This is a genomic window from Niastella sp. sgz303648 (assembly GCF_059587045.1).
The window spans coordinates 634,387-692,057 of sequence record NZ_JCAPSW010000002.1 but is presented as its reverse complement, the minus strand read 5'-3'; the positions used below and the strand labels follow the sequence as shown (position 1 = coordinate 692,057).

The following is a 57,671-nucleotide window of genomic DNA, read 5'->3' as shown; positions in this document are numbered from 1 at the left end:
CGCTTCATTCTCAGCCGACATCTTAATGGCATTATATCCTTTGTATCCAGCAACGAACAATCCAATACTAATAATTAAAAACTGATAATAGTAGGATGGTGGATCTATCACAAAAGGACCCGCATATGCAATAAAGAATGCTACTCCGCCCAATATGACAGAAATAAAAGTTAAAGCCGGGAAAACAATATCTGGTATCTTTTCAAAATGAATTTTGATGAGTAACAGAATTGCATAAATGAAAGGAGAAAGGGTAAGGCATAAGGTAAGCGATAAGGAAAATGTTATCCCATATAACCGTTTGGCAATTAATGAAAATGGTAATCCAAGGATTAAATTTATCAATAGATATAAGGCAAATAAAACATGTGGCATAATCAATTCCTAAATAAGGTAGCGAGCGCATGCAGCTCTGTAACCGCCCGGGCAACAACAGGTATGATAATACCGTATTGTAGGCTATCTTCACCAATTTTTAATATTGTTGATTATGGTTCAGTAATTATACCTTTCCATTTTTGCTGAAGCAGCTCTGCTATCCGACTTGAAGGGAAGGTTGGCATAACAGTAAGCACATACTTCAACCAATCATATGCATTTACGTTATGCAGTTTGCACGTAGCAAATAGTGAGTAAATGATGGCGGCGTTCTGTGCCGCATCATGCGATCCGGCGAAGAGGTAGTTGTTCCGGCCCAAAACGATTGGGCGGATGGCGTGCTCGATAAGATTAGTATCCATTAGCAGCATGCCATCATGCAGGAACATGCCGAGTTGCTTTTCCCTTTCAGAAAAGTATGTCAGTGCTTTACCTATTGGGCTTCTTAGAGAGGCTACCCTGGGTATTTCTATTTTTACCCAGGCGGCTAACTCATCATAGATTGGAACCGATTTTTCCTGGCGTATTTTCTTTCGTTCATCAAAGCTGAGGTTTTGCTCTCTACAATAACTTTCAATACCATATAATTTGCTATACAGCATTAAGGCATGCTCAGCCCTGTTTTTATCAGTTAATTTGGCATCGTTGAACTTTCTCCTGGCATGGGCATTACAATTTACAAGGGTTATTCCCGGAAGATTACCATAGTGCTTGTAAACCGAGTATCCATCACTGTGGAGATAGCCATTATAATCCTGTAATACAGCTCTGGCGTGCTTATTGCCACGGCCTCTCTGGTATTCAAAAAATACCAGTTTGTCGACTGGATTACAGTACGCCCACATATAGCCCAAAGTAGATTTTTTTCCCTTTTTCTTATCCGTATCCAATACAAGATGTGGAGTTTCATCAGCCATCATATATCCACAGGCAGGTTGGGTGATCGATTGGCGATGAGCATCATAAATGGCTGTAAGGCTGTGGCAGGTACCATTGGCCCAATCGCCAATAGTATTTTCCGATAAGATGATTCCGCTTTGTGCAAATTTCTGCATCTGCCGGTGGATGGGCATGTGCCACATGTATTTCTCTACTGTAACATGTGCTTTCAGGGAAGGTGCTGCCAGGCTTTTGTCTTTTTCCTGTGGAAGGCTGGCGATGAAGAACTCGATTGAACCATCTGGATTGCTACGCTTATACTTGTATCTGCGATAAACCGTAGCAAATAACCTGGCCGGATCATATTCAAGCTGTTCTGTTTCTATTGTATCATAGTGTTCTGCATCCTGCGGAAGATTGTCCGGATGCATGTCTATATATTTCCGCTCAATATGAGCTGGGATTTCATTGCGGCCGGGGTGATTTTTCTTTTCAGATTTAATCTTCGTGTATGATTCAATTTTCCGGCCATCGTTAATATAGCATGCTTCGACTACCTCCGCATCTATGCCTAATTGCAGTTGTCCTGGCATCGGCACTGCTGATTTTTCACTGCTGCGACTGTATACCAGTTTGGTCAACTGCTGGTATTGATATTTGATCAGCTCCAGCTTTTCAATACGCTTGTCCTTTTCTTTATTGATGTTTACAAGGGAGGCATTTTCTTCTCTCAGTAGCTTTACTTCTGCTATCAGTTGTTCTACTGCATTTTTAAGAGGAGTAATCTGGCTCTGCAGCCCGTGTATCATTTCATCCTTTTGCTTAAGAACAGCATCGAACTGCATGCTTTTAAGAAGCATCTGTTCGAATTTCTCGAGTAATTCCTGATGTTGTGGAGTAATAAGCAAAAGACGTATTGTTGATGAATGCTTATATATAAACATTTCACCAACAACGTTTGACTATCCGTGTGACTTGATTAGTTATTCACAGATGTGAGTTACTCATGCCTGGGAGCCCAGCAACGGTTCATATCTGTCGGTCCTGATATAACCACCTGATTCCAGGTTAACGCCACTCAGCAAAAACATAATTTGTTCTGTACTCATCCTGTAACTGATCTGGTCATCAGCAATAGCTGGCAACTGAAAAGAACCTTCATCCAGACGCCGGTAAAATATGCTAAAGCCCTTCTTTTCATATACGAGCACCTTGATCATAGTTCGGTTCCGGTTGAAGAATAAAAACACGTCACCGTTAATGATGTCCCTATTTAACTCGGTTCGGATCAATGCAGCCAGGCTATCGAAGGATTTAGACATCTTTACAGGCCGGCGATATAAATAGTAATTCACGGTTTCGTGGACGGAAAACAACTTGCTCATGATAACAACGCTTTTAGATATTCTGCCGATACTTCTTTATACAGTCTGATTTTACCTATCTCGGCAAATAATTGTGGATGACTGAGGTTGTTAATATTACGGACTACTTCTATATTGGCAAATCCACTCTGAACAACCTGAATCTTCCTGGGTTTTCGTTTTGATTTATTACGGTACTTCTTAACCCATCTGTAGAAAGTTTTTTCAGATATGCTATTGACTTCACAATACTCCTTTACAGAAAGGCCACTTTGTTGCTGTTCTGACAAACACCCGTGGATAGCTTCTACTGATCGCCGTATTCTGGGGTTGACAGCTGTTGCTTGCTGGTTCTGTTCCATAATTCAATATTTCAAAGAGCGTAAAGCTAGGCCTTACCTAAACACATTCGGCCCTGTAGTTTCCCGGGTATTTACAGTTTCCCGGGTATTTACGCAGCTCTTATGTAAATAAAAGATGGAATTCTCTTATAAAACACACGAAGTGATGAAAGTGACTATTCGAAAAGAAAATATTTTTTCCTCAGTCATTTTATATAACACAAAAACGTCACCAAGGATTTGGCAGCGTTTGGACTTTCGAGATATTTGCCCAGTATCTAATAAGAGTTAAGAGAAGTAAAAGCCAATCGTTTGAACAGATGCAGGTGCAATTTATGATGGTTATCCATGAAGTAGTTAAAAAGTAGGCAATGATCAACAATATAATACGTTGACCATTATTTTCTATTTTTCACTACCATCATAGTCATAATCCTCCAATGTCCAATCGATTACAACTTGTTTCACCCATTCAGCAAATGAGGTATTCGTAACTTCTGGCGGATCGTATACTGTATAAGGATAATCATGTTGCCAAAAAATTATATTACATGAGTTTTCATTAATAGTTCGAGTATCGAAACAGTAATGATTACCTCCTCCGTCCGGAGAAAATGGTATTAGATAATCGTACATTGGATTCGAGACTTCTTCATGTTCAAATTTATAGTTCTTGTCAAGGGAAAATTGCCATTCTTCTTCGCCAACTCCATAAACAATTGTACCCATTAAATTCAAACCATTAATTTTTTGTATTAAAGCAATATAGTCTACCGGCAATTTTTTATTAAGCTCACTTTGAAAAGCAATTATTGATTCTTGGCTCGCAGGTTCTTTTAACGTAATTGTTTTAGCCGATAATAATAATAATTCTTCGATTATAGCATCTATACGCATTTAGTTTAACAGAAAGGAAAAAGTTTAAATCCTAAACAGTTTATAATTCAAAATATTACCGCGGCCTGGCATTTAATTATTAGTCATTAGTGTATTAATGAATTCTTTAAAATTATTACCAATAAAAATTGATTCTTCCACAGATAATCCAATAAATGGAACCTTAATGTAGGTAAGATTTTCACGTTTAAAGCCAAAAGCCGTATCCCCTCCATCTGAACCTATAAGAAAAAGTTCGGGTGCAAATTCATTAACCCCGTACATTTCATTGTATTCTTTTAATTTATCTAAGCTCCAAAGTGAAATGTATACTTCTTCTGTTAATGAACATTCGCAGCCATTGAATAGTGTTAAAAATTCAACATAATCATGCGGCAAGGCAAGGTCTAATTGGGCAAGAAAACGATTTACAACATCTTCGGATATCCTGCTTTCGCTGACCATACGACTTGTAATCAAATCCTGTAATTCTTTTTCCAAAGAATCTGTTTTTAAATGTTTAGACTGCTTATTTTAACGTTCTGATAGGTGAAAAATAATACGCAACAACATCACATAATAACCCGTCTTTCACATTATTAACGAGACGATTTATGTAAGAACTAAACAATATTTGAAAAGAATCTACGATTCAACATTAAACAAATCATGTAAATACTCCTTTTCAGGATCATTTAAGAGCTCTTGAATATCTTGATTTTCATAATACAATTTCAATTCACCTTTATTCTCATTTTCAATCGCTTTAACACCGTCCAGAACACAAAGGAAACTAAAAACTGCCGTTTCAACGGATTCTTTAATTATTTGCCCAACGACTATTTTATCATTTTCATTTAACTGCTTATACCAGTTTGACATATCAACAAATTTCTGTAAAGGTTTTCGCCCTGGTGGCTCCTCTAAATTCAATGTTACCGATTTTTTAGAACCATTAACAACAACTTTCTGTATTATTTCAACAAATTTTTCAGCATTCATAATTATTTATTTTTTATTCTGGGAGGCTTATCAAACTGCCCTTGAAATTGCTTCTTTGTTAAATCTATCAATTCCTGTAAACTACTATTTGGTGCCTTTGTATTTTGTCTTAAATCTCGAATATCCTTTGCTAATTGTGCCCTTTGAGGAGTTGTCTCCAAGGTTGACTGTACCGTTTGTGTTCCTTTCAAAGTAGAGATTGCTCTATGTTCATTTTCAGGTAACGCAATCGACGGCCCTGTGTTTTTATCATACCCTTGAATTGTATTACCGGCAGGTTGTTTTTGAGGTGCATGATGAATGTCCAAACCGTCTCCAGCTACAGATCTGCTTTTTAACTCATTATATGCTCCAACTTCATACTTTTGAACAGCATTTTCTGCTGATTCAATTACCTTGACCTCTGTTACACCAACTTTAACTTCAGCGCTTACAACTGTTTTAAGCACATTACCCTCCACACCAAGTCCTCCCATCGTTGACATGGGATTCATTATTGCTTGATGAACATAATCATTACCCGCATTCCAGTTACTCTTGGCATTCTCCAATGCGGTGTTAGCTGTTTCTTTAATCCATTTGCCAACAATATAAGCACCTCTCTTTTCATTCTCCCATAATCGACTTAAAAAACCGCAACAGTCACCTCCTTCATCACCTAACGGATCGCTATACCGTATTGGATTATCATAATTGGAAGCATACGGCGACCACATTTCCATATTATCAACCTTCGGATCAATTTCCCACCATCTTCCTATCTGAGGATCTAATTCTCTTAACTCCGCATCATAAATTTCAATACCTAAACCGTCTTCTTTCTCAATTCCATTATATTTTTTCTTATTATTCGGATCACCGAAATTTAATGCTTTCGATGAGATACCGGCCATTGTTAATCCAAAGGGATAATAGTGTGTTTCTTCAGTTATTGGTCCTTTCTCGTGCGTTATTTGCAAGTTATCAAAATATACTAAATTATTGCTTTCATTGCTAACAAAAACATAGCAATAGCCATTTTTGACGGCTTCTTTAGCATTGCCATCCACGCGGTAAATCGTTTGACCACTGCCTTTAGCGGCGACCTGTACTATTTCGCTGTTGGCACTCACAAAGCGGAATTGCTCATCGAAGAAGAGGATATTTAAAAAGGCTTTCGGCATGGTACCCCCATTGCCGTTTTCTGGTGCCAGGAAACTCGTGAAGGGTATGTTGTTGTTTAAATTAGTGGTGACAGCACTTCCACTGCCGTGAAAGAATAGGGTACCACTACCGTTATTCAGGATATTGGTCAATATGGTTAATATGGAGTTTACACCATTGGCATTACTGTTATCGGTTGCATCGTTTTGTATATAATAATCTACCTTTACATGTACTTTGTCCTTAGCCATTACCTTTAACAGTTTGCCGGTGCCAATGCTATGGGTACTTTTTCGTAATAACTGCACCCAACTGCCGTTGGTTGTGCTGGTATAAAAGTTACCGGGCCGACTGGTTCTTTCAACATATACACTGTCATAATAAATACTTTCATTCGCAATCGAGGCATCTTCAAATGTTACCGCAGGATAAAAGGTTGTATCCTTTTGTGTTGTTAATACCATTCGCACATTACCCAAATGGTCTTTGATAAAATAATCGTACACAAAGGATTTCTTTATTGTATCATACCTGATCCGCCCTTCTTCATGTCCTACATATTGTAAAGTATCGTTTATGTATACAGCTCCGGCGATGTATGAAGTAGTGGTGATCTTTGCAGGGTTAATTGTACTATCAGTAGTTATTTTTTGCAGCTTGTTGCCAGTGGCATCATATACATACTGAATTTTGCCTTTACCGCTCATATATATTGTTTGCGGCAGATTCAGATAGTTATAGGCAATGCCGCTACCAGCTCCCAGTTTGATGTCTTTGTTTAAGTCTTTTATTAAATTGCCGTTTCCATCATAAGCATAATCTGTGGCAGCAGATGTTTTATTATTACCCAGTGCTGTCATATAAGCTTTTGAACTTCTGAAGTCACCCAGTAATGTGGCTGTGTCGTTAGTAGCGTCTATTACATTCTGTAACCGGTTGCTGTAACTGTAATAATTATATTGCAGACTGTCGATGGTGGCAATGGTGACACTTCCCGGCTTAAAACCTTTTTGTGTCATAGTAAGTAAATTACCATTCGCATCGTAAGTAAGATTGTGCGCGCTAAAATCTATACCTGCGCTGAGATTGAATGCATTGTTGGAGAGTTGAGTAAACGCAGCATCAGTAAGCCGGTTTACGGCATCATAGCTAAAGTCATATTTACGCACCTGCCCGTCACCGGTACTTTTCCATAGCATACCACCAATGTTTCCGTTAAATTGAGCGGTATTGTAACTTTTTGAAGTGCCATTGATAGTGATGGCTGTTTTATCGTATCCCAGGTCAAACCCAAAAAAACTGGCAGTGCTTAATGTGTCTTTGGCATAAGTGCGGTTGGCCCCTAACAGCCAGCCACGGATGTTGTAGTCATAAACAAGTGAATCAAGCTGGCCGCCACCGGCCGGAGCCAACACCGTCTTTTTTAGTTGTCCCAGGGCATCGTACGACAATTCAGACAGGGTTACATAGCTACTCATGTTACCGCCGTTTACCAGCGTATTGCTTAATTTCTTTTCGGTTTTGGCAAGCCGCCCGAGGCTGTCATAACTTATCTGGGTTACGGTTACAGAAGTTTGTGTATTACTTCCACCTTTTATTGTTTTATTAATCACAATCAGCGGTTGACCAGAAAAGCTGTATTGGGTAGTAACTGTATCTGTTTGGCCGGTTATGTTTTTACTTTGTGACTGTATGATCCTACTCTTGTCATCATAAAAATTCACGGTATATAAAAGAGAATCATTCCCGAGATCTTTTACAGCAGTGCCGGTTACCAGTCCATTAAGCATACTGCTTTGGGTAACAGATTGAGCATACGGATATTGAGTATCACTGGCAGTTAATAAATAGCTATCAGAGGCTGTACTCCTGGTATTACTGAAAGGATTATTATTCAGAGCAAGCCAATCATAGTTATCATAAAAAGTAAGCGTTAAAGGACTAAAAGTGGCTGTTTGCGGAACAGGATATCTGTTAACAATAATGCCTCCTGCCATAGATGTATCTCCGCCGTTCTGTGTTACAATTTCTGCCTGCAGTTCACCACCAGTTACAGATTCAAATTCGTTTTCGAAAGTAATTGTTGCCAAAGCCTTCTTATAACCCGAGTGCGTTCCGGAAAGCGTGAGGTCAACAGGAACAGTACTACCTGAAAAGTTAGCAGATTGATTAGTGACAGCCGACTGCATACCGGCCAGACTGCTGTTATATGTAGTAAAGCCTGTTAGTACAGGCCGGTTTATTTCGTCGTATAATGTAGTTAGCCACCGGTTTTGGCTGCGCATTGCTGAATCCTGTGTAAATACCAGCCTGTCGCGAACATCGTAGACCAAATATACAGCACCTGCACCGGGTACCTTTTTCATTGTCATTCTTTTTCGCCCGTCATATTCATAGCGAAAACACTGCTCGTCGAGCAAGGTATTAGTGAACTGCCAGTTACTGACAGCCAACTGCTCAACCCCTTTAGGCTGAATTACCGCCCGTAACTGATTGAGGTTATCATAAATGTAATAGGTACAAAGCCAGCCGGTATGCCCTTTTCCGGTGCCGGTATCGGATACAGCGGCGGTTAGCTGTACTTTTTTTAATATTGTTTTTCCTTCGCGGTCTCTAAACTCAATTACCTGTTTATCATTTTCGTCAATCGTAACATTTTTATACAATTCCCCGGCTTTGTACATACTATCGCCAGCATACGTACTAAATATTCCCAAAGTATTGCTTACCGTTACCGCCCATATCCTTACTGAATCAATCAATGTATTTACCCAATATTTCATCTTGGGGCCTTTTCCCTGGTTTACCCAGTTATTGCCAGGTGCGTAAGTTCTGTCGGCGCGGTTTAGGGGCGAAGGTTCAAATTCTGTTTTTGAGTAGTAATACGTTTCGCCCTGCCCTTTCACCGGACTATTAGCATTGTTATCGCTGTAAAAATTTTGTTGTTGCTGAAAGGGATTTTGTTTAAACAAGCCATCTGATACAGAAGTATTACCGCCATAGGTACTTGCTGCAAAAGGCAGGTATTGCCGTTGTATGCGGCCATTGTCATCATACACTACCGGACTAACCAGATCAACAGCAGTGCCACCGGTTACCATTGAGCCCTGCTTTACTACTGTTTGAACGGGCCTGCCCAGACCGTCGAAATATTGGGTGGTCATTCGGGAATGGGTAATGGCAGCAGATGTAGAAAAATTGTTGTTACTGGTATCGGGCTTCACCGCTACCCAACTTCTTATATAATTATTGAGTGTAGAGGAGTAGGCCGAAGGCGTGTAAACACTTGCGTCCTGTGCATGCAAATGCGAACAGCACAGCAGGATAATATTTATAATTGCAATGACAAATTGTTTCATCTGTAACATGTTTTAAAGATGACCGGTTTGCAAAAACTCCAGTTATGCCTGTATTATGGAAATACGAGAGCATTAATTACCTTTCCTGTACTGCTGCAATTCTTTTTCAAGCGCGGCTATTTTTTTATTGAGCTGCTCCAGCATTTTGTTTTGCTGAATCAGGTATAACGTTAGCTCTTCAATTTTTACAACTACTGCTGCCTGATTGTCGCCCAGATCAAGGCCATTCTTTTCAATGTCGTCAGCACAAGGGATTTCGGGTAAGTGATGATATTGCTTAACGTATTGTTCGAGTTCAGATAAGGGGCGCAACCGGTAGCTGGTATGGAATACGTAATCGCCCCAGCCAGTTTGCGTAACTTTTACTTTTGTAGAAAAGATTTGACCGTTTACTGCCAGTTTAGCCTGCGGGCTTGATGTGCCAATTCCTACATTTCCGTTTCCCTGTATTCTCATAAGTTCTGTATATGCACCTGAGCTTTCGAGGCGTTTTCCAAAAGAAATATTTCCATTGCTGCCATCACTTGTACTGGCAAAAATGGATAGTTCGCGGGAAGCTCCGGACATATTTGCTCCAAACCCAGACTGAATACTACCGCTGCCACCATCATACACAAGCATTCTTTTTCCGGTTGCTGCACCAACGCTTAGTGTTGCCTGTGGACTTGTTGTGCTGATACCAACTTCACCGTTTGATGTCATTGTAACTTTTTGTGTTGCGCTACCACTTGTTGCTCCGGGCGAGAAAATTATAGCTCCAAATTCCCTTAGCTCCATGATATTTTCCGAACGTCTGAACAAAATGCGATGATTATCATCCATGCATCGTATTTGTGCATTATCATCGAAAAAAACTTCATATCCCGAACTCAACCTTATATTCCCATTTGCAACATGTAATTTTTGCTGTGGCGAAGTGGTGCCAATGCCAACGTTTCCGCTTGATGGAAATGTATTTTGAGCATGAACAGATATTACGGCAGTAATATATATTAAAGCGGAAGAAAAAATCTTTTTCATTTATAATAGTTTTATTTGATTTAAAATTGGAGTTGCAATAAAAAAATTGTTGTAAGGCTCATTTCTGTACTTCCTGTGTATCAAATGCCGACCTGGGAACAATTGTGTTAAGAATGTTTTTAACGATGGGGTCGTCCAAACTGGTTTCTTTACCCAGCGTTGCATAGAACACACCAGCTTCACTTAAAAAGTATTTACTACCGGTTGCAAATTGGTCTGCATCCCTGTTCCTGTTTTTATCTGTTAACCATTTTAGCACTGATTCTCGCTGATTCGGTGTGGAATCAATTGTTTGCAGTCCTTCAGTTATTATTGCGCCGGAATCTATTGGTGTCTTGTAAATATTCAGGTAACTATTAGCAGATGGGGCACCTGCCAGAAACGATACCAGCCCAACAACGCTTACTTTTCCTTTATAATTATTTTGAAAACGGACCAATTGATTTATAACCGATGTATCATGTTGTAAAGGGAGCACTATTATGAGTACTTTTTTCCCTTGCAAACTATCGATACTAACAATGTTGTTGTTTAAATCTGTAATGTTGTGGGTGGCTTGTGCAGCACTATTTTTATATAGTAAACAAGCCATTATAATGATCATTATTATTTTCATAGTAAGATGTATTAGGGGTTATTCAATCGGTATTCATATTTGTTAATAATTCTGTTGTTTTGGTCTCTGATTAAATTAAGCCGGCCGAAATTGTCATATTCATAATAAGTTATTCTACCGGCCGCATCTGTCATCGAAGTCATTCCATATAGTGGAGAATATGTGTAGGTGGTCACCTGAGCGTTGCTACCGGCCAGCCAGGTGCGTATTTTATTCAATTCACTACGCAACACAACATCGGAAGTGGGATTGTTCAGAACAGAAAGATCAACTAAAGATGACACCGTAGCATAGTTACTTCCAATTATTTTTGCTACCGGATACACCCCCCTGTACCCCCACAGGATTACTTCTTTTGTGTCATTTGTTTTATATTGTTCGGTTAGATTGCCTTTATAATCATATGCTGAAAAGTTGATTTCGATAGAATCTGCAGCTGTAGTGTATCCCCTGTATTTGGAAAGATGTAATTTATCGGTATTGAACATACCGAAGATGTATTTTGCGCCGCTGAGAAAAAGCGGGTTGGCACCGTTTGTTTTTATTGAATCCACTACTTCAAGCGGTTGCAGGTAGTTTCTGTTCTTTAAGGTATCTTTCATCACCTGTTCTGTAGCTGTTAAACCCAATTTAAAATCGCTGACAGAGGTAAAGGCATATTTATAGGTTTGTTCTTTTGTTTGATTATTGTTGATCGTTACTTTCTTTTGTTTCAGAAGATAGACACCGCCGCTGGTATCATAACTGTAGCTGGTTTTAACCACCTGCGCTATCCCTGAACCGTTTGCAGAGAAAGCAGAATCAATGGTCTGATAAGGAACGGTGAGAGGTAAGCTAAAGTAATAATCATTGACATCGGTAATATCGGCTATACAATCACTAAATTCATCATTACAACTGCCTATAGGCGGCGCACCCTCTGACCAGTAATCGGGACTTGTCGGTGTTCCCAGCGGGTCACGGTGCCAGTACAATTTAATCCGTTTACCGATCTGAGAAGGAGGAATGCTCCACATCCAATCGGTGGTTGTTTTTTTGATCAGTTGGCCATCCTGCCGGTACACTTTTTCCTGCGCCAACTTGCCGCGGTAATAACTATAATCATAAAGCGGACCGGTGGGAAAACCATAATCAGGCTGATCATATGCATAGGTGTAAATCCGATCGGTCCACCCATTTGCGCTATCTACCGTCCGCACTTCAGGATAGACAACAAAAGACCCTCCATCTGATGCTAAGGGATACGCGGTGTTACCCGATACTTTTACGTATTGGCAACGGGTGTACCAGTTATTTTCAACAGAAGTAATATCTACAGGAGAAGCTAACAATCCGCTACCCATAGTGGAATCCACGGAATACATTTTGTAGTAATAGCGGGTTGCATAGGTTTTACCGCTCACAGGATCATAGTCCTTTACTGCTTTTACTCTTACACCGCCTGCATTGTATTGCCGCCGGTGCCAGGTGCCGTAAGGCGTGGAGATCATGGGCGCTGTATCAGCAATACCTTCCTTCCAGCTACCGGAAATACTTCCAATTGTGCAGCTCGAAACCGTAGTAAGGTTAACATCTACCCGGTAATAGCCATTCTTCAAATTCCAGTTACCGCTTGCCTGTCCATTAAAGGTATATAACAATGCTCCCCCCGTTAAGTCTGTTGAATCGGTCAGTCGGTAAATTTTTACATTATAATTGCTGCCGCAAAGTGTAGTGTTGACGTTATTAAGCGTGTAAGTAAATTTAACCAGCGCATAGGAACTGTTAACAGTAAACAATTTTTGCAGGCAGGGCATAGATGTGCCGTAATTATGAAAACTGCTCTCCGTGAAAGTTTTATCTACCATAAACCCAGGATCAGGATGGTAGCTGAAAAAATCACCCAATGCAGCCGCTTTGTTGCCTTCATATTCTATTTGGCGATAGCCTCCGGTATTATAGATGATTTTGGTGAGAATATTCGCCTGCGCATAAAAGCCATTCGCCACACGGTTAGCGTTGAAATCCCAGTAAAAATCGCCATAGCCATTGGAAACAATAATATTTGGGATGAGGGCTGTATTATTATTAGCGGCATTGTTGTAAAAACCCCACATATCCATGCTGCCTGTTAAGATGGAAGGCAGATTATTAAACTCATCGTACTCAAATTTGTGCGTTAAACTATCCGTTCCCGAAGCGCCGAATTGAGAAAAGTTCACCAGCTTCCACCGGCTACTGCTAAAGTTAGTTCCATAATTAAATCTATATTGACCTTTATAATTACCTAACGAATCATACATCTGCAGGGACAATAGCTTTTTTGGACCGCCTGTATAGTCCGGGGCCAGATCAAAAAGAATATATCCGCTGTTAGCATCAATGCGCGATACCATATACTCTGATCCATCCGTTAGCACAGTACCATAATTGCTGAATGTAGTAAAGCCCTGGCAATCTAATCCGCCCAGCGTAAGCGGCATACCCGAACCAGCAAAGCCTGTAAAGAAATTACCACCGGGTGTGAGGGTATATTTAATACTGTTCTCTCCATTCATATCAAAAGCCTCCGTTAAAAAATAGGAAATGGAAGACGGCTTGTCTGGGGACGATGAAGAACCACTGGAATAGGTAGACGTATTTACAATCCTGTAGTTGCCGCTGCCGTCCTTCTTTCTTCCGAAATAATATTTGTTCCCGTTCTCGTCGGTAATAATGAAGGCGCGGAAGCCAACACCACCCGGAGCGCCTGGATTGCTTTCTTTAAGCGTATCTATTTTAATCCCATCATTACTGATCTTCACCAGTTCGCCACTTTCCTTAAAAAAGAATTTGCCCGTACGACCATTGAAGCTGTACATAAACACATCCGGCTCCAGGTCCAGCAAATCATGATCAGCATAATATAAATGATTGTTATTGGAACTGTTGAACTGTGAGGGTTTTAAATATGGATTATTCAACATCCCTGACGACCAGTCATCAGGCCAGCCTTTGACTATTTGCGTTATTCTTCCCCCTCCGTCACTTAAATTAAAACCCAGCCCGACACAAGAAGACAGCTCTTCTACCTTTATCCCGCCGGTAGCCGTATAATTTAAGGAAACATTAGCCGTTAATGATCCACTGCTCACATTACACAAAGGAAAACTGATAGGGATTGTTCCGGTAAAACTACCGATCGGCCGTTCCAGCACCTTAAACAGAGCCGCTGCATTGGGAGGTATGGGTTTAGGCTGTGGCAAATTCTGCTGGTATTGCGCAATACCTTGCAAGCATATATTTACGCACAAGAAAAGGCATAAGTATTTTAATCGCATACGGTTTAGGGGTTTATGGTACTATTATGTTGATTACTTTATGCTGTATCCAAAACGGAAAACAATTGGCTGCGTACGGGGTATTTGTTTATAGCTTAAATAATCCCACAGCAAACTCATTTTACCTTTCAATTTTTTGCCAACCTGATATTTTTTGCTCATGCCGACCAATCCGCTCTGTTGCCAGGCATTTAGTGCTTTTAATTGCTCAATGCGATCGAAAGATGAACGGTAGTTCATTTCATATCCGGCGCTTACCCAAAAAGATCCCTTTACTTTCCAATCAAGGAAACTGCGGGCACTTGCACCTTCATAACTGATTGCGATATGTTTTATATCCTTTCCCCAGCCGACATTTCCGGCCATGCCAATGCCTATAATCGATTGGTCGTTGAGCTTAAAACCGGCTGATACACCGACCTGTGAGCTTGCGGGAAAGAAGTTGCTGCTGCGAGTGCTTTGCAAATTGGTACCCAATTCCCATCGATTCCAGAAACTTTTTACGCGTTGACTATTGGGACGAAACTCTTTTAACTCGCCATCGGAGTTGGCACCCATTTCATTAATCCTGTTTTTTCTTTGTTGTAACTGCCCTTGTGCCTGTTGAATGTTTGATTGCAATACCTGTAGTGAATTATTAGGGCCCGTGACTGTTTGTTGTATAAGATTATTAACCTGGGCACGGGTTTGTAATCCCGGCAAAGGAGGCTGCGTTGCCACATTACCTACATTACCTGAAGAAAAAAGGGAACCCAATATGCTGTACCTGCTCATAAACTCCTGAAAGGGTTTTGTTTTACTAAGCAGGTCAATGGCTTTGCGTTCTATTTTTTGTGGTTCCTTTAATATTGACTTGTACTCCTGAATTTGAGCATTGTAGTAATATGCCTGTTTGGAATATCTTTTTAGTTCCTTTGTCATACCCAGTTTGCCCAATTGCTCTTTAAGATATTGCCGCCGGTTACGTAAATATTGTTGTATTTGCGCCGCTTGCTCAAAGCGGCTTTGCATGCTGTTTACCTGTCCTAATGTTTGTTGTATTAATTTGTTATCCTGTAATGCATTGTTTTTTTCGAGAAATCGAATGGAAGTAGTAAGTGTATCAAGAAGAGGGATATACTCTTTTCGACCGGCTATCTGATTTGCTTTATTGGTGAGTTGTGATTGAAAAGACTGGTATCGCCCTTGTGCATCCTGAAATAATTTTTGGGCTAATGCAGAATCCCTTTTTAATACCTTTTTGTATAAGCGTCTTTCCTGCCTGGATAGCCGTTTTAAAGTATGTTCGCCTTTGGAAATAATTTTATCTTCTAACCGGGAAGTTTTGTTAATAATTTTATCTAAAAAGCGGGTGGGAAACGATAGAACTTTTTCTCCCAAGCTTGTACTGTCCTGGGCCGGTAAAGAAATGGCAATAAAAATGCACGCTACGAGCATGACAAAATGATACAGTTTCGTCATCGACGAATAGTTTAGGAGGTTACCAATAATCAAGTGCCAGGCTGTTAAATTATTTACCTAAAATTCCTTAACACGTTAGTAAGTACAGATTAATTCTTAAGTGAAGTATTTGTCGGGAACTGAAAACTGTGCAAAAGTGTTGGTTGGTAAATTACAGTACAACGTTAGTAACTCAAAGGTACATTTCCAAGCAGAATCTTAATTGTTGTTTTAAATCAAGTCATACTTAAGCCCTGATCCATTCCGTTACACCTGTGCTTATATTAGGAAAACAAGCAGAGATGATTTTTTGACAAAAAATGTTATCAAATGATAATTTGATAAGTATAAATATTTATAGGGCATGCGTGTAAACCCATACAGCTTAAACAAACTGAACTGTACCTGGAGAATGTGATATCCACCAGTCGAATAAAATCAATGTTATATATAAATCTTGCTTTAAGAGTTTGTGACGAATACTTTGAAGAGCTTTTAGTTTTTGATTGTGAACAGTTTTATTTGTGATCTTCAGCCGACGAGCAATATCCCCAGTTTTCATTTGTTTAAAGAAAACCATTTCAAATATTTGCCGGCGTTGGGAAGGTAAGGCTTGTACTTGATTTTGGATTTCCTGCAGAATTTGAGCATTTATAAGTTCATAATCATTCTTGACAGAATAATCTTTTTCAAATAAATATTTCAATTCCTTTTCAGTCTTTTCTACTTTCTTTTTTTCCTTCAAATAATTCAGGCTTGCATTTTTGGTACTTATGTATAAAAAAGACTTGATTTTATATTTTGTCTCAAATGTCTCTTTTTTGTTCCAAAGCTTGGTGAAGATATCGATTACAATATCCTCTGCCTCCTCTTTATTTCCAGTTAACCGTTCTGCGAAATAGCAAAGAGCTTGAAAATACTCTTTATAAATACTTTTGAATACCTGGGTATTTCCTTCTTTAAACCCATGTAGGGTTTCATGAAGGTGATTATCTAATACCATATCAAGGAACTGGTTTTTATGTTTTACAAATTGATGACTTTGTAATTACACAATCGTCCTACATGGCCGGTTCGGCATAAATAATAGATGTTCCCTCATATTTGCGAAGACCAGTTACTTCGAGAGTATCAGAGATATATGTTAGTTTGTAATTTTCGACTATCATCGGCTCCCCCTTTTTAAGATGGTATTTCTTCTCATTCGCTTTTATTCTAAGCAAATTAGGATCAAAACTATAATTATAACTACTATCAAGGTCCAATTTAATCCTTAGGGTATCCCCACATAATGGAATATATTGATAATGTAGTGCAGATACCCGCAACTGACCTTTCCATTCTATTTTGCATGGTCCAGAAGTACAGCAATTAATTGACAATTCTAACAAAATCACAACTATGAGTCTTTTCATTGACAAATTTTTAGTTTTTATTAATTATGGTTTGGATATATAGAGCTGCTTATTTAAAATCATTGGTATTATAAAACATTGGTTTAGAAATTTTAGATTTAAATGGTTCACCGGCATTAAATAGCGTTTCGATACCAAATACTTTATTGGCAGCTATAGTATAGGATAAACTGTCAGAGGTATAATTCTTATATACTTTATCAACAATGTCCCTTGCTATTGTATCTAATACTGCTATTTTATATTGCACTTCATCCGAGGGCCGGTCATTACTATCAAAGTTCCTGAATGAAATGGTATCATTAGAAAACCAAACTGCAACATCATGTACAGCGGTATACCTGAAAGCACGTTGGAAGTACTTTTCGCCCGGAGAAATCACTGGCTTTACGTTCCTGATCCTGTTCCTGCATCCGGTATTAAGTACAGTCAATAAAACAAAGAAATACATACCGCCATTATATACCTGTTTCATAGTCTTTAGTTTAAAAAGGTTTAAAGAATAGGGTAATCAGCATAGCCTATATTGCTTGTCGCTGCTTTTTTCCATTTTCGTAAATTAATTTTTTAAAAGAATTGGGATCCAGTTTTATTGTAGTCATAGGTAAAAATTATTACCCTTTATAATCTCTTCTAAGGCGTTAATGATTTTGAACGGATCATCACTGTCAAATTTAGAAATAGCGCCTTCTACTCCCAAGGTTTTCAACTTTGAAGTAGAATTGTTATTATTAACTGAAGTGCTTGCCAAAACCTTTAGGGAATATTTCGATTTAAGCAACGTAATAGTTTCAAGAGTTTTTGGATCGCCTCCTCTGTAAGAAACGATTGCAATATCTGCCGATCTTAATATGATATCCTGTTCAAAACTTTTATGGCCATAAAGCCCAATTACATTGTAACCGGAATTAATCAAAAAACTACTAATCAGCTCTCGAAATTTTATGTTATCATCAATAATTACAATTGTTAGTTTGGTCATTGCAAGATTGTTTAGTTACGGTGTCCCCTTATAAAGCAAGAAAACATTGGCACAATATTATAGAATCGGTTTAAAGACAGTTTGTTTGTTGTTAGTTTGACTGAATGAATTTTATGGATCTGCAAATCAATATCATAGCCATCATGATTTTTTTAAGGGTTCGGAATACTTAAAGAATGCCATAACTCCTATGTTTAATGAGTTTTCACAATGGATAATTGTTAAGCAAAGAAATTCTACTATATGTCGATTTTTGGGAGTAATAAAGGTTTTTGTTTCGGTTTATATGGAACAAAATTCAACTGTGCATTTTCGAAATTATAGGTAAGCATTTTCGTTATTTTGTCATCTTTTCTAAATATTACTACGAGCTTTTTAACAGTTTTTGGATCTTTTTTTCCTACCATTTCATAAACCACACCGGCGACGTGTTGAAAGTAAAGATCATAATTGTCCATCTGGACAAATAATTTATTAAGGTTTACACCGAGCAAAACTCTCCCTGGTTCATCAGGATCAATTTCAAAATTAGCTTCGAAAGGAAATATTTTGGCTAACAAATTCAACTTTTCATCGGTAGACAAGTTTTTGGTTTTTTCAAGGCTACCCGTAAAATATTCATAGTAGCAAGGGTTGGCAGAATCAAGAGAAACCGTCATAATGTAGGCACCGGTAAAAACCTTTGCGCTATCTCCAATTGCCTCATTTTGTATAAAATAAGCCAATGCCCGAAATCGGTCAGTTCTTGTAACACTATCAAGGTAGCAATAGCTTGAATTATAAGGTATACCAATGAGAAAGCGACACTTGCTATTCTTGGTAAGCGGGTAGTCATAATCCATTTCAGAGTAAGGAGAGGCAACTGTGCTAATATGTAACACCTTATCGATTACCCGCACCGATTTGTTCTGACTAAACGAAACGAACCCGAAAAAAACAAGTGGCAAAGTGAGTAGATAATATTTCATAAAGAAGTTGTATTGATTTGATATTTCACTCCTTATAATTTTTTATAAAAAGAAGATCAAAGTTTTCAATATCGTTTATTATGTCGCCAGCTTCATTATCAAACTTTAATACTGGTTTTAAATCTTGCCCTGAAATAGTCCTGATGAGAATATGCGGATATTTCTCCTTTTTGTTTTGACAAAAAGTAAAAGCCGCCAAAGTAAGCATTTGGTAATATGTGTCGGTAATTAAAGGATCATCTTTAAACTTCCAATTATCTGTATATAGGCGTATATCGATTACTTTTTCATTAGACCTTTGAATAATTTTGGCCTGAGCAGGCATGGGTAAAGCTCTTGAAAAACACAAAAGTCGATCCTCCACTGTCAATTCATGTTGCTTTATATAATTAGCAGGAACAAAATAGGAATACTTGTTATGGTGGCTACAATCGAAAAGATTAATTTCTACATGTTCATAGTATGAAAGACTATCCGCAATTGCAAACCGGTAAAAGAAATCGAACATAGCGCTGAGCTTGGAATTTACCTTTGCGCTGTCTTTTAAAAAGGAATCGTCCCCATGAAAACCAAAAAGAAAGTATCCCTTTGCATAATGATCGGGAGGATAATACAAACAGGTATCTTGATCAGGTCGCATTAAAAACGAAAACAGTACGGCCTTTTGCAAAACAGTAAGACTTGTTTCCTGTGCAAACGGATGGAAATAAAAAATCGAACAGACAATAAACAAACCTATTCTTCTCATGCAATCAGTTTGAGTTATAATTTCGAAATATCTTATCGGACTTTACAAAAAATGTTTTTTCATGTATAAGTGCTCCTGAGTCCGTTTGTGTTTTGACTATGATTTGATCGTATTCCCTGTCGTTCTTTTCGATGACAAAATCATAGATGATAATTGCCGCAACCTCAGCATAGATATCCATTGCAGTAAGGTCATTGCGGATGTCCCAATCATCACCAAATATTGTTAAAGCGATATCCCGTTTGCCATTAATCGGATCGGATACAGAAATAACCGCTCGTATAGGCATTGCTTCTATAACGCAGCCCACCCGCTGGCGAAAATTTAGCACGGGCGCATTACCCTCTGTCGGAATAAGCCATGTAGCTTTAAAATTTCCATATTTGTCATATAATCGAATTAGCGCGGGGTCTTTATAATATTTGGTACTATCCTTAAGAACGTAGTACTTCAGGAGATCCATATACCCTAACATACAATGGATCTTCATCGTACTGTCTAAAGAAAAAAAATGGTCCTGTTTTCTCACTGAAAAGGATAAAAATCCTTTTTTAAATTTCGTGGGAGGTTCATATCGTCCCGGAAGTGCTTTACCTGGTTGAATCAGGTGCATAAAAACAGTGCCCTTTTTTCGAACAGAAGGTTGGGCATTCATGCAAGGAGAAAAAAGCAAAACCAGTAAACAAGCTGTAACATGTTTCATATGATCAGTCAATTTTTTGGAAGGGGAGCTACTCCCGCCATATTATTTGTATAGAAAATCATTCTATCAAGCATGGTATTGTTTTTATCAATAATTCTCATTGTAAAAGTGATCACCTTTTTGTAGTCCCTTTCGATGGCGAATTCGAATAAAACTTTTGCCAGTACACGTGCGTATTTTTGAAACTCTGAAATATGCCAGGGATAAGGGAACTTCTCAACATATAAATACACAAGAAGGTCATCGCCTTTTTCTCCCGGCAGTAAACTGAATACGGCGGGAATGAAAAGAATTCTGGTAAGGAAGCCCAACCTAATTTCCATGGGCATTTTAACTTTATTCCGTTTTGGGTTACAATAACAAGAATAAGAGTTCAGGATGTTTTCATTAGTAGAATCAGTAAGAAATATATAAAGAGAGTCAAAGTAGGATGTACTATCTGATATCGCATATTCCCAGGCTAATTCACATAAATGATCCATAATGACTGATGCCGAAGTATCTGGCTGTCCCTGTTTATTAATAGCAAGGAATCCAAAATTGTAATTGAGTTTATTTTCTTGCCCCGGAGAAGAAAAGCAAATAGGATATTCCACCGGTTGAACCAAGTAAGATAAAATGGAAGCTCTATAATCACGCGAATTTATTTCTTGAGCTAAACATGCCCAGTTAATAAAAAAACTCAAAGGGATAGTCAAAATACATTTTCTCATAGCATACAATTTGAACGGTTGCTTGATCTATTATTTATTCAGTACATCATTCAGTCGCTTCCAAATTTCGCTTTCGTTTTTTGAAGATTCGAAATACATATTATGGTATTGTTTGTAAAAATTCGGATCATTTAAAGGGTTGTGCCAGAAGCATAAGACCTCCCCCTGCATGCTTTGAAAGATCGATAACAAACCATCAAATTGACTCCGAACTTTTTCTGAACTTCTATAAAGCAGATCATTGATGATCAAAGTCATGAATTGATTATAAGTTCTAAGAAATCTGAAATCAGATAATTGGTAACTGCTGTCAACAAAATATCGCATGACAATCGTTTGTTTACCATTGAAATTGTCAGCATAGTCCGTGACCGTTGACCAATAAAGCGCTGGAGAAATCTTTTTTAAAAAATCTTTAAGTTGGTATTTATGGTAATCGAACTTATTCATATCATAACCCAACACAAACTGTACTGTATCCTTAACAGTAAAGAGAATTGAAACATCTTTAAAATTCAAGTTGTCTTTATTAAAGCCGTAGGATGCTATTGCATCAAGGATATGACCTGCAGCATAAGAAATTACGGCACTATCATTTGTCTTCGTAGGTATTGCATAAAAAACAGATAAAGAATCTTTATTCGTGCGCACTGTACAGTCAGGACTGATCACTCGTGCCATCAAATAAATTCTATCCATCATAGACCAATCTTTTCTATTCACATCAATTTTGATCAAATCTTGCAATGGAATATTGGTTCCAGACATTGTATCCTGACATAAACCATGACACCAAAACAAAAAGCCAAAAATGGCAAAGCAGAGTTTCTTCATTTTAATTGTATTGTTGTCGTAACGGGTTGCTGCGCGTTTGAACAGGGCACATAAATTCCTTGCCACTCTTTCCAATTATCGTTTAAATAATGGATGGATTTTAATACAAATAATAAATCTCTTAAATAATCATTGCGGTCTTTTTCGTTTATACAATAAAATTGAGATTGCAGAATATCATTTTTAACGAACCAGGTAGTGGGAACGCGAAGGGCTTTAAGAAAAAAATCAAGGGACTCTAACGTTGGCGTTTTTAGTTGATAGTCTTGTATTGGAAAAGAATTTTCAAAAACAAATTTTCCCAGCGTGTTAAAAACGCGAACCAAAAATCTTTTGTTTTCTGACAGGAAATATTCAATATGTTCCTTTAAGGCTAAACTAAAGCAGCAATCAAAAATATATACACTTGTATTATTGATCTCGCTTTCATGGGTTTCAAGAAAGGTACTATCATAATACAATTCAACAACGAAATAACTCACAGAATCCTTAACAATAAAGTGAGATGCAAAGAGATTAATAGCGCATCTTATTTTACTGACGATTGAAAGAGTTTGTGTCAAACTATATATAAACGGAACGGTATCTAACACAGGCGATGAAGAAAGATTTTGACTGTGTCCATTTTTGATAATTAAAAATACAATCAATAACAAGCATAGCTTTTTCATTTGATCTTAATTAAAAAAAGGTTTAACAAATATTCATTCAGTATCAGTTGGTTTAATTGCAAATTGGTTCTCACACATACATTTCAACTAACATATAGTCCGCATCAGACGAGGCTTATAGCCATGTGTTATGCCCCTGGCAATGCGGGGTACACTTTTTTTATTATAAGTTTTGTTAAAAGCATGCGAGTAATTTCTTAGTATTGGTACTGGTTAAAAAAATATTTTTATTATTTCAAGTACTACCTATAATATTCACGAATAATCTTGTAGGGTAATCTGCTTATCCGATCCTTTACAAATTTTATTCCTTCTTGTAGTCTATAGTAAACAGTCTGCCTTGTTATATTTTGATGCTCAGCTATTGCTATCGCGGATTCTCCATCAGAATAAAACAGGAAAAATGCTTCTTTAATACCTTTTTGTAAATCTTCTGCTATATTATATATCAATTCCAGAGCTGCATCTTCTCTGAGTATTTTAAAGTTTTTGTCGGGATCTACTATGATTTCCTCATATAAGGCCTCAACCATTTTTTCTTTCCAATTATTTCTTCTTCGTTCATATCTTTTTATATTAAAACATTTGTTTTTGACACAAACTATTATGTATGCTTTTATCTCATCAGATTTTTCAAAAATGTGCCGATGTAACCAAATAGATATGAATACATCTGTTATAACATCTTCCGCTTTGTCTCTTTGCTTAAGTATTCTATTAGCAATATGAAACACATAGTTATAATGATTATAGTATATTTCTCTAAATGCTTTCTCGTCTCCTTCACTAAGTTTTTTTATTACCAGATTCGAGCCCATGTTTATTACTCCGTATTATCTTATTGAGATAAAAAAGCCGGCGCCTCTGAGTTGCGAAATTTTAATGGTTATGGTGAGAACGGCGCCGGCGGTCTGCTTTCATAATCTTCGGGTAGTTTTGTTCTTAGTGATGTAATAACAGTTTTAACTGATTATGTTTTCATAGGTAATTAGTTTGTTTTATTTATGCGATTCATATTGTTAGATATAATTTGAAAAATTAAAATCCGACCCCAAGCCTGGGGACCGGCCCAATACCATTTACCTGTTTTTCATATAGATTTATTCTTTAATTTTTATTGAGAATTTACCTTGCGACATCCAGAATTCGGTTTTCCAGTTATTGGCAGACATTAGGATTACAAAATTTTTTATTGATGTGGAAATCGGAATTTTTCCTTGAAAAACAAATTTGTCAGGATTACCGACAAACATGATCGGTGTTTTATACCAACGTTGAAGCTTATTAAGAAATGCGCTACCACTATAATCATTCGCAGTAATGAAGGCTGCCTGCGAGGGTATATATTTGTCAGTATTCCTTTGATAATGGTATCCGCTATCGGTGCCACGAACCCATTTTACATAACAACCTTCAGTTAGCGAAGCTGTGGCTTGTCTAAACCTTATTTCCGCTGTTCCTTTTATTACAGAAACATATGTATATGGCTCATCTTCGTAGGTTATCACATCTATGATACCAGATTTCAGATAGATTTTAGTATTTCCATTTGTGACAATAATTGGATGTTTTCTCCTTTCCGTTTTAAATATTGCCCGGCCTTCAATTTTAATTTGGGGATCTTTTGCCAAATTTTGTGAGGCAATTATGGTAGTACCAGCATCCGCCTGAACGTCTATGCCACCAGGCAGTTTAAAGTGTTCCCGTTGGCCTAATGGAATTTGATATACTTTAATAGGAAGGCCTACAGTATCTATTTCAATTGTATCCACTGCTGGTAGATATTCACATCGCTTTTGGACGGTAGAATTCACATATAGGTTATTGCTTAGCTTATAAACTTTCTTTGTTTCGATCTTCGTGGATAAAGAATCTTTTCTAAAAAATTCATTGATCTCAGCCTGGGTAGCAAATCTTTCAGAAACAGCAGTAGTATCTGTATTGGCTAAAATATCTTTTTCAGATGCCTTATTTGTGCAGTAGGGCGAAGTAATTATAAAAGCAAATGATAAAAGTTTAGGAAGACTCTTTTTAGTCATAGAAAAATTTTAATGGTTCTCTCTCTTTCTATTTCCTTTAGGTATTAAATAGTGCAATAGGGCAAAGGGTATCATCAGTGAGAGCATAACAATACAATACTAAACAGTGTATTATACTGTTATAGGCTCAACTATGAGACTTTGGTTGAGTTAAAAACCGGGCGAAAGAATTTAACCAGTTTGGGTGGGTTTTCACCATCGGCCTGGTTCCTGGGAAATCTCAAGGTTGTAAAGCATTTTCACTAACTGCGAGGGTCCGGCCCTCTAAAATTGCTAAATGCCTTACGTTTCACCATATCCACTCACAGGGCTGTTACATTTTTTATTTAATTCATATAAACTCCAACTTTTTCTTTTAGCATTTGCACGCCTTTCTGTCTCTGATTCCTGATCGTGTTTACAGAGCGTTTTAATATTTCCGCGATTTGTGAACAGCTAAGACCTTGAATATAGCATAGCTCCATTACGACTTTGCATTTGGGAGGTAGTCGCTTAATTGATCTATGTAATCCTTTTAATGTTTCTGAGTAAATGAATTCATAGTACCGGACACCGTCTTTTAGTTTCTGCGAGCGTATAAGAGTTCTATTTTCTTTTGAGTAAGAAAATAGGAACCCTTCTAAACGGGTTGAATTGGATGTATAGAGATCTTCAAAAACATCCTGCAGGTATCTAATTTTTTCTATTTGCCTTTTACGGAACTTTTGCTGTTTATTAAAATTGAAGCAGGCATTTCTTAGGCATTTAAACAAATAGGCCCTGACCGACCTGATATTATCAAAGTCAGCCTCTTTTTCCCAGTAGTTTAATAGAATCTCTGTTACAATATCTTCAGCACACGCAGTATCATTTACTAAACGAAATGCGTGATTGAAGAGCTCGGCTTGATATTCTTTATAAACCACCTCAAACGAAAGCACAGCAATGTCCTTATTCATGTGTATCATGGCTTAATCTCCTATACATAAATTAAAGCCACTATATCGTACCTATACCTGAATGCCTTTATGTTGAAAAACAAGACTTTACGCCTTATATTTGTACTGTTTCAAAGTAGTTTTTGGACCAGTAATCGCTAACTAATTTCCCAACCAATCAATTCATGTAAGTTTTGACTAATAACCAAAATCTTACACATGTTTTATGCTATATCTAAGGACATATAAGATTCTCAGTTCTAATTTACAGTTTAACTCACATAGCTGGCTATGGGATAGTGAGCAATCCCATAGCATAGTATCCCATTCCTTAGATTCCCATAGCCAAATATTCCATAGCGTAGTGTGTGGTTTAAAAGTTTGATATTCATTTATTTTACGAATCGAATATCAAAAAGGACTACATAAAAAATTTCAGTGAAAAAAGAAAAGAAAAAAACGGCCAACAAGCCCATATCCGACCAGGAAAAAGAAAGAATGAAAAAGCTTGGTCTGGCGATTATGGAATTGCGGGCTGCTAAAGGCGAATCCAGTGAGACTTTCGCCAATAAATATGAATTAGGAAGAGCAGGTTTTGGGAGTATCGAAAGAGGTAAAACAAATGTCAAGTTTGTTACCCTGGGTCGAATTTTTGATGCGCTCGGCATATCTTTCGAAGAATTCTTCGCTGAATGGGAAGAATTAGCGAAACTTGGTGCCGCAAGAAAAGAAAAAGAGGCAAAGAAAAAAGCGAGTAAAAAATAACTATGATCGCTTATTCTTTTCCTATAGTATACTCCAAACTTTAGCACATTACTGTCAAAGAACAAATTACTTCGTCATATTATGGACATAAAATGATATCATGGCATTACTACGATGCCATTTTTTATTTTTACAAACCTTCCCATCTATATAAACAACTATAAGGTTATTTTGTACTAAAAAAAATTTCACTTTTTTAGTGAATAAGTGTTTATGCCTATTCACTTATCACCCCTAAATATTTTTTTCATATTTCGGGCAAAACAATCCAATAGGTATATAAATATATTATATACCTTTTAAAGAAAAATGCTTTGTAAGATTAAGTGAGAAAGAAAAAAGGATGCAGGTCTCAACTTTTACCGACTGGAGCCCCTGGGAGAGCGAACACGATAAAGAGAGCCCACACCCTTGTAGGCGTGGGCAATCTACTTATTCGTCTCGTGTTCAACTAGAAATTTCCCAGGTTTCCAATTCGGACTTACAAGCGACTGCTTTTAACTATTTCAGCAGGATTCAAATATTTAATTATCAATTATATATCCTATATGTGATGATTTTAATCAGTTACTAAGATAATAGTAAAAATCGAAGTGTCGCCTATTGTACCACACTTTTTTTTCGAATTTCTCACACTTTCGGCTATGAGTTCGAAAAAGGCTGAAGAAATAAAGAAGGGATTTGGAAATCACTTAAGAAAAATAAGGGAAGCTAAATCTTTAAGTCTCCGTGAGTTAGAAGCAATTACAGGTATAGATCATAGTTTCCTTGGCAAAATGGAGAATGGTGTAGGAAATCCATCTTTAATTATGTTATTTACCCTCGCAGAAGGTTTAGGAGTAGAAATTACTGACCTTGTAAGTTTTAAGTAAAAGGATAACTAATTGTATCTTTATAGCCCAGCCAAACAATTTACCTAAGATTTCCACCGGATCCTGTATCTGTATTTTCAATTCAATTACTCATAGTTGTAGCAAGTACGTATTGTCAACAAAAAAATAGGCAGTATATTTTAATCTCAAAAATTGATTTTTGGAAACCCTTTGTTATGCAAAATATCTGATTAATGGCAAGTAGAATTGAAGAATCTTCATCAATCAAAATTTTGATTGATGAGGTCAAGACATTAATGATAAGAATTTATACACTGATGTTTGAAGCAGAGTATGATTCCCTTTATATAATTGCTTTTGACGCTGTAAACGATGCAGAAGCTGCTAAAAATATTTTGGATGAAATTTTAAATGAAACGGTCCTTGCAATCTTAGAATCCGGCTTTAAACTATTTCAACCAGATGAGATCAAAAATAATTTCAAACTTCGGATAAATGAATGCTGCCAGAAGTATATTGCTGAAATCGATGCTGAAAGAGAATTCCAAATTATTCACGGACAAACTACACATCTTGATAATTCAAGGGATGAAGAAATTATGAAAGCTGCATTAGACGCATTTAATAATTTATCACCAGCAAGGAAAAAGATCTTATATGACACACTTCAATCAGGTTCACCCAAAACAGTAGCTGAAAAAAATAATATAGAACTAGAATCGGTATTTAAAATAAATTGGAAAACAAGGCAAATGTTAAAGAAAAAGCTCAACAAAATATAGAAATATACCATTTACCTGACCAAAACCATTTACCATTGACAATACCTTCATCAAATCCTGATCCCAAAGTGATCGGGGAGTTACTAATTAAATCTTTATCTGGTCCAATAACAGTTGACGAGGAAGTAGAACTTACAAAATGGCTAAGTGAATCAAAAGAAAATGAAGAACTCTACCACAAATTACAGGATGAAATACTAAAAAAAATAGGTGATGAATATAATGAAGGAAATAAAGTGCAAAAGGCTAAAACATCGAAACAGAGTTTATATAATAAATTCATTGTCGTAGCTGCTTCATTATTTCTTATTGCCTCCGTAATCATATTGCGCTTTTATAAGTCCGATAATAACCTGCCATTTGTAACCCAATCTAAAGATATTAATCCTTCAGATGGAATAATATTAACCTTGGCTGATGGAAAAAATATAAATATTGATACGGTGTTAGAGGGCATCAAACAAAACAATGCATTAATAAAATTTTCAGGCAATGGTTTAACATATGTTCCATATAAAAACACGTCAGATCAAGAATATAATACCCTGACTACTTCTTTCGGAAAACAATCCTTTATTCAGTTACCGGATGGCAGCAAAGTTTGGCTCAATGCCTGTAGCACAATTCATTTCCCTACGGCATTTGATAGCAAAAAAAGGAAAGTACAACTTATCGGCGAAGCCTTTTTCGAAGTATCCACCATAACTGATTCTACTTTGGCTAATGCCAAAGTCCCGTTTATTGTTGAGTTAAAAAAAGGCAATCATATAAATGTAACAGGAACTGAATTCAACATAACTGCTTATATTGATGGTGATATAAAAGCCACATTAATAGAAGGAGCTATTGAAGTTCAAAACAGCAACTTTACAAAAATAATTGAGCCAGGTGAGCAGGCTATTATAAATTCTTCTGGTGACATAACAACCGGCCATATCAATGATACATATGAAACATTCTCTTGGAAAGATGGCATGTTTAACTATAATGACGTGCCAATTGATCAAGTAATGGAGGATATTTCTCGATGGTATCATGTATCAATTGAATACAAACAATATGTTTCAAACCACTTAACAATTACAGTACCACGAGCTATAACTTTAAATAATTTATTGGACCTATTAGAAATGAATTCTTCAGTCCATTTTGAAATATCCGGCAAAAAAGTAATAGTATCAATTTAAGCCAGAATGAGGACATTAGTAGCAATATTATTGATTTGTTTCTTTTCTATTTCAGGATACTCACAACTGGTGACGTTAAATGAATCAAATGTTCCAATCAGAAAAATTCTAATTGAAATCAAAAAACAAACTGGTTATTTTTTCAGCTTAGGTGATCTTAAAATCAATGATAAGTTTACCATTAACATTAATAAAGTCCCTCTCAAGGATGCATTAGATGATATTTTTAAGAACAAGCCTTACTCTTATACAATTGTAAATAGAATTATTGTTGTTTTAAAATCAAAAAACAAATCAACTGTACAGACATTATTTACTGTAATAGGTAAAATTGAAAACCAAAGCGGTGATCCGTTACCTGAAGCTACAATCCAGGTATTAAATACAAACAAAGGAACCGTAACCAATTCCAACGGTGAATTTCTGATGGAGGGACTTCAAAAAAATAGCACCATTCAAATAAGCTCAATTGGCTATGAATCTCAACAGCTTCTATTAAGTGATCAAACTGAAATAAAAGTAAAACTAAAACCATCTGCCACGGGACTCGATGAGGCCATCGTTATTGGTTATGGAAAAACTTCCCGCAGGTTGAATACCGGCAATGTCTATAAAGTGAAAGGGTCTGAAATTGAGGATCAGCCAGTAGCAAACTTTATGGCCGCTTTGTCAGGAAGGGTTCCGGGAATGCTTGTTTCCCAAACCAGTGGAATACCTGGTGCCGCTTTCAAACCTGAGATTCGTGGGCGTGCATCAATTGGAGCCAAGTATGGTAACTTTCCTGATATCAATCTTCCAATTTTAGTTGACGGAGTTCCTTTTGCATTAAACAACAACAATCTGCCTGTTATAGCAGCAGGTGTAGCCTTATCACCTTCTGGTAGAAATTCGTTTGATTTGATCAATGTAAAGGACATTGAAAGTATTGAGATCTTAAAAGATGCTGATGCAACAGCAATTTATGGTTCCCGTGCTGCAAATGGTGTTATTCTTGTAACAACCAAAAAAGGTGAAGTTGGAAAACCTAAAATTTTAGTTACAACAAACACTGGTTTTGGAAGCATTTCCCGCTATCCGAATATGATGAATACCGGGCAATATATAGCGATGCGCAGACAGGCCATACTAAATGACGGGAATACTCCGAATGCGTCTAACGCACCCGATCTATTTAAATGGGATACCACCAGATATACAGATTGGAAAAAAGCATTAATAGGCGGAACAGCTTCAATATTTAATTTTAACACTTCTATATCAGGCGGTACTAAGCAAAACCAGTACATAGTAAGCGCCTCATACCGTAAAGAAACAACTGTGTTTCCTGGAGATTTTGCCGATCGTATCTTTTTCGGCCACGCTTTCGCGAGTCACCAATCGAAGAATGAAAAGTTTAAAGTCGAGGGAAGCGTCATTGCAACGCACGACAATAATAACTCCCTGGTTACAGATATGACTCAATATGTTAACACTGCACCGGATGCTCCTACAGTGTATGATTCAGTAGGTAATTTGGTTTGGCAGCAAAAAGGTTACGCTTTCAATAACCCCATGGCGCAATTGAAACAACCTTATCATGCAGTTACTGATAATATACTGACGGGGATAAACTTGAGGTACAATCTTTTTAAAGGTTTGGTTTTGAAAACAAATGGCGGACTGAACAACATAAAGATCGATGAATCCATACTTCAACCAAGAAGCTCATTCAATACTTTTTCAAATCCCAGTGCGAATGGGATTTCATATTTTTCTTACGACAAATTAAAAAGTTGGGTTTTAGAGCCACAGATCCAATACAGTACTAATATTGGGGGCGGAATTTTATCTGCCCTTGTAGGAGGAACATACCAACAGTTAAAAACAAGGATTAAATATACAGCAGCTACATTGTTTTCAAATGATAATGATATAACGGATATAAGCAAAGCTGGCCACGTTGAAATAAAACCTTTTAACTCTGATTACAAATATGTTGGTGGTTTTGGTAGGTTAAGTTATAACTGGCATAATAAATATGTTGTGAACCTGACTGCCAGAAGAGATGGATCAAGCAGGTTTGGAAAGAATAACCAATTTGGCAATTTTGGTGCAGTGAGTGCCGGATGGATTTTCTCCAATGAGTCATTTGTTAATAAAGCATTACCATTTATTAGTTTTGGCAAGATCAGGGGTAGTTATGGCATTACAGGTAGTGATCAAATTGGCGATTACCAATATCTCGATCAATGGAAACAATCTTCAAATAATTATCAAGGGACACAAGGGTTAGAACCGGTTCAACCTGCTAACCCATACCTTAGCTGGGAGGAAAACCGAAAATTAGAAAGTGCTTTAGAGCTTGGGTTGTTCAACAACAAGATTTATTTTTCTGGAGCATATTATCGCAATAGGACCGGTAATCAGATACTTTCTATTAACTTACCAGCTACCACTGGTTTTCAAAGAATGTCAGCAGGAAATTATCCAGCTATCGTTCAGAACAAAGGATGGGAGCTAATTTTGCAATATAACATGATTGCCAAAAAATTATTTGAATTCAATTCTAAAGTGGTTTTAACTTTACCTCAGAACAAAGTGCTTTCTTTTCCGAATATAGCAAGTTCCCCTTATGTCAACAAAGGAATCCATATTGGCAAACCACTCTGGTCAATAAATGGTTTCACCTATACAGGAGTAGATAAATCAACTGGCCTTTTCACTTTCCAAGACTTAAATGGAGATGGAAATCTTGATTATACAAATGATTATTCAATAATCTGCACTCAGGATCCAAAGTACTATGGAAGTTGGTCAAATTATTTAAGATTGGGAAATTGGGATTTTGAGTGCATGTTTGAATTTAAAAAGCAGTTATCATTCAATTTATTGAACTGGATTTACACAAACAAACCTCCTGGAATATCAAAATCCAATCAACCAGCTTTGTTGAGTAATTACTGGAAAATGCAAGGTGATGATGCGGTTTTACAAAAGCCAACAGCTTCCTTAAGTTCTGTAGCGGCCGGACAGATAGATAACTTCCTTGCTTCATCTGGAGTATTCAGTGATGCAAGCGCTGTAAGACTTAAAACTGCTTCCATCTCATACAGTTTTTCGTCTAAAGTGTTAGCAAAACTGCACCTCAAAAAATGCAAATTCTACATTTCAGGTAACAACCTGGCAATATTTACTCATTTCATTGGTACTGATCCCGACACTATTGATGTAATAACCTTACCGCCTCTGCGAACCATTGCAGTAGGATTACATCTTAACTTCTAAGGGTGACTGTAATACCTTTGATCAGGCGAACCAGGGTCGATAGGAGCTGGTGGCGTGCCAGTACAATGTGATGGCGTGAAACCTAATTCTCGGAGGGTTTTGGGATTATCTGGATTATTGCTATAACCTGTTAATTGAGACTCAGCATCAAGAGTGTTCGATCTTAAATAAGTAAGGTTGGTATCAAACCAGTAATATAGAGTTTGATGGCTCCTAACGTTTTCTACCGTTTTTTTGTTTACCCTACCTGACATAAAAGAAAGTGCCAATACGCAAATCATAAATGTTGTTTTCATACCGCTGCCTGGTTTTTTATATTAAAAACCCAGGAAAAAAAATTTATAGTTAATGGTAATGAATAAAGGATTATTCGCGACCGTGATATATGTTACCATACCTACTCAGTCGCAATCAAGTTTCGAAAACGATACAGATTGCATGAGAATTTATTTCCTTTCTTAAAATAGATCCATAGTTGAAGTAAACAGAAAGCTGAAGTCCTTAACCAATTCTTACGATAAAATTACTTATTAAGTTGTGCATCAGCGTTAAAATAATGCTTAAAGCACGAAATATTTTCTTTCATTTCTTTTCATTCAAATAATCACAACAATATATCTTTTAAAAATTTATAATTTTTAATTAGCCAAGTAGCTCCCCTCTCAAATTTCACTTAGTGTATTGGGAAGCTCAACCAGTTCATATTAATGTGTAGTCTCACTTATTAGATATTGATAAATGACAATAGATTATTCCACGCAAAGGAGTACAGAAATTCCACGGAAAGGATAACAACGGAGTTAAAATTTGTAACCCCGCTTTTGGGATTCCACGGGAAAGGAGTACAGATTTTCCAGAGGAAAGGGATACAAAAATTCCACAGTAAAGGAGTACAGAAATTCCACGGGAAATGATAACACCGGGATTTGAATTATTGCTGGTATTAACAGCTTTAGTCTTCAGAGAGTGCACAAACATCATTCATTTTTTGACATGTGGCGTTTTAAAACTGTTTTTATTCCTAAACAGTGTTAAAAATGGCAAACAAAAGGATAGCGATGCTAATTGTACGACGTCTGATCATGAGACCTGACAATAGCCATTTTTGATTCATATCAAAGGACAGGAAAAATTAAGCGGATAGTCGGATGGCTTGCTTTGTAAGCCACAAAAGGGCAGCAGGAAAAGGCACTGGCTCGCACTAATTCAGAGATGACATTAATCAATTTTTTTTAAAAAACTGGCTACCTTGCGGGCGGCATGACTGCAGAGAAAGAAACCAAATTTAAACAGCCGAATATGGCGGCAAAGAAATCATCCAAACTTAAAGGGCCGAAGATATCAGCGAAGAAAGCAACCGAAATTAAAGGCAAGCCGAAAGATGATCGGTATAAGGCAGTAAAATTCATGATTGAGAAAAAGGTTATAATGACATTCGAGGGCATTTTTAAGATAATCCCCCGCTCAGTCGTTGCAAACGACATGCGTAAGAATAATAATGCGATGAAGCGGCGCATAAAATACCCAGGCCTATTAACAATGAACGAAGTTGTAAAACTTTCCAAGCTAATTGAGATTGATCACAAAAAAATATATCAGTTAATATATAATGAAATCAAAGATTATTAACTACTACTTCCTTCGGTTTCTTATCGGGTCGAAGGTAGCGGAACGATGCATGCCGAAGCTCTCTATACTTTGTAATTTCCAGAAACCTAACGGTACACACGTTCTGCGGCCGGCACCAAACTATTACATCCGGTTTCTTTTTTTTCCAACGTATGCTGAGCTTGGGTTCTTCTGCGAATGGGCATTGATTTGTGGGCTTTATTTTTTGCATTAATTCAGCCATCACTTTGTCACTGAAACCGGTACCTACTTCACCAATAAACTGAAGTTTTTTGTTTTGATAACCACCAAGAATCAATGTTCCAAAGGGCATGCCGGTACCTTCATTCTTTGTGTAGCCACATATGATAAATTCTTCTTCGCGAGTTGCCTTCAACTTCAACCAGTCCTTTGAACGCTTTCCAGGCACATATATCGAATCAATTTTCTTAGCCACAATACCTTCAAGGCCTTCTCTCTTTGCCATTTCGAAAGCCGGCTTTCCGTAAGTCATAATTTCATCCTGATATAGTACCACTGGTGATTGTGGTAATATATGCTTTAGAACCGATTTCCGTCGATAAAGCGGTTCCTTATGCCAGTATAATCGTTTAAATTCCGGGTTTGCAGTTTAACTTTGCCCTCATTTATGTAGGCTAAAATGCGATAGCCATCGAGCTTAATTTCGAAACACCAATGAACATCGTTAAAAGCCTTATACCCAGGCGCTGCTGACATTGGAATTATATTGTCAGGCATTTTCATTCTACCCTCCTGAAGTTAACTGGGGTATCAAAGTCGATAGACTTCAATTGCCAAAACATTTTCGGATGCTCATTTACGAATTGAATATCATCTTTTAAGTGCAGATGTTCCCTGCAGAAGTGGTTGAACTGTTCAGCTGACATTTGAGCAAAAGCCTGCAGAAATTGTTCTTTATTGTATAGTCCGGTAACCGGCGCCAGCTCGCATTCCTGTAAAATTTGCCAGCTCTCCATATTCAAATCCTCCCAAACATAATTTAACGAAAAAAGAGCACATAAAAAAATCCCGGCGAAACCCTTAGCCTGCCGGGATCGACTACTTTGGAGAAGAGTAAACCACGATCAAATATATTATTCGCTTCATTTAAAGTGCTCAAAAACTACGATTTGCATTTTATTAATTCAGTTCGACCAAAAAATAATACATTTCGTCTTTTTTCGTTGGCTAAAAAACACCTTTTTTTCTTTTTGGCAAGCGCTACTTCCTTTCGCCCGACACAATCGAAAATCATCTGAAATCGTGGGACCAATATCCTACATTACGCCTTTTCCCTATCTTTAATAATTGTATAAATCATACACATTTCCGTATATGGCGATACAGAAGAACAAGAAGGTGTTAAAGGAAATTGGTAACAATTTAAAAAAGCTCAGAACAGGCAAAGGATTAAGCTTGCGTGATCTGGCCACTAAATGCTCCATCGATCACAGCGATATAGCCAAAATTGAACGCGGTGAAGTAAACGTAACCATACTCACCATAAATCAAATTGCCGACGGCCTTGACGAGCCGTTACACGAGTTCTTTATATTTGACATGAGCAGATGAAATAATAAAAGAGTCAATGGCAATAAGCATTCAGCATCCTATTATATCTTCCCTAATACTCTTTTCCCTTTATCTTGCTCATATTACACCCAAACACAGGTAATATTTTTGTCCAAACCATACGCTGATAATTCCACGCAAAGGAGTACAGATTTTCCCCGGATGTAATCGGCTGCTGCAAACCTAGGATTGCATGTTCAGTAATATGTGAAATTGACCAATACGAATTGCGACATGCATGCTTTAAATGTTTACGGCCTGACAAGAAAGCAAAAAGAAGTGATGATTTAATAGCCTTCGCCAAAGAAATCCTGTATCGAAATATCCAAAGCCCGCAATATTTTAACGAGACTGCTGATTCTCATATCTGCCCCACGTTCAAACCTTCCGATCTGTCGACGATCGATGTCGAATGCATTTGCGAACTTTTCCTGGCTTTTATAACCTTGGGCCTTGCGCATTTCCTTAATGCGAGTAGCAATTTTTTTGTACGTTTCTTGCTGTTCTTCTAAAAGAGTTGGCCGTTCTTTTGATTTTTTTCCGCCTTTCATCTGATAAAATAAACAAATCGCCCAATATTAAACCACGGCAAATATACCGGGGACAAATATGTAGCACTTTCAAAAAAAAATTCCTACCTTTGATTCATAGGATAAGGTTTAATGGTTAATTGGTATTTGATTAGTGCAGGGCCTTTCACCATGGTGAAAGGCTTTTTACTTTATATATCTCCCCACTTGACTGTAAATTCTCGTCATGTTCATATCGCATTCTTAACGGGTTTCCGGTTGTTCCCTTAAAGTAGCATCGAATTGAGTCTGATCAGCCCAGAGAGAGAGATGAATATTGAACAATAGTCAGTTAAGTAATAGTCTGAATTAGTTGTTGCTGGGGTTAACAGTGCTTTTCTGCCCTGGCTTTACAAATAATAAATGGCTTAATTCCGGGTCGTTTTTGATTCTTTCGATTTCAGTTTCTATAATGTCCACTACATCGTTTTTAATCTGAATATAATTATTTTGAATCTCAATTGGTGTTACCTCCCTTATCTCGGGCAGTGGCTTATAGCCATCTTCTTCCTCTTTAATAGCAGCATGGTCATTAATAATTTTACAGTGGAAAGTTTTTAATTTAATGGGGTCGTCAGGATTGTCTGCCACCATTCCCACGAACTCACCGGAACTAAGGGCAGCAATTCTGGAGGGAGGAATAGCTGAATCCAATAGTGTATTACGGCTTACATTGGTATCCGCCCTTGTTATAGAAACACTTTCTCTTTCCTGTACAATCTTTCCAAACCTTTCTGATAATATTTTAGCTGTGTCACCAAAAGTTTGACCACAAACGAGGTTGCCCGGCAAATTCATAATCACTTCCGCTTGTTCACGGCCATAATCTTTTTTCAACTGGTCGCCTGATTGCACAGCAATGGTAACACTACATAAATTACTTCTGGCAGTTGCAATTGTTGAATCAATACCTGAGCTACCACCAACGTATACAGTTGGGAATTCATCGAAGATGAGGCTGCTCTTTAATTTACTTTTCTGATTAACAATTTTAATCAGGCGATTGATATACAAAGACAGCACCGCGCCATATACCTGAATTTTTTGCGGGTTGTTTCCTACACTTACTATCTTAGGATTTTCAGGGTCATTGATATCCAGGGTAAACTCGTTTCCGCTCAATACATAGTACAACGTGGGCGAAGAAAGCCTCGCCATCCCAATTTTTGCCGAAGCAATTTGACCTTCCAATTGATCCATCGCTCGGTTGCAGTAGGCCAAAACGAACGGATTAATGAGCACCTCGATCTCAGGTTCTGTGCCCAGTACTGGGAAAAGCTCATCATAAGGCATCTGCATTAATTCTATGACATGCGGCAGTGTACAATATTTACCTTCTTTATATTTGCGCAGAAACCAGATGACCGCACATACAAAATTTATTGGTGATTCGACAAAAAAATCGCCAGTTTTCTTTATCCAGTCCCTGTTTAGTCCCAACAAAATTGTACGCGAAGCCTCTGCCGCATCCGTGATATCCAACATCGTTTCCGGCTCCAGCGGATTGCACCGGTGTGTTTTATTCAGGTCATCAAAATTGATATAGTAGAACCTGGGAGGGACAGCATAAGCGTTCTTATTTTTCAGCCAGGTGTTGTAGGCAATCTTAGTAAGGTCGGGGAATTTAAAATCATATAAAAACATAGTGAACCCCTTCCTTATATGCTGCGTGATAACATGCCTTACAAAAAAATAACTCTTACCTGCCCCCGGAGACCCCACACAAAGGGTTGATCGAAATGGGTTCACTATGTTAATCCACATACGCCGGGATTTCCCTTTCAGTTTGTATTCACCAGGCAGATTAATGCTGTATTCATTTTCTAAGAGCCTTTCTTCTTGCGGAAAGGTTTCGTTCATTTCATTGAAAATATCATCTTTAAACTTTAACTTGATGAGCCGTGAAAGGCGGGCGCCGCCGCTCAAAATCAGGAAGAAACCGATAGAAGTAATAGCGATGTAGGCTATAGCAATCTGCTCGACTGGAAAGCTGGTGTAGAAAAAAACAACGCTTCCAAAATAAAATGCAAAACCAGACAGCAGGTATAAGACAATAGTGCTTACCTTTAGTTTCTCGTCTTTTTTTCCTTTGGTACCCAGCAATGATAGCAGCAATAATCCCAGCGACGCCAGCTTGCTGAAGTACAGGTTTTTGAAAAGAGCTATGTTGCCAACATTGAATAAAACGCGTTTGAGAATATTATTTGTAAGCCCCCATTGCTCAAATGCGGCAAAACAAAAAATAAAAAAATGGACTACTAAAATCACCACGCTCCCTTTGCGGACAAAATCAATAATTGCCCGCAAGCCCTGTTCATTTTCCCCGTGCATACTTCACAATTTTTCAACTTCACAATCAGGGAATCCTGGCCTTTAATGGCCACGCTTCCTTTTTTTCTTCTTAGCTTCTTTCAACAATTCACTCGATATATAATCATCTGCCGGTAATGCCCGGAAACATTCATCAATAATGGTGGCAAAATTCTCTTCTGCCTTTGCAGAAACGATGTCATGGATATTGTCAAACACACTATCCGCTTGTTTGAAAAAACTTTCCAAAAAACGGGTTCGTATATAGGCTGTTCGTTCTTCGGTAAGCCCGTTGACCAAAAAGTATCGGGCCATTTTTGGAGATACAAAATGATAATGCGAAGTATCACTGGCATAGTGGCCCATTGCATATAAAGTGTTGCCCTCCCCGTCGTTACTGGCATGTACCAGTACTCCTTTGGCAGCCCATCCTGTGAGAACGGATTTTATGCTTTGTGGGAATGAAGTATCAGCTATTGTTCCTTCCGCCAGTTTTTTATTAGATAATTTTTCTTCATCTTCCTGGTTCGCCTGCATGCGATCTGCTATTCCCTTTGCAGCATATCGTTTATCCGAACTCAAATCGCTGCCATTGAAAACACAACATGAATTATTATCCACGTAAGTGATTCCATACACCCGGCCTTCCTTATTTTGACGGAGAACTGTATAAATTCCTTTTGCCTGGAGCTGTTGAAGAAATTTACCCATATCCGTTTCCTTAGCAAGCACACTATCTATAATCGCACAAACTGCATCCCTGTGCTCGTTTTTTTCAGGGTCATTTTTTGTAAACTTCTCTTCCAGGTTTTTCAAAATAGGCCGCTTTGGTTCTTCATAAATGGAACTGGCCTTAATCGGAATGCCTATTTTTTTATTATTTGGGCCAAGAAGAGAATATACCAAACCGTTGTTTTCATACATCATTGTGCCCGGTTCCCCTCGGTCCGCAATCACATTAAATTGACTGAGTACCACATTTAATTCGTGCAGGCTGGCAAATTTGTAATACCTGACGACTGTACGAACTATATTTGAAATGGTAGCCTTCGTGGCGGATTTTCCGTACTCTGCCTTTTCAAGATCTGCTGGTTTCAATAAACGCAATTCCTGCGGCTTCCTACTTTCTGCCTGCACTAAATTGAACTCCTGTTCTATTTCTTTGCGGGCCTTTTCCGATGCCTCCCAGTTGTTGTGCAACTTAATGGGGCTGCCATCGCTCCTGACGGATGTAGTAACAATGTGTACATGCGGGTGAGCGGCATCTTTATGCCTGTATACTAAAAAAGGCTGCTCTCCATACCCGATTTTCTGCATGTACGTAGTGGCAATCTCCTGCATTTGTGCGTTGGTCAAATGCTTCTCCGATAGATCGAAATTCAGGGAAATATGTACGCATTTATGTTCGCGTGTATGCAAGTCGGCTTGATGCTGCAATACTTCCAGCTTTTCATAGAAGGAAAGCTGGCCTGCATCTTTGGGATAAAGATGCGTGTCAATCAACACGGCTTTGCCTTCGTGTAGCTTGTTCTCATTATAGCTCAACGCACCCCTGATACTCTTTCCACTGGCAATTTTTGCAACCATTTGTCCGAAAAATCATTTATCCGAGATTGAATCCTGCCCACTTTTTCCAGCAATTGTTGCTGCTGATACTTTGCTACAGAAAGCCATTGGGTGTATTCCGGGGAAGGCGGTAAACTATTTAGCTTTTTGACAACCTGGTTGAAATTATTGCCCAGCGCATTGAGATCCGTTCTCAAATGGATAAGCTCTTTCATGAAATCATCCATAGACTGGTTGCGCTGCCTGACCAGCACGGGTTTTTCAAACAGCACATTCCGTACATAATCACTTACCTTCCGGCAGTAGGTAGTTTTCAGTTTATCTTTAAGGCTTTTATATTCATCCTCATTGAGCCGGATATTGCACCAATATGTCCGGTTATTAGCAGCCTTTTTCGCACGTTTCGCCATATCCACATCTGCTTTATGTCCAAAAGAAATTACGACTATGGAGTAATTTTCTATACAATTCAACCCAACTTTGGCGGGTTGAAATTGCCCGTTGTGTAACAACGGTATATCTTGCTATGCACACCCTACGTGCATGGTATATCCGCAGATATATAAGCTATCCGCACAATTCTTTTTTCTGAATAAATAATCTTCAGAATATTATAAACCTTCTACCTTATACTCGCTTTCTGAAAATCTCTTCACTTGTTATTCCATGCTTTCTGACATTATCCTTCAGCTCCATCCATAGCTGGATCATGCAGTCAGACACTTCAATCAGCTCTTCCTTAGTGAGATTGTGAATATTACCGACCGGCTCTATTTCTTTATTCTTTTTGTGGTCCCGTTCGTAGTAAAGTACGTTCCTGGAAAAATAGTCAGCCAGTTCCAGGGTTCTTGTGATGGAAAGTATGCCTCCTGGCACTTTAATTTCTCGTCCGCCGCTGAACAGAATACTGTTCTTCTTAAGTACTGCCATACGCTTCAAAATTTTGCTTTCTTAAATAAAGCATCCGATCTACCTATTCTTCTTTAAAAACTTCAACTGAGCTCACCCCAAATTTTTTTACATTTTCTCTAAATCTCCACCATAGCCCGATCATGCAGTCGGCTATTTCTTCAATTTCCTCTTTGGTAAAATTGTGTGGATTGCTTACAGGTTCAAGCTCAGTTTTACTTAAAGAACGATCTTCCAACGCCAACATATCTGCGCAGTGAATAACTTTAGATACTTCCAATTGGTGATTAATACCTATACCTGCTCCATGCACTCTTATCTTCCTGCCATTGTCCAGCAACAACACTTTTTCTTTTAGAACTGCCATAAATACCTATTTTAAGATTATTACAATTTTATAGTTCCAACATTTTTATAACCCTAACCCCTTCGTTCCTTCGTCAATTGTTCGTGAGCCGCCCTTATGCTTTCTTGACAGCGTTTGTGTAAGCAGCAGGTTGGCTGCTACTTTTGATTCTGTCAAGTCATAGGAGTTTTTTAGTATAAATGCCCTTTCATGGCCGCTGTATTTCACAACAAGCTGTGCAATATCGAGCGAACACTTCTCGATGTCAAATTCAAATTTCATTGTAAAGAATACCGGATTGGGAAAGCCATCGAAATAACCGAACGTCTTAAACTCAAAGGCGGTGTTCTCATTCCAGGTAAGGCTTTCATACAGGGCCGTGCGAATTTTTGCAGATAATTGGTCAGCTATTAACCCCGGTCGTACTGGATTGTTCAGGTTGTGCTCGTCATAACCACGATTCTTTAACAACCCAACAAACTCATCAATAATTTGCAAAGTCAGACTCATACGCGAAAAATTTATCGGATCATTATCTGGTTAGTCTATTAACATTATCATTTTTGACGCCTGGGGGTTGTCTATCGGATTTTCGCACAACTCTTTTCAACGGTTGGTTTCTCAAATACGCTTTTGCAGTTTCAATAGCTACCATCATCGTGTGTACCTTTTGATTAGGAATTACTTTTCCATCTTCAAAAGACCTGTTGCGTATAAAGTCCATCAATGTTCCTTTATCCGTTTTTTCAGCAAAATTCCTGAATACTGTTGTACCATTCCTTGTTGAAATACGGATAAGCTCTAATGGGTTTTCTTTCAAAAAAAGGCGATCTGAAATCGGTATATACTGCTGTTTTAACAGGTAACCTTTAAAAGAAATTTGTTCGTTAAGCTCCATAGCTTGCCGGCTAACGTCCTGCATCAACTCTTGATTAAAAGTCATTAATTCCATAGTAGATGGTTTTAAATTATAACTTATGCTTGTTTTCGTTACTTGAATCCGGTAGTATGTTTTTCTCTGGCCGGTGATTCTTTACCGGAAGAAGTAACTTTGTTTTCCAATATGCTTTTTTGGGGCTGAGAATATTTTCAGTATCATTTATGGGAATTATCAACTGCAGCCCATCGTTTATTTTAACACTTTGGTACAACATTCTAACTGCGGGCTCAGCAAAATAAGGTTTGAAATGAAAATCAAATACTACCTTTTCCCCATGAATATTCATGTGTATTTCCTTTCCTCTTTTTAATGCTTCCTGTGTTTTATCAAAGGATTCACTATCTGGATTTTTTTTAGAAATTTGGTCCCAGGTGTAATTGTATTGATTATAAATAAGGTTGTTTACTTTATTTTCAAATTGGGCAGATGTAATATTGCCGGGAAGATCTAAATAACCCTTCTCTACCAATATTTTCACATATCCATTAACATGTTCCTCTAATATTCCAATACCCATACACACTACTTTTACACACAAAGAATGTAAGCACTATATCATCACTAAAGCAGGGAAGAAAGATACTTTAACGGGCCTTTCTTCTCACGGCAGGAGTGTCATCAGGAAAAAACTTTTCAATCTTTCTCCGCTGCAACTCTGCCAGCCGCATAAAAAAATCCTGAATAGTTGGTGGGTTGGTTGCAGCCACCTGCTTAAATTCATCCACAAATTCCCGGTCGTCGTGATTATTGTCCGATTCATATGTCAGCGACTTTTGCCCGATTTTCACTACGTGTTTTTCCTTCTCCATATTCAAAGTTTTTTAGTTCATGTTTGCTTTACCTACCATGAGTTTTTATAGCCATACACACAAGGATAATCCACGGCCACGCTCATCCATATGCTTCACAGGACTCCGAGCAGCTCCCATGCTCTCCGTCCATACAATCGTCAAAAAATTCCAGCTGCTTGTATGGATCAATGATTTTGCTTTCATCGACAGCAGGAGAATGATTGAACTTTGATTCTTCGATTATATCACCAATGGACAAATAATCACGGTAAAATCTTACAGGTAACCTGATATTCTTATTGTTGCGGCTGCCAGGAGGAATATAGGTACCATACTTATTTTCCATTTCCTGCCACCAGTCGGCTAGTGCAGGATTATCCTTTACGATCGTCATTAATTTGCGAAGGCTTTTTTTCCAGCACAGGTCACAGTTTCCCTCATAGCTCTTCAAAGCCAGGTCAAAAGGCTGCTTACTCCAGAAAAGATTGATGTCGCTTTTATTAGCCCTAATCATATGTACAAGGGGATAAATAATACGCTCTTTCCTGGCCGTTTTCATATTAACCCTATTCGGCTCGTCGGCTCTGATCCCGATGGCAGTGTAGTATTTTGACCAGCCAATGCTACGGGCATACGCACGGATGGCTGTGGCTTTCAATTCCCGTGAGCATTTTGGCGCCCCCACATTAGGAATACCGTGCTTTTGTATAAACGCTTCAAATGGCTCACCTTTCCTGCTGGCGGTTTGGTAATCTACTAACCGGGCAGATACTCCTTTACCATGTTCAAGATTAGTAACCGATTCAATCCATTGTACATGAAATCCGAAGTATTTATCACACTGATCTATAAAAGTCAATGTTTCTTCCCGTTCCTTCCCCGTGTTGGCGAATACAACAAGCATATCAAATTGCTGCTGCCTGTTTTTTAATAACCACTGCGTCATATAGGCGCTGGTGCGGCCACCGGAGAAGCTGATTAACAATTTTTCTCTCATTACAAAACCTCTGTTTTCTGATTGGTAATTGTATACTGGTCGGCTTGGAGTGGGTTACAGCTTTTGCCCCTTACCATCGTCTTCAGATACGGTTCGAGGATTAGTTACCAGTTTCCTACCTACTGTAGTTACTTTTTCTTTCATGTACCGAATAGAAGGCAGCTCCTTCAATGAGGCAAGCTGTTCGGTATGCTTATTACCATCCACTTCCAGGGAGATTGATTTTACTGCCGGATTGTTGTTTTCATATGCAAAGGCCAGCTCATATTTATAGACAAAGTTGGAATCTAATTTACCGTTTCGCTGGATTGTGAAATTTTCCGGCTGCTCACCGTTTGCAATTTTGTTTTTACCTTCTGTGAGATGTTTTTCCAAAGCATCCTTCACCGGGTTACTTCCTCCCATCATCAAACTTAACCCCTCATAGGTGTTCTCAACCAATTTGCTAATCACTTGGTCAGTAAACGACTCTTCTTTTTTCTTTCTCATATTTCTTTCATTTTTCCTTTACATTATGGCGAGTACGTTTAAATACTCCATTATCTTTTTTTCCCCTTTTTTTGACTATCAGGGGAGTCATTGGACATTTTCTTTTTTACCATTTTACGAGCGATAGTTTCTTTTATATCCTGATTATTCTTGTACAGTGGATGACTTATTTCCCTAAGATGTTTAAGCGAAATGTCGTCCCAGTTTTTAAGCCCTCGTTCGAGCTTATTTATGTAACTCCATATTTTACTGTTATCGGGTGTGTTCTTTGGGATTTTCAATGCCGCATCAAACTGCGTCCCCCATCCATGATCTATCCTCAGCACGAATAGTTCTGTTGATGGTGGTGGAGCGCCATTCTTCCTAATCAATTGTTTTATATAAGTTCTCACTTCGAGAGGCGCAAAAGGATCTGCTGTTCCTGTTAAGGAAACATCAACCCCATATGGCATTGAACCAACACGATAAAAGGAAAAATCTTTCCAAGTAGTTGCCTCGGCGTGACTCACAGTTTCAAAATTCATAGATTACTTTTTTTAAAAGAAGAATTAATGTTCTCCTGGTGCTTATTACTGAATTGATGGATCATTGAAATAGCGTGATATTTCAGTAACCGGCACATAGATTTTACGTCTCTTCTTTATCGTTTTAATTTTATTATTAGCCACCAGCTCGTCAAATTTCGAACGGCGTATACGCACTGCGTCCATAAATTCTATGGCAGTAATATGATTGACAGGTATGTGGTGGCTGGCAGCAGGGGGCGTTTTAAGATCATCCAGTCTATTCAAAATCTCCTGTTGCTTTGCTTTTATAAGTTCCAATTCCTCAGCGGGAATCATTACTAAGGTTGCCCCTCGCTGCAGATCCATAACACTTCATTTTTATGAATCAAAAGTAGAAGCGCAGAAAAGCGGGATTTCACAGAAAAATCACAGGTGGGAAAAATAAATTCGGTTACCGGAAGTTTTTTAAATAAATAAACTGAGGTATTCCTGTTATTTGTGATTATGTGTACTATATGTATTTTTAGGGATCGTTAAATCAGGATTTTTGTCATGAGTGCCTTTTTATAATTCGATATTTGTTGGAAAAAAAACGAATTCCCTAGAAGAGTATGTCAGCAGGTGTCGTGCCAGAAATAACATATGCGCTAAAACTACAAATGATATTTTTATTCTACCATTTGAACGTTCCTTTCGAAATAAGGCATTATTCTGCCAAGTTATACTACCCAAAAAAAATTAACTGAATTGGTTTTAAAGATTAAGATTTTGTATCTTTCCTTCTATGCACTTCAAAGAATATTGCGATAGCATTACTGAAAAATTGGACGCCCATCTAAAAGGTTACTCATACAACGGTCAGAACCCTGCGGATAAAGGGGAGTTATGCGAGTGGTTTGTCAAGGAAGTCATTGAGGAGGCGCTGGGAGACATTTACCGGATTTTTCGTGGCGGCAAGATTATTTCCAGCGGCGGCGGAATGTCAAGGCAACTTGATGTTGTAGTCTGTTCCCGTCATGCAATAAAGTTCTTTTCGAATAAGGGAAAATATCCCACAGAGACGGTAAAGGGAGTATTCAGCATTACGTCCACCTTAGACAAAGGTAAACTAGATGACTGCCTGGCTGAATTTGCCAGCATCCCAAAAACAGGTTATCATTTTATCTCACCCAAGAATTTGTTTCCTGAAGAATTTTTAATTGAAACACAGAAAGTCTTTGAAAATATAACGCCTGTGTGCTGTGTTTTCGCCTTTAATGGCAATATCAATGCCTCATGGATTGAACATCTAACCCAATGGATTAACAACAACAACCCCAATGCTTCGTTAACACCGGCGTTTATCATAGTCAATAAAAAGGGAATGATTTTTAGAAAAATCACTAATACTGGAGAGAACCGCTTGAATTATTCGTATAATTATGTTGACTTTGCGACCACGGGCCACCCAGGGGAAGCTGTTTCTCGATTGCTTAACGAACTTTTTAATATCGCAAAAGAGGATCAGTATTTGCAACCTGACTATACCTATTACTTTAACGCTGATCAGGACGCTATTGAGATTAACCTGACATCAGGCAAAAAACCTAGTGGCAGTTCCAAAAAGGGTTTATAAAAGTCGCATGGGATATTGCAGGGCATATCCATGCTCAAAAACTTTTGCAGCACATAATGACAGATTGAATATGTTAAAAAATTACTCTAAAAGAAATTACAAAAACTGGCTAATACTATAGCCATATGAACTCAAAAAATCGTTGTTATATACTACATAGAACAGCTAATCATTCAATTACTTCCGCACCCATTCAACAATGTTATCTTTATACTCATTATTGGTACATCTATATTTTTAAAACAAATGTCATGTAAACAGATATGAGTAATCGGGGCGGAGGCTTCCGGTTTATGTTTGTCGCTCTGTGTTATTTTTAATCAATAATAAAGGAGCAGTCAGTTTTTATATCTAATATGTTTTCAAAATACTTTGCAGTAATTGTATCATTTAGTCCAAGTTTATATGTGCTATAAGGTGAATAATTAACATCTATGTGATGAAGCGGATGCAACTTTCCGTTATGTCTCTCCTGATCAAAGTCATACCTTAGGTAAGATGGTTCTGCCAGAAATAATTCCTCAAGTAAAGGAATGGCTAATGACTCAAATTCATCATCTAATCCAATATAAAATTCGATTGCGGAAGGATTTCTCTGAAAGGTTTCGTTATCTAGTATAGATAAAGCAGCCGAAATGACTTTATTATCTACAGTCTTTCCTGCATATGAGGTAATTATTGGCAAACCATCTTCATCCTCCAGAATTGAAAAGGGAAAAGATACACTGAAAAATTTGTTATCCTTATAAATAAAGAGCCTACTCATTTTATCAACTAAAATCTTCATTCTGGAAGTAGCATTAGCATCTTCGCCAGGATCAACGATCAATTGTTTAGCAGCTAAAATAAGCAAACGAGCATAACTGACTTTATCCCGAAGAGGTGCAAAAAAGCCATTTTCTTGGTAAGGAAGTATAATTCTCTCAAAAATTTTCACGTCGATTTGTTTTAAGGTATTTAAGATTGTCAGTAACAAACTCGGTTAGGGTTTCTTCATCACTGTCAATCATTTCCATTTCTTGGGTAAGTTTCATTAATTTTTCATGAAACTTCGTTTCGACGCTTAATTCCTTGAATATTTCTTGCATTAAGTCGTAATGGGATAATTTTTTTAGGTTGTACTTAAATCTAGTTCTAATTTTCTCCTTTTCTTCTTTTGAAGGCTCATCAATTATCATCTGTTTGTTGGCAATTATTTCATATAGTCCAACTTCCATACTTTGAGTTAATCCCGACTCGGCGTTTGCAGGAATGACAAAATAGGACTTAATAAACGATCTTGAGAGCATAGTATAAACAGCGTTTCTATAGCTCGGTGATTTTTTAATTTTACTAGTAATACAAATGACAAATGGAAACTCAAGCCCTTTAACGTTGTATCTATTACTTATAAATACAGCATTTCTTTTCTTTATTTTGGATTCGTATGATTTATTCACTTCCCAATTAAAAGTCTGTCGAATTTTCAATTCTAATGTATCGGCAATTTGGTATATATCCTTACTCGTATCAAGGAAAATAATTCCAATATCGTCTGGTAAAACAGTATTATTTTCATCTATGATCTCTCTTATAATCCTGAGAACTCCCTCTGAAGTAGTTGTTGTATTTTCTATTATTTTAATACTTTCAAAATCTTCACTTAAGTCTTCAAAACGCCTTAAAGGCTCTCTGCTTAAATAGTATTTATTGTTTTCTACCTTAACCTGGTAACCACAATCTTCCCATTCCTTTTGCTCTAACCACCTAAGTTTATCATTTTCAAAAAGCCCCATTCCTAGACCATGAGCAAACATTAAAGTTTTGGGATCTGTCCTATAACATTTTCCAAGCAAATAATCGGGTTCAATCTCATCGGAAATTTCTTCATCTAAAATGCTTTGAAATATGTCGCCTGCTATATAAATATTTTTTTCCGTGACTAAATCACAAAGGTCAAAAAAATCATCATCGAAATCCTGGCTTTCGTCAATAAACATATAAGAAAACGCCTTTTGGTGCTGCCCATTGGGAAATTTAGCTCTAATTTCGTCTGCAGCTTGTTTGCAAGCCTTACCAAAAGGCATTTTATAAGACCAAGGATAGAAAGGAATGTTATAATAATCGCATACGTATCGATATGTTCCTGAGAAAGAATCTGAGGCAGACCCCCAAGCGTGTGTGCAAAATAGTCTTTTCTGCCATTCAATTTGTTGCTCGACTTTCATAAAATTAAAAAAAGAGGGTATTCTTTTTTTAAGACTATCTGCCAAAATCTTGTTGTGGCAGGTAAAATAAATAGACGCATCAGTATCACTGACATACAAATCTTTAAGTTTGTGCAGTAATAATTCTGTCTTTCCCGTCCCCGACAATCCTTGAATCCTGATCCTCTTCTTTTCAGGTTTTTCATAAACAAACCTAGTTTGCTCGCCATCAAAAAGCTGAATTTTCTGTTTGACTTTATCTAAAGTTGTCTGCGGCACTTCTTCTTTAACCCTGTTAATATCATTTATACTCCCAATAAATAAGGATATTAGTAAGTCAAGTCCTTTTATTTCTTTCTCGTTTTCGATTTTAATTTTTTCAAAAAAATTACTGATGTATTCTAACTCATTGGCTTCCCAATTAGTTTCAAGCAGGCTTGTTCGCCATTTTCTAGGCCGCCCAACAACATCTTTGTATTGATATTTGTCAGATATTGAACCAAGATCTTCTAGTACATCCTCAACATAATCTTCAAACTCATCTTTATGCCCAAAGTCAATAATTGCTATTTTATGTTTGGGTGAAAGTATAATGAGAGCGTGGGAGTAGTTATAAGTATATTTTTGATCGGTTAGAGGTTTGTTAAGTACATAAGTCAAATGCTTTTTCGCATTAGCATATTGCTCTAACTCATCCAAGAAATAGGCATTCTGCCCATTTTTCTCAGCTTGTAAAAAAAAGTAGGGACTCATTAAAAGTATTTTTATTTAGACTTTACAATAATATGTAAAAAAAATTGTTTATCAAGGCTTGCTAAAATAAAAACATAGAGTGACTTTGAACTGATTAGAAACATTAGCTAAGATTAATAAGTGTATCAAGAAAAACTATAAACAAGCTCCTAAGTTGGCTTAGGGTATATATTACATTGAATGAAGTTTTCTATCAACTAATCATATGTGTGCTTCGATAGGCAGAAAGTGGTAAAAAGCGCTTAATACTAGCATGCCAACTGGCCGTTTCGATCCAAAATATCCTGCCGGTAAATTTAACTTTGAAAGTATCTGATTTATATATGTCTGTTAGTTGAATACCACTGTCGATGGGTTGGCTTAGCAAAACAGACTTTCCCATTTTCGCCTAATAAGTTCTGAGCTTTGGGGCGATTTTTTTTAGTAAATTCAATTTCATTTAAAACATTTATGATGGAGAATCGCATTATTATAGTGGATCAGGAACCGCTGTGGAAAAGTATTAAGCGTGTGCAACATGGCGAAGATGCCATTATCTCTATTCCAGCATCCAGTTTTGAAATGAAAGCTTTTACCGTAAACCCTCCCCTGGGCTTCTGCTACCCTACTGGATTTCCGTATTGCTGCGAATACCATACAGAAATGTTTAATCGTACCGACAAGTTATATAAAAACTTTCCCAACTGCTGCGATAAGCACCGTCGCCTCAACCAAACCAAATGGTTTAGAAAATTGGACTATATATATGTGCCATTTAAGGTCATTTCGCTCGTTTCCTTTCTACACGAAAAGATTTGTGAATTCGCGTTTCATCCGAACTGGAGAAAGGAACTCTCCGATTATATTGACTTTTCTATCAAAAGTTTTGGCGCTCTTCCCGAGGGATATGGGTCTCCAGTTGGCGTAGGACTATACATGTCCGCAAGCTCTTCTTTAATAGAACAGCATCCTTCACTGCGCGAAGACCAGAAATCCTGGCTTTTAAAATGCCTCGCATCAGACACCAGTGAGCTGCAAGATCCAACAGACATGAACTTGCTTTACAAAATCTATAAAGATTGGATGAAACTCTTTCCGTTCGAACTGCCGCTTTTTCAACACTTGAAGGCATACTTCGAAAAGAACATTCCCATACTCAAAGGTCCAGGCGAGACGAACCACTATTCGGGATTAACATGCTTTAAATTGAAGACAAGAGAGGAACTTAAAGAGTTGCTAGTCGGTATGACACGCTTTTTGCTCAGTGAAATTAACTCGGCAAAATTATTTGAAGAGGGGCTGTTGCTTGAACCAGAAAAACTAAAACTTGACGTCATCATGGCTCAGCGCAGGATTCGATTGGAGGAAGATGTATTGGCGCCGGTGTCGGACAAAACGGATTTCATCCGGCTGCTAGACAAATGGCTAGGTGATGAAAAAGAATTCTTAAAGGATGTACAGGAGGAGGTATATAGAAACAGCCCTATGCAGTTTATCTATGACCTTCTTCAAGGGATACATCTGTTGCAGCGAGAAGGGGTCAAACAATATTGCATTCGAAATATTCATAATGGCGGGCCAGAAAAGGAGTTTGAAGTCCGTTCCTGGTTCCGAAATTGGTTTGCAGCTCGGTACCGAGATGCGATAGTTACCGCGGAGGAACAACAAGGTAGCGGGTATATGGATCTCAGGATTACGAGAATGGGCACCATGGACAAAATTATTGAATTCAAGGGTTGGTGGAATTGGGATAAGGTGGACACTCCACAACAAATCTGCACTTATTTAACAGACTTCGAGAAAGAAGGCTACGTGGTTTTGATTAACCACTTGAAACGTAGCGAGATTGACAACAGATACAAAAACATCGTGACCACGTCCAACATGAACTATGTTCCAGATTCCTGGGTCACCTATCGATATCAGCAAACCGATGTCCGCTTTTATCAGTCCCGGCATCAATTCGATGGTAAGAAAAAGATCATTTATCACTTTATTCTGAATGCCTTTTTTTAACGTTGAATATGGAACAAAGGATCAAATTCGAAAAAGACGTCGTCAGCAGGCTTCAACCAATTATCGAGCGGATCGGACTGCACACGGTGCCGCTATTCAGCCCTTCTTCCGATGGCCGCACTCCTCCCCGTCCGCGAGAATATATTCGTCGCCCCGCCATATTGCCAATGCAATGTTAGGCGAAGTTGTTATTCTTATTTCCAAATTTCATTATCCATTCTACTACATCGGCATATTCTCGTAAGGTCAGTTGGTATTGATGTTTCTGTTGAAAGGTCTTAGCGTCAGAGGTAAAGGATGAGCTTGTGACAAGCATTGCACTATTAGCTTGAGCGTCACAAAGTGTTCCATATAATGTTCTTACCAAATCAACTCCAATTTTTCTATCTTCACGGTAATGCTTTGCTTCTACAAGGCACAAAAGCCTTCCAACTTCTGTATTGAGATACGCAAGGATGTCAGATCCACCGTCTCTTGTTTGCTTAGTTAATTCAACGTCCCAGCCCATATCTCTTAAAAGGTTCGCTAAAAGTTCCTCAAATTCTCTCGGTGTCAACTTTCGTAAGCTAAGGGGTTGCTTTTTAAGAGAAGTTATTAATTCATGGTTTGCATTTACTATAATTGGTTTCGTTATGGTGATGATTTTCTTTTTGGGAACAAGAATACCATTTTGAATATCATAGAGCGGTTCTTTTGTTGTAGAAAGTATTGAGTCAACACTCTGCCCTTTGATTAATCTACTTAAGATTGAAATAGCAAGAGGAATTCCTTTCGATGCTTCAATTGCTTGAGTGATTTGCAAATCAGTAAGCTCACTTGATAAGAATTTCCGTAATAAATCTGCAGTTGAAGAATTTGATAAAGGACGAAGGGTTAAGTTTTGACCACTTGGAAATTTCAAAGGTTTTTGTCTGATAAAAACAAGTGACGAAATGATTTTATTATGGAAAATTTTTCTAGTTACTTCTTCATGCTCCTTTTGCGACCAAATATCACTGCCATCTATAACGACAGGCAATCGTGCAAAATATGAATATCCTTTTTTATATTGTTCATCTCTTAACTTTTGAATTTCAATAAGTAAATTATCAATACCTTCTTCTTCAATATTGGAAGAAAGGTCTAGCCATAATGGCATCGCAGTAATTCTCCTTGAAGAAAACCACTGTTTCACAAGAGATGTTTTACCGACTCCGCCGGGACCGGAAACTATAATTGGTGAACTGGAGAAATTCCTATAAAATTGTTCATCTAGCCATTCGAGTTCATCTTCACGTCCAATAAAATCTTGGTTATACTCTCTTTCAAATTCAAAAGTCATGTGAATATGTTGTCTGTCTAATTTCGCCTAATGTTTGAGGTTTGCCGAAGGGCAAAAACAAGCTGTGGTAAAACTTAAAAGCTCTACTTCCTGCTTTTCCTCGGATAAATATAACCGAGGCTATCGTATTCGAACTTCTTCAAATATTCAAAATCAATCTCTATTCTAATTCTTTGATCATTTAAAAGAACTGTTCCTTCATGGAGAAGATCTACTAATCCGGCATTTTCTAAAACATAATCGTACAATAAATCGCCCTGCAAGCGTACGGCAAGGGAATCTTTGTGAGCCTCCTTCGCCTCTTCTATCCAAAATGTTTTTACTATTCTTCTGTAGCAAGGTTCAGCGATTATAGCGTATCTAATTAGCTCCTTTACCCGTGATAGTAAAGTGGAATCATCTTTTAAATCAAGTTTCCCATTGGGTATCTCAATTAATGCAATCTTATCATCTGAATTAAATTTTACTGAAGTCACCGGTATGTCCCTTTTAGCACACTCATAAAAGAATAAGGTGGTAATATCCTTTCTTTTCTCATCGTCGAGTTTATCCGAAGTAAGAATCAAAACTATCATTTTATCGAAATGGGATAGGATTTCAAGTCGTTCTTTTACTGTCAGAATATCTGCTATATAACATCCATTAAGTTCTGCATTACCTCTGATGATATCCCCAATGTCAATGCCGAAAATATTTACGGCAATGTGAATACTATGGATAAAATCCATTAAAGCTACTATGTTTTTATATAATTCTTCTGTGGTCCATGTTACGGTTTCCACTGTAGGACTCGTTCCTCGCTTAATATTTCTAAATACAATGGTATCGCCATCATGGTAAATGCCATCCGTTCCCGTGTGAGATATCGCATTCCTTACAATTGGATTGTACCCACTAAAAATTTGGGTTGGCTGTAATCTTGAAAAAGCACACTCGTATTTGTTTCTTTCTCCTAAACCGAGGTTGGCTTCTAAAAACGTTGAATAGGAGCCTTCTTTATATTTTATCAAAGCGACAATCAGTGAAATATAAGGGTCGAATAAATCAGCAACTATATTTCTGTAAATGTTTATTAATTGTATTTGTTCGTCAATCGTATCTTTAAAAGTTGTTAAGCTGCCAATCGTTTCAAATATTCGGTTCCGATTACGATCAGTCTTCTTAATTGATTTATAAAACTCAAAAAACAAATTCTTTATAAATTCTATTTGATTAAGGGCTAAGGATTCATGTAGAAGGTCTAGGATTTGTACAACGTAATTAACACTTTGGGCTGTAATGGACAATAATTTATATTGATCACTTATTTGCATAAAGTGAATTTTCTCCTCCTCCGAGAAGTTATGTCGAATTCTCAATAGCTGAATTATTTCCATCGCATGCAATAATTAGTTTTCAATTTAACAAAAATTCCATATGATAAATCGATTTGAATCCTGTTTATTGAGAAGACACTACGGTTGGCCGAAATCAAACCGATGGCGGAATCTCTTTATTAAGTACTGCCAAAGATCTTCACCAGAGAGATTTTCTGAAATGGCAATATTCTCTATCGCTCTTTGAAAGTCAGCCTCTATAATACTAGTCTGATGGTAACCGCTACCATGGTAATGCTTTTTCTTAATATAGTAAGCCTTCTGTTGGTGAAATTTATTTAAGTAAAGGATTTCAACATAGTGAATGACTGATCTGTGGGAAGGCAGGTTTTGCCAATTCGGATTTTCAACTTTGCAACGATGAATACGCTCATCGATAGCTACAATTTCTTTTTCTGGCATCGAACATAAGTAAGCACATGCATGCGCGCTTTCCCGGTTAAGAACAATCCTATCGGGTCTTTCAAAGTCGTTACGCAATCGGGAATGAGTGACTAACGGAATACGAATTGCTTCATTCCGTCCTATATCGTCAAAACCAAATATATCGACCCTGATGTGCCCTACCTGAATTAGGTGAAAGAGATCAGAATCCTTGTTATCGATTGATAATTCATTGTCTTCACTTATATTGACGTTCATCAACGGCACATAGTCCCTGGAGCCAAGCACCATGACGCGCTTAGAAATGCGCAATGCTATCACCGAAATTATCAGTGAAATTATAGCTACCAGCCAGGCTGAAACGTTCAAAAATATATTCAATTTTTCCATGGTAAAAGTTACCGAGATTGTACGCCTAAGCAATTAATGCCGAGAGACGTATGAGTTTTTCAATGGTGATCGCTATCAGAAGACTGGCGACGGCTTGATTAAAGTCCCAATTTATAGCAATCCCCTATATTTTTGTCAAACCGCATTTGAAACTTGATAATGATCAAGTAATCTTCAACGCAACAAGAGGAAGCCGCATTCAAGCTTCACCCAAAAACCGGAACATTTGTGTGGGTGAAAAACATCTGTTCGGCTACACACTTATCGGTAATTTTTACACGGATATTGGCAAAACAGCACGGATATTAAAAATTTAAATTCCGCAATAGCATTTCCATAATTATGATGACATTTACTTTTTCTATGGAAAAAAATATACATTTTCGTCTATCTTTTACTTCAGTACGTTATCGTACATACCAACCGTATTTTAGAAGCTGCAGTTAAGCTAATTTCCAGCTTCCCTTACGACAGATTGGCAATTTGTGGTATGTAGCGGTTAATAAAAAGTTTATTATGACATTGGAAGAATTTAATTTCTTTTTCAGAATTTCTGGGCAGGTTGAAAAAGAACTTTGGCAAAATGCTATTATTGTTTTTGATACATCTTCAATTTTGGAAATGTATTATTATTCAGAACAGTCAAGACAACAAATAATTAATAAATTATTTCCTGTAATAAAAGATCAGCTTTGGATAACGGATCATACAAATTATGAGTATCTAAAAAATAGGGAATCAGTTATTAGAAAGTCATTTTCAGAAAAATATTCAAAGCTAAAAAAGGAGCAGCTAAAATCAATCGAGGGCTACATTACTTCCATAGGAAATAATCTAAAAGATGTAACACAAAGAACAAAGAATAGAGATATTCACCCTTATATTGATCAAAGACTTTTTGATAGTGTTCTTAAATCAGTCAATGTATTTCAAAAAGAATTTGAAGATTTTCAGATTAATTTTGATGAGGGAAGTAAACCATTTTTATACTTTCTCATACTTGTCTATTTTTTCATAATTATTTATTTTTCAATAGGGATACGGTGGCAAATTCTTTGATGTTTCACTTGTTTTTATGTAATGTTATGTACCTCGATTGTACCTCGAATGGCCAAATTGCAGAGGTACAAAAATGAGTGGTGAGAAAAAAGAAATTTGACAGTTGCTGGCAGTAACAGACAGCATCGGGCAGTTCCAGTCAGCAACAGAGCCAGTGTGGGAATGAAAATGGAGATGATAGATATTTTAGACTGGCTTGCGATACCTTATTTATGTGATGTTCAATCATTCTTACCTTTCTTTTTTCTTTGTTCTGGGTAATGCAGGGAGTTGCACAATTTTCAGGTCGAATCCCATACTCCTTACCTGCCTGTGGAGTTCGATGAGGGAATATTTCGCAATGTTGGACCCGAAATTTTCAATATTGTCTTTCAGTGTACGTGGTCCATCCGCCTTATCTACAAATGCAAGGCAAAATATAATTTGTATGTCTTTGCGGTTTTGGAGTAAGGATTTTATCCCGCCTGCAGGAAATGTTTGCTTCGCCAATATTTTTTTGGCTGGACTACTGCTAAACAGACCTCCTTCGGTTTGGGATTGCAGTTTATCCAAATAGAGGTAACCGGTTTTTTTATCGGCCTGTATAGTTTTTGCGGCAATTGCAATTTGCGAAGCTAGGTCCCTTATTGAATTATCAAACCCTTTTTTTACATGAATGAACCAGGTGTTGTGGTCGTCGCTTTTCAAAATGTCGCAGGCTTCTATATTATCCGGTGTGATGGTATCAAATACATAAGTGCCGGGCTTGCCAATGAACTGTTGATTAAACACAGCCTCATCTTTGTTAAGGTCAAAAGTAACATCCAATAAACTATCCTGCCATGCCTGATGAAGCACATCACGGCAATCTTCATTAATGTCTTTAAGAAAATCAGGGTCGATATGATACCACAAGTCATCGATAAGGAAATAGGTATTGCCCAGGTAAGTAACCTCACCGTGCAAATGTTTCAGCACAGGGTCTGAGGTTAAGAGGGTATCCTCCCCGTCATAGGATTTTATTTCAATATCGAGTACAGAGATTCGAAATGTGGTTGCATCATCCATCACAAGGCGTTCAAGGTTTCTTACTTCCCGTATAATTACATCAAGGGAAAGTTCTTCATCCACGATTTCGATGGTAGTTTCTCTGTCAATGATAATCTTAAAACGTTCTGCAGTCCGGTAATCTTCAAATTTAGGATGGCAAAAATCAAGATCGGAGGTGGTATTGTTACTGCAATCAGTATATAACCGGTTAACCAGTTCGTCTCTTAATTCCTGAATTAATTTTTGGCCGGCCGGAATTTTCTTATTAACCGGTATCACTTTGTTGAGCGTGAAATTGCCTTCTTTATTATTATCGATCAGGTCTACATAGGTTTTAATATTGTCGAGTAAAATTTCTATGTCGACAGATTTGCCGAGCTGGAAGGAGTCTTTCACGGTGC

The 57,671-nt window shown here is 37.6% G+C and carries 58 protein-coding genes and 1 pseudogene (2 of these 59 only partly in view); 10 read left to right on the top strand and 49 right to left on the bottom strand.

Going from position 1 to position 57,671, the window contains the following annotated elements; all coding sequences use genetic code 11:
* The 25 genes from AC59IL_RS07345 to AC59IL_RS07225 form a co-directional block, all read right to left on the bottom strand.
* Positions 1 to 375, bottom strand: partial view of a hypothetical protein gene (locus tag AC59IL_RS07345; protein ID WP_496551454.1) — the 5' portion only. The gene continues 63 nt to the left of window position 1, outside the view; 375 of the gene's 438 nt are visible here — the first part of the coding sequence; the start codon lies at positions 373 to 375; its stop codon lies beyond the left edge, outside the window.
* A 113-nt stretch (positions 376 to 488) separates the two neighbouring features.
* The gene (tnpC, locus tag AC59IL_RS07340) at positions 489 to 2,165 is read right to left on the bottom strand and encodes an IS66 family transposase (RefSeq protein WP_496551453.1); all 1,677 of its coding nucleotides are present in this window, start codon (positions 2,163 to 2,165) and stop codon (positions 489 to 491) included.
* A gap of 96 nt (positions 2,166 to 2,261) precedes the next feature.
* Positions 2,262 to 2,642 carry an IS66 family insertion sequence element accessory protein TnpB gene (gene tnpB / locus AC59IL_RS07335; RefSeq protein ID WP_496551452.1) on the bottom strand — a complete coding sequence of 127 codons (381 nt, stop codon included), beginning with the start codon at positions 2,640 to 2,642 and terminating at the stop codon, positions 2,262 to 2,264.
* On the bottom strand, positions 2,639 to 2,983 hold the full coding sequence (gene tnpA, locus AC59IL_RS07330) for an IS66 family insertion sequence element accessory protein TnpA (protein ID WP_496551451.1): 345 nt from the start codon (positions 2,981 to 2,983) through the stop codon (positions 2,639 to 2,641). The genes tnpB and tnpA overlap by 4 nt, the downstream gene beginning before the upstream one ends.
* Positions 2,984 to 3,367: 384 nt before the next feature.
* Entirely contained in the window at positions 3,368 to 3,859 is a 492-nt protein-coding gene (locus AC59IL_RS07325) for an SMI1/KNR4 family protein (protein ID WP_496551450.1), read from the bottom strand.
* Positions 3,860 to 3,931: 72 nt separating this feature from the next.
* Positions 3,932 to 4,339: an SMI1/KNR4 family protein gene (locus AC59IL_RS07320; RefSeq protein ID WP_496551449.1), complete on the bottom strand. Its 408-nt coding sequence runs from the start codon at positions 4,337 to 4,339 to the stop codon at positions 3,932 to 3,934.
* Between the two features lie 144 nt (positions 4,340 to 4,483).
* Complete coding sequence (locus AC59IL_RS07315; RefSeq protein ID WP_496551448.1) at positions 4,484 to 4,840, bottom strand: hypothetical protein; 357 nt, start codon at positions 4,838 to 4,840, stop codon at positions 4,484 to 4,486.
* Between the two features lie 2 nt (positions 4,841 to 4,842).
* A complete protein-coding gene (locus tag AC59IL_RS07310) occupies positions 4,843 to 9,342 on the bottom strand; it encodes a DUF6443 domain-containing protein (protein ID WP_496551447.1) in 4,500 nt (1,499 codons plus the stop codon).
* A 72-nt stretch (positions 9,343 to 9,414) separates the two neighbouring features.
* Positions 9,415 to 10,362: a hypothetical protein gene (locus AC59IL_RS07305; protein WP_496551446.1), complete on the bottom strand. Its 948-nt coding sequence runs from the start codon at positions 10,360 to 10,362 to the stop codon at positions 9,415 to 9,417.
* A 58-nt stretch (positions 10,363 to 10,420) separates the two neighbouring features.
* On the bottom strand, positions 10,421 to 10,978 hold the full coding sequence (locus tag AC59IL_RS07300; protein WP_496551445.1) for a hypothetical protein: 558 nt from the start codon (positions 10,976 to 10,978) through the stop codon (positions 10,421 to 10,423).
* Positions 10,979 to 10,989: 11 nt separating this feature from the next.
* On the bottom strand, positions 10,990 to 14,202 hold the full coding sequence (locus tag AC59IL_RS07295) for an RHS repeat domain-containing protein (RefSeq protein WP_496551444.1): 3,213 nt from the start codon (positions 14,200 to 14,202) through the stop codon (positions 10,990 to 10,992).
* 108 nt (positions 14,203 to 14,310) lie between these two features.
* Positions 14,311 to 15,738: a hypothetical protein gene (locus tag AC59IL_RS07290; RefSeq protein ID WP_496551443.1), complete on the bottom strand. Its 1,428-nt coding sequence runs from the start codon at positions 15,736 to 15,738 to the stop codon at positions 14,311 to 14,313.
* A 364-nt stretch (positions 15,739 to 16,102) separates the two neighbouring features.
* Positions 16,103 to 16,720 (bottom strand): RNA polymerase sigma-70 factor, encoded by a 618-nt coding sequence (locus AC59IL_RS07285; protein WP_496551442.1) that lies wholly within the window; start codon positions 16,718 to 16,720, stop codon positions 16,103 to 16,105.
* A gap of 58 nt (positions 16,721 to 16,778) precedes the next feature.
* Positions 16,779 to 17,132 carry a hypothetical protein gene (locus tag AC59IL_RS07280; protein ID WP_496551441.1) on the bottom strand — a complete coding sequence of 118 codons (354 nt, stop codon included), beginning with the start codon at positions 17,130 to 17,132 and terminating at the stop codon, positions 16,779 to 16,781.
* A 49-nt stretch (positions 17,133 to 17,181) separates the two neighbouring features.
* Entirely contained in the window at positions 17,182 to 17,607 is a 426-nt protein-coding gene (locus AC59IL_RS07275; RefSeq protein WP_496551440.1) for a hypothetical protein, read from the bottom strand.
* A gap of 123 nt (positions 17,608 to 17,730) precedes the next feature.
* Positions 17,731 to 18,114: an ANTAR domain-containing protein gene (locus AC59IL_RS07270; protein WP_496551439.1), complete on the bottom strand. Its 384-nt coding sequence runs from the start codon at positions 18,112 to 18,114 to the stop codon at positions 17,731 to 17,733.
* 239 nt (positions 18,115 to 18,353) lie between these two features.
* Positions 18,354 to 19,082, bottom strand: coding sequence for a hypothetical protein (locus tag AC59IL_RS07265; protein WP_496551438.1), 729 nt, complete (start codon positions 19,080 to 19,082; stop codon positions 18,354 to 18,356).
* Between the two features lie 25 nt (positions 19,083 to 19,107).
* A complete protein-coding gene (locus AC59IL_RS07260) occupies positions 19,108 to 19,830 on the bottom strand; it encodes a hypothetical protein (RefSeq protein WP_496551437.1) in 723 nt (240 codons plus the stop codon).
* A 4-nt stretch (positions 19,831 to 19,834) separates the two neighbouring features.
* Positions 19,835 to 20,533 (bottom strand): hypothetical protein, encoded by a 699-nt coding sequence (locus AC59IL_RS07255; protein WP_496551436.1) that lies wholly within the window; start codon positions 20,531 to 20,533, stop codon positions 19,835 to 19,837.
* Positions 20,534 to 20,541: 8 nt separating this feature from the next.
* Complete coding sequence (locus AC59IL_RS07250) at positions 20,542 to 21,246, bottom strand: hypothetical protein (RefSeq protein WP_496551435.1); 705 nt, start codon at positions 21,244 to 21,246, stop codon at positions 20,542 to 20,544.
* A 30-nt stretch (positions 21,247 to 21,276) separates the two neighbouring features.
* A complete protein-coding gene (locus AC59IL_RS07245; protein WP_496551434.1) occupies positions 21,277 to 22,080 on the bottom strand; it encodes a hypothetical protein in 804 nt (267 codons plus the stop codon).
* On the bottom strand, positions 22,077 to 22,751 hold the full coding sequence (locus tag AC59IL_RS07240) for a hypothetical protein (RefSeq protein WP_496551433.1): 675 nt from the start codon (positions 22,749 to 22,751) through the stop codon (positions 22,077 to 22,079). The genes AC59IL_RS07245 and AC59IL_RS07240 overlap by 4 nt, the downstream gene beginning before the upstream one ends.
* Positions 22,752 to 22,993: 242 nt before the next feature.
* Positions 22,994 to 23,569, bottom strand: coding sequence for an RNA polymerase sigma factor (locus AC59IL_RS07235; RefSeq protein ID WP_496551432.1), 576 nt, complete (start codon positions 23,567 to 23,569; stop codon positions 22,994 to 22,996).
* Between the two features lie 282 nt (positions 23,570 to 23,851).
* Complete coding sequence (locus tag AC59IL_RS07230; RefSeq protein WP_496551431.1) at positions 23,852 to 24,790, bottom strand: hypothetical protein; 939 nt, start codon at positions 24,788 to 24,790, stop codon at positions 23,852 to 23,854.
* Between the two features lie 326 nt (positions 24,791 to 25,116).
* Complete coding sequence (locus AC59IL_RS07225) at positions 25,117 to 25,728, bottom strand: RNA polymerase sigma factor (RefSeq protein WP_496551430.1); 612 nt, start codon at positions 25,726 to 25,728, stop codon at positions 25,117 to 25,119.
* 417 nt (positions 25,729 to 26,145) lie between these two features.
* Between AC59IL_RS07225 and AC59IL_RS07220 the strand changes: the two genes are divergently transcribed.
* From AC59IL_RS07220 to AC59IL_RS07200, 5 genes are all read left to right on the top strand, one after another.
* Positions 26,146 to 26,472 (top strand): helix-turn-helix domain-containing protein, encoded by a 327-nt coding sequence (locus AC59IL_RS07220; protein WP_496551429.1) that lies wholly within the window; start codon positions 26,146 to 26,148, stop codon positions 26,470 to 26,472.
* A 644-nt stretch (positions 26,473 to 27,116) separates the two neighbouring features.
* The gene (locus AC59IL_RS07215) at positions 27,117 to 27,344 is read left to right on the top strand and encodes a helix-turn-helix domain-containing protein (protein WP_496551428.1); all 228 of its coding nucleotides are present in this window, start codon (positions 27,117 to 27,119) and stop codon (positions 27,342 to 27,344) included.
* A 194-nt stretch (positions 27,345 to 27,538) separates the two neighbouring features.
* The gene (locus tag AC59IL_RS07210) at positions 27,539 to 28,087 is read left to right on the top strand and encodes a sigma-70 RNA polymerase sigma factor region 4 domain-containing protein (protein ID WP_496551427.1); all 549 of its coding nucleotides are present in this window, start codon (positions 27,539 to 27,541) and stop codon (positions 28,085 to 28,087) included.
* On the top strand, positions 28,042 to 29,274 hold the full coding sequence (locus AC59IL_RS07205) for a FecR family protein (protein WP_496551426.1): 1,233 nt from the start codon (positions 28,042 to 28,044) through the stop codon (positions 29,272 to 29,274). Before AC59IL_RS07210 ends, AC59IL_RS07205 begins: the two co-directional genes overlap by 46 nt.
* 6 nt (positions 29,275 to 29,280) lie before the next feature.
* Positions 29,281 to 32,538 carry a SusC/RagA family TonB-linked outer membrane protein gene (locus AC59IL_RS07200; RefSeq protein WP_496551425.1) on the top strand — a complete coding sequence of 1,086 codons (3,258 nt, stop codon included), beginning with the start codon at positions 29,281 to 29,283 and terminating at the stop codon, positions 32,536 to 32,538.
* On the opposite strand, the gene AC59IL_RS07195 is transcribed toward AC59IL_RS07200, so the two are convergent.
* On the bottom strand, positions 32,535 to 32,834 hold the full coding sequence (locus AC59IL_RS07195) for a hypothetical protein (protein WP_496551424.1): 300 nt from the start codon (positions 32,832 to 32,834) through the stop codon (positions 32,535 to 32,537). The genes AC59IL_RS07200 and AC59IL_RS07195 overlap by 4 nt on opposite strands.
* Positions 32,835 to 33,798: 964 nt before the next feature.
* Here AC59IL_RS07195 and AC59IL_RS07190 point away from each other — a divergent pair.
* A complete protein-coding gene (locus tag AC59IL_RS07190) occupies positions 33,799 to 34,167 on the top strand; it encodes a hypothetical protein (protein ID WP_496551423.1) in 369 nt (122 codons plus the stop codon).
* Here the strand turns inward: AC59IL_RS07190 and AC59IL_RS07185 are convergent.
* The 3 genes and pseudogenes from AC59IL_RS07185 to AC59IL_RS07175 form a co-directional block, all read right to left on the bottom strand.
* Positions 34,154 to 34,576 (bottom strand): ATP dependent DNA ligase, encoded by a 423-nt coding sequence (locus AC59IL_RS07185; RefSeq protein ID WP_496551732.1) that lies wholly within the window; start codon positions 34,574 to 34,576, stop codon positions 34,154 to 34,156. The genes AC59IL_RS07190 and AC59IL_RS07185 overlap by 14 nt on opposite strands.
* Positions 34,550 to 34,729: pseudogene (locus tag AC59IL_RS07180) on the bottom strand (ATP-dependent DNA ligase); the annotation flags it as partial. The gene AC59IL_RS07185 and the pseudogene AC59IL_RS07180, both read right to left, overlap by 27 nt.
* Entirely contained in the window at positions 34,708 to 34,884 is a 177-nt protein-coding gene (locus tag AC59IL_RS07175) for an ATP-dependent DNA ligase (protein WP_496551422.1), read from the bottom strand. The gene AC59IL_RS07175 and the pseudogene AC59IL_RS07180, both read right to left, overlap by 22 nt.
* Positions 34,885 to 35,502: 618 nt before the next feature.
* Between AC59IL_RS07175 and AC59IL_RS07170 the strand changes: the two genes are divergently transcribed.
* Positions 35,503 to 35,739, top strand: a complete 237-nt coding sequence (locus tag AC59IL_RS07170) for a helix-turn-helix domain-containing protein (protein WP_496551421.1) — start codon at positions 35,503 to 35,505, stop codon at positions 35,737 to 35,739.
* Between the two features lie 287 nt (positions 35,740 to 36,026).
* Here the strand turns inward: AC59IL_RS07170 and AC59IL_RS07165 are convergent, their stop codons facing one another.
* The 14 genes from AC59IL_RS07165 to AC59IL_RS07100 form a co-directional block, all read right to left on the bottom strand.
* The gene (locus AC59IL_RS07165; RefSeq protein ID WP_496551420.1) at positions 36,027 to 36,290 is read right to left on the bottom strand and encodes a helix-turn-helix domain-containing protein; all 264 of its coding nucleotides are present in this window, start codon (positions 36,288 to 36,290) and stop codon (positions 36,027 to 36,029) included.
* Between the two features lie 327 nt (positions 36,291 to 36,617).
* Complete coding sequence (gene mobC / locus AC59IL_RS07160; RefSeq protein WP_496551419.1) at positions 36,618 to 38,639, bottom strand: conjugal transfer protein MobC; 2,022 nt, start codon at positions 38,637 to 38,639, stop codon at positions 36,618 to 36,620.
* A 42-nt stretch (positions 38,640 to 38,681) separates the two neighbouring features.
* A complete protein-coding gene (locus AC59IL_RS07155) occupies positions 38,682 to 40,205 on the bottom strand; it encodes a relaxase/mobilization nuclease domain-containing protein (protein WP_496551418.1) in 1,524 nt (507 codons plus the stop codon).
* Positions 40,160 to 40,594 (bottom strand): plasmid mobilization protein, encoded by a 435-nt coding sequence (locus AC59IL_RS07150; RefSeq protein ID WP_496551417.1) that lies wholly within the window; start codon positions 40,592 to 40,594, stop codon positions 40,160 to 40,162. Before AC59IL_RS07150 ends, AC59IL_RS07155 begins: the two co-directional genes overlap by 46 nt.
* A 217-nt stretch (positions 40,595 to 40,811) precedes the next feature.
* Positions 40,812 to 41,114: a hypothetical protein gene (locus tag AC59IL_RS07145; protein ID WP_496551416.1), complete on the bottom strand. Its 303-nt coding sequence runs from the start codon at positions 41,112 to 41,114 to the stop codon at positions 40,812 to 40,814.
* 43 nt (positions 41,115 to 41,157) lie between these two features.
* Positions 41,158 to 41,460, bottom strand: coding sequence for a hypothetical protein (locus AC59IL_RS07140; protein ID WP_496551415.1), 303 nt, complete (start codon positions 41,458 to 41,460; stop codon positions 41,158 to 41,160).
* A gap of 45 nt (positions 41,461 to 41,505) precedes the next feature.
* Positions 41,506 to 41,949 (bottom strand): hypothetical protein, encoded by a 444-nt coding sequence (locus AC59IL_RS07135; protein WP_496551414.1) that lies wholly within the window; start codon positions 41,947 to 41,949, stop codon positions 41,506 to 41,508.
* A 22-nt stretch (positions 41,950 to 41,971) separates the two neighbouring features.
* Positions 41,972 to 42,391: a hypothetical protein gene (locus AC59IL_RS07130; protein WP_496551413.1), complete on the bottom strand. Its 420-nt coding sequence runs from the start codon at positions 42,389 to 42,391 to the stop codon at positions 41,972 to 41,974.
* A gap of 16 nt (positions 42,392 to 42,407) precedes the next feature.
* The gene (locus tag AC59IL_RS07125) at positions 42,408 to 42,896 is read right to left on the bottom strand and encodes a hypothetical protein (protein ID WP_496551412.1); all 489 of its coding nucleotides are present in this window, start codon (positions 42,894 to 42,896) and stop codon (positions 42,408 to 42,410) included.
* Between the two features lie 67 nt (positions 42,897 to 42,963).
* Positions 42,964 to 43,188 (bottom strand): hypothetical protein, encoded by a 225-nt coding sequence (locus tag AC59IL_RS07120; RefSeq protein ID WP_496551411.1) that lies wholly within the window; start codon positions 43,186 to 43,188, stop codon positions 42,964 to 42,966.
* An 82-nt stretch (positions 43,189 to 43,270) separates the two neighbouring features.
* Positions 43,271 to 44,167 carry a phosphoadenosine phosphosulfate reductase domain-containing protein gene (locus AC59IL_RS07115; RefSeq protein WP_496551410.1) on the bottom strand — a complete coding sequence of 299 codons (897 nt, stop codon included), beginning with the start codon at positions 44,165 to 44,167 and terminating at the stop codon, positions 43,271 to 43,273.
* A 54-nt stretch (positions 44,168 to 44,221) separates the two neighbouring features.
* The gene (locus AC59IL_RS07110; RefSeq protein ID WP_496551409.1) at positions 44,222 to 44,656 is read right to left on the bottom strand and encodes a hypothetical protein; all 435 of its coding nucleotides are present in this window, start codon (positions 44,654 to 44,656) and stop codon (positions 44,222 to 44,224) included.
* A gap of 50 nt (positions 44,657 to 44,706) precedes the next feature.
* The gene (locus tag AC59IL_RS07105; RefSeq protein WP_496551408.1) at positions 44,707 to 45,180 is read right to left on the bottom strand and encodes a hypothetical protein; all 474 of its coding nucleotides are present in this window, start codon (positions 45,178 to 45,180) and stop codon (positions 44,707 to 44,709) included.
* 45 nt (positions 45,181 to 45,225) lie between these two features.
* A complete protein-coding gene (locus tag AC59IL_RS07100) occupies positions 45,226 to 45,528 on the bottom strand; it encodes a hypothetical protein (protein ID WP_496551407.1) in 303 nt (100 codons plus the stop codon).
* A gap of 418 nt (positions 45,529 to 45,946) precedes the next feature.
* Here AC59IL_RS07100 and AC59IL_RS07095 point away from each other — a divergent pair, with 418 nt between their 5' ends.
* A complete protein-coding gene (locus AC59IL_RS07095; RefSeq protein WP_496551406.1) occupies positions 45,947 to 46,777 on the top strand; it encodes a DUF6602 domain-containing protein in 831 nt (276 codons plus the stop codon).
* A gap of 316 nt (positions 46,778 to 47,093) precedes the next feature.
* Here the strand turns inward: AC59IL_RS07095 and AC59IL_RS07090 are convergent, their stop codons facing one another.
* Entirely contained in the window at positions 47,094 to 47,714 is a 621-nt protein-coding gene (locus AC59IL_RS07090; RefSeq protein ID WP_496551405.1) for an STM2766 family helicase-associated protein, read from the bottom strand.
* Entirely contained in the window at positions 47,701 to 49,716 is a 2,016-nt protein-coding gene (locus tag AC59IL_RS07085) for an STM2767 family DEAD/DEAH box helicase (RefSeq protein WP_496551404.1), read from the bottom strand. Before AC59IL_RS07085 ends, AC59IL_RS07090 begins: the two co-directional genes overlap by 14 nt.
* 450 nt (positions 49,717 to 50,166) lie before the next feature.
* Here AC59IL_RS07085 and AC59IL_RS07080 point away from each other — a divergent pair, with 450 nt between their 5' ends.
* Positions 50,167 to 51,711 (top strand): hypothetical protein, encoded by a 1,545-nt coding sequence (locus AC59IL_RS07080; RefSeq protein WP_496551403.1) that lies wholly within the window; start codon positions 50,167 to 50,169, stop codon positions 51,709 to 51,711.
* A 175-nt stretch (positions 51,712 to 51,886) separates the two neighbouring features.
* Here AC59IL_RS07080 and AC59IL_RS07075 read toward each other — a convergent pair whose 3' ends face one another.
* The 3 genes from AC59IL_RS07075 to AC59IL_RS07065 all read right to left on the bottom strand — a co-directional run bounded on the left by AC59IL_RS07075 (position 51,887) and on the right by AC59IL_RS07065 (position 55,182).
* Entirely contained in the window at positions 51,887 to 53,032 is a 1,146-nt protein-coding gene (locus AC59IL_RS07075) for a restriction endonuclease (RefSeq protein ID WP_496551402.1), read from the bottom strand.
* Positions 53,033 to 53,115: 83 nt separating this feature from the next.
* Complete coding sequence (locus AC59IL_RS07070) at positions 53,116 to 54,345, bottom strand: hypothetical protein (protein WP_496551401.1); 1,230 nt, start codon at positions 54,343 to 54,345, stop codon at positions 53,116 to 53,118.
* A 141-nt stretch (positions 54,346 to 54,486) separates the two neighbouring features.
* Positions 54,487 to 55,182, bottom strand: a complete 696-nt coding sequence (locus AC59IL_RS07065; protein ID WP_496551400.1) for a hypothetical protein — start codon at positions 55,180 to 55,182, stop codon at positions 54,487 to 54,489.
* 516 nt (positions 55,183 to 55,698) lie between these two features.
* Between AC59IL_RS07065 and AC59IL_RS07060 the strand changes: the two genes are divergently transcribed.
* Positions 55,699 to 56,241, top strand: coding sequence for a PIN-like domain-containing protein (locus tag AC59IL_RS07060; RefSeq protein WP_496551399.1), 543 nt, complete (start codon positions 55,699 to 55,701; stop codon positions 56,239 to 56,241).
* A gap of 231 nt (positions 56,242 to 56,472) precedes the next feature.
* On the opposite strand, the gene AC59IL_RS07055 is transcribed toward AC59IL_RS07060, so the two are convergent.
* Positions 56,473 to 57,671 carry the 3' portion of a DUF6119 family protein gene (locus AC59IL_RS07055; RefSeq protein ID WP_496551398.1) on the bottom strand. 622 nt of this gene lie beyond the right edge of the window, so 1,199 of the gene's 1,821 nt are visible here — the last part of the coding sequence; the start codon falls outside the window, past its right edge — the gene reads right to left on this strand; its stop codon occupies positions 56,473 to 56,475.

Excerpts from the sequence above, each read along its gene's own strand:
- tnpB (WP_496551452.1), bottom strand. The coding sequence starts at position 2,642 with ATGAGCAAGTTGTTTTCCGTCCACGAAACCGTGAATTACTATTTATAT.
- tnpA (WP_496551451.1), bottom strand. The coding sequence starts at position 2,983 with ATGGAACAGAACCAGCAAGCAACAGCTGTCAACCCCAGAATACGGCGA.
- AC59IL_RS07325 (WP_496551450.1), bottom strand. The coding sequence starts at position 3,859 with ATGCGTATAGATGCTATAATCGAAGAATTATTATTATTATCGGCTAAA.
- AC59IL_RS07315 (WP_496551448.1), bottom strand. The coding sequence starts at position 4,840 with ATGAATGCTGAAAAATTTGTTGAAATAATACAGAAAGTTGTTGTTAAT.
- AC59IL_RS07310 (WP_496551447.1), bottom strand. The coding sequence starts at position 9,342 with ATGAAACAATTTGTCATTGCAATTATAAATATTATCCTGCTGTGCTGT.
- AC59IL_RS07305 (WP_496551446.1), bottom strand. The coding sequence starts at position 10,362 with ATGAAAAAGATTTTTTCTTCCGCTTTAATATATATTACTGCCGTAATA.
- AC59IL_RS07300 (WP_496551445.1), bottom strand. The coding sequence starts at position 10,978 with ATGAAAATAATAATGATCATTATAATGGCTTGTTTACTATATAAAAAT.
- AC59IL_RS07290 (WP_496551443.1), bottom strand. The coding sequence starts at position 15,738 with ATGACGAAACTGTATCATTTTGTCATGCTCGTAGCGTGCATTTTTATT.
- AC59IL_RS07285 (WP_496551442.1), bottom strand. The coding sequence starts at position 16,720 with ATGGTATTAGATAATCACCTTCATGAAACCCTACATGGGTTTAAAGAA.
- AC59IL_RS07280 (WP_496551441.1), bottom strand. The coding sequence starts at position 17,132 with ATGAAAAGACTCATAGTTGTGATTTTGTTAGAATTGTCAATTAATTGC.
- AC59IL_RS07275 (WP_496551440.1), bottom strand. The coding sequence starts at position 17,607 with ATGAAACAGGTATATAATGGCGGTATGTATTTCTTTGTTTTATTGACT.
- AC59IL_RS07270 (WP_496551439.1), bottom strand. The coding sequence starts at position 18,114 with ATGACCAAACTAACAATTGTAATTATTGATGATAACATAAAATTTCGA.
- AC59IL_RS07265 (WP_496551438.1), bottom strand. The coding sequence starts at position 19,082 with ATGAAATATTATCTACTCACTTTGCCACTTGTTTTTTTCGGGTTCGTT.
- AC59IL_RS07260 (WP_496551437.1), bottom strand. The coding sequence starts at position 19,830 with ATGAGAAGAATAGGTTTGTTTATTGTCTGTTCGATTTTTTATTTCCAT.
- AC59IL_RS07255 (WP_496551436.1), bottom strand. The coding sequence starts at position 20,533 with ATGAAACATGTTACAGCTTGTTTACTGGTTTTGCTTTTTTCTCCTTGC.
- AC59IL_RS07250 (WP_496551435.1), bottom strand. The coding sequence starts at position 21,246 with ATGAGAAAATGTATTTTGACTATCCCTTTGAGTTTTTTTATTAACTGG.
- AC59IL_RS07245 (WP_496551434.1), bottom strand. The coding sequence starts at position 22,080 with ATGAAGAAACTCTGCTTTGCCATTTTTGGCTTTTTGTTTTGGTGTCAT.
- AC59IL_RS07240 (WP_496551433.1), bottom strand. The coding sequence starts at position 22,751 with ATGAAAAAGCTATGCTTGTTATTGATTGTATTTTTAATTATCAAAAAT.
- AC59IL_RS07235 (WP_496551432.1), bottom strand. The coding sequence starts at position 23,569 with ATGGGCTCGAATCTGGTAATAAAAAAACTTAGTGAAGGAGACGAGAAA.
- AC59IL_RS07230 (WP_496551431.1), bottom strand. The coding sequence starts at position 24,790 with ATGACTAAAAAGAGTCTTCCTAAACTTTTATCATTTGCTTTTATAATT.
- AC59IL_RS07225 (WP_496551430.1), bottom strand. The coding sequence starts at position 25,728 with ATGAATAAGGACATTGCTGTGCTTTCGTTTGAGGTGGTTTATAAAGAA.
- AC59IL_RS07215 (WP_496551428.1), top strand. The coding sequence starts at position 27,117 with ATGAGTTCGAAAAAGGCTGAAGAAATAAAGAAGGGATTTGGAAATCAC.
- AC59IL_RS07210 (WP_496551427.1), top strand. The coding sequence starts at position 27,539 with ATGGCAAGTAGAATTGAAGAATCTTCATCAATCAAAATTTTGATTGAT.
- AC59IL_RS07200 (WP_496551425.1), top strand. The coding sequence starts at position 29,281 with ATGAGGACATTAGTAGCAATATTATTGATTTGTTTCTTTTCTATTTCA.
- AC59IL_RS07195 (WP_496551424.1), bottom strand. The coding sequence starts at position 32,834 with ATGAAAACAACATTTATGATTTGCGTATTGGCACTTTCTTTTATGTCA.
- AC59IL_RS07190 (WP_496551423.1), top strand. The coding sequence starts at position 33,799 with ATGACTGCAGAGAAAGAAACCAAATTTAAACAGCCGAATATGGCGGCA.
- AC59IL_RS07175 (WP_496551422.1), bottom strand. The coding sequence starts at position 34,884 with ATGTCAGCAGCGCCTGGGTATAAGGCTTTTAACGATGTTCATTGGTGT.
- AC59IL_RS07170 (WP_496551421.1), top strand. The coding sequence starts at position 35,503 with ATGGCGATACAGAAGAACAAGAAGGTGTTAAAGGAAATTGGTAACAAT.
- AC59IL_RS07165 (WP_496551420.1), bottom strand. The coding sequence starts at position 36,290 with ATGAAAGGCGGAAAAAAATCAAAAGAACGGCCAACTCTTTTAGAAGAA.
- mobC (WP_496551419.1), bottom strand. The coding sequence starts at position 38,639 with ATGCACGGGGAAAATGAACAGGGCTTGCGGGCAATTATTGATTTTGTC.
- AC59IL_RS07155 (WP_496551418.1), bottom strand. The coding sequence starts at position 40,205 with ATGGTTGCAAAAATTGCCAGTGGAAAGAGTATCAGGGGTGCGTTGAGC.
- AC59IL_RS07150 (WP_496551417.1), bottom strand. The coding sequence starts at position 40,594 with ATGGCGAAACGTGCGAAAAAGGCTGCTAATAACCGGACATATTGGTGC.
- AC59IL_RS07145 (WP_496551416.1), bottom strand. The coding sequence starts at position 41,114 with ATGGCAGTACTTAAGAAGAACAGTATTCTGTTCAGCGGCGGACGAGAA.
- AC59IL_RS07140 (WP_496551415.1), bottom strand. The coding sequence starts at position 41,460 with ATGGCAGTTCTAAAAGAAAAAGTGTTGTTGCTGGACAATGGCAGGAAG.
- AC59IL_RS07135 (WP_496551414.1), bottom strand. The coding sequence starts at position 41,949 with ATGAGTCTGACTTTGCAAATTATTGATGAGTTTGTTGGGTTGTTAAAG.
- AC59IL_RS07130 (WP_496551413.1), bottom strand. The coding sequence starts at position 42,391 with ATGGAATTAATGACTTTTAATCAAGAGTTGATGCAGGACGTTAGCCGG.
- AC59IL_RS07125 (WP_496551412.1), bottom strand. The coding sequence starts at position 42,896 with ATGGGTATTGGAATATTAGAGGAACATGTTAATGGATATGTGAAAATA.
- AC59IL_RS07120 (WP_496551411.1), bottom strand. The coding sequence starts at position 43,188 with ATGGAGAAGGAAAAACACGTAGTGAAAATCGGGCAAAAGTCGCTGACA.
- AC59IL_RS07115 (WP_496551410.1), bottom strand. The coding sequence starts at position 44,167 with ATGAGAGAAAAATTGTTAATCAGCTTCTCCGGTGGCCGCACCAGCGCC.
- AC59IL_RS07110 (WP_496551409.1), bottom strand. The coding sequence starts at position 44,656 with ATGAGAAAGAAAAAAGAAGAGTCGTTTACTGACCAAGTGATTAGCAAA.
- AC59IL_RS07105 (WP_496551408.1), bottom strand. The coding sequence starts at position 45,180 with ATGAATTTTGAAACTGTGAGTCACGCCGAGGCAACTACTTGGAAAGAT.
- AC59IL_RS07100 (WP_496551407.1), bottom strand. The coding sequence starts at position 45,528 with ATGGATCTGCAGCGAGGGGCAACCTTAGTAATGATTCCCGCTGAGGAA.
- AC59IL_RS07095 (WP_496551406.1), top strand. The coding sequence starts at position 45,947 with ATGCACTTCAAAGAATATTGCGATAGCATTACTGAAAAATTGGACGCC.
- AC59IL_RS07085 (WP_496551404.1), bottom strand. The coding sequence starts at position 49,716 with ATGAGTCCCTACTTTTTTTTACAAGCTGAGAAAAATGGGCAGAATGCC.
- AC59IL_RS07080 (WP_496551403.1), top strand. The coding sequence starts at position 50,167 with ATGATGGAGAATCGCATTATTATAGTGGATCAGGAACCGCTGTGGAAA.
- AC59IL_RS07075 (WP_496551402.1), bottom strand. The coding sequence starts at position 53,032 with ATGACTTTTGAATTTGAAAGAGAGTATAACCAAGATTTTATTGGACGT.
- AC59IL_RS07070 (WP_496551401.1), bottom strand. The coding sequence starts at position 54,345 with ATGCAAATAAGTGATCAATATAAATTATTGTCCATTACAGCCCAAAGT.
- AC59IL_RS07065 (WP_496551400.1), bottom strand. The coding sequence starts at position 55,182 with ATGGAAAAATTGAATATATTTTTGAACGTTTCAGCCTGGCTGGTAGCT.
- AC59IL_RS07060 (WP_496551399.1), top strand. The coding sequence starts at position 55,699 with ATGACATTGGAAGAATTTAATTTCTTTTTCAGAATTTCTGGGCAGGTT.